The 57,671-nt window shown below is 69.5% G+C and carries 51 protein-coding genes (1 of these 51 cut by a window edge); 35 read left to right on the forward strand and 16 right to left on the reverse strand.

Annotation, left to right across the window (positions count from 1 at the left end):
• Window positions 1-76: 76 nt before the first annotated feature.
• On the reverse strand, window positions 77-3,226 hold the full coding sequence (ileS, locus tag ABT313_RS34970) for an isoleucine--tRNA ligase (protein ID WP_350862683.1): 3,150 nt from the start codon (window positions 3,224-3,226) through the stop codon (window positions 77-79).
• A gap of 246 nt (window positions 3,227-3,472) precedes the next feature.
• Window positions 3,473-3,946, reverse strand: a complete 474-nt coding sequence (locus tag ABT313_RS34975; RefSeq protein WP_350862686.1) for a hypothetical protein — start codon at window positions 3,944-3,946, stop codon at window positions 3,473-3,475.
• Between ABT313_RS34975 and ABT313_RS34980 the strand changes: the two genes are divergently transcribed.
• From ABT313_RS34980 to ABT313_RS35020, 9 genes are all read left to right on the forward strand, one after another.
• Complete coding sequence (locus tag ABT313_RS34980; protein WP_350862689.1) at window positions 3,945-4,400, forward strand: TraR/DksA family transcriptional regulator; 456 nt, start codon at window positions 3,945-3,947, stop codon at window positions 4,398-4,400. The two genes, ABT313_RS34975 and ABT313_RS34980, sit on opposite strands and share 2 nt — an antisense overlap.
• Window positions 4,401-4,423: 23 nt before the next feature.
• Window positions 4,424-5,008: a signal peptidase II gene (gene lspA, locus ABT313_RS34985; protein ID WP_350862692.1), complete on the forward strand. Its 585-nt coding sequence runs from the start codon at window positions 4,424-4,426 to the stop codon at window positions 5,006-5,008.
• Between the two features lie 14 nt (window positions 5,009-5,022).
• Window positions 5,023-5,931, forward strand: coding sequence for an RluA family pseudouridine synthase (locus tag ABT313_RS34990; protein ID WP_350863811.1), 909 nt, complete (start codon window positions 5,023-5,025; stop codon window positions 5,929-5,931).
• Window positions 5,932-5,965: 34 nt separating this feature from the next.
• Window positions 5,966-8,272, forward strand: a complete 2,307-nt coding sequence (locus ABT313_RS34995; RefSeq protein WP_350862695.1) for an ATP-binding protein — start codon at window positions 5,966-5,968, stop codon at window positions 8,270-8,272.
• 385 nt (window positions 8,273-8,657) lie between these two features.
• Window positions 8,658-12,209, forward strand: coding sequence for a DNA polymerase III subunit alpha (gene dnaE / locus ABT313_RS35000; protein ID WP_350862698.1), 3,552 nt, complete (start codon window positions 8,658-8,660; stop codon window positions 12,207-12,209).
• Between the two features lie 33 nt (window positions 12,210-12,242).
• Window positions 12,243-12,869, forward strand: a complete 627-nt coding sequence (locus ABT313_RS35005; protein WP_350862701.1) for a hypothetical protein — start codon at window positions 12,243-12,245, stop codon at window positions 12,867-12,869.
• 48 nt (window positions 12,870-12,917) lie between these two features.
• Window positions 12,918-14,711 (forward strand): DUF3352 domain-containing protein, encoded by a 1,794-nt coding sequence (locus ABT313_RS35010; protein WP_350862704.1) that lies wholly within the window; start codon window positions 12,918-12,920, stop codon window positions 14,709-14,711.
• A 75-nt stretch (window positions 14,712-14,786) separates the two neighbouring features.
• Window positions 14,787-16,040, forward strand: coding sequence for an amidohydrolase (locus tag ABT313_RS35015; protein WP_350862706.1), 1,254 nt, complete (start codon window positions 14,787-14,789; stop codon window positions 16,038-16,040).
• 33 nt (window positions 16,041-16,073) lie between these two features.
• Window positions 16,074-16,445: a VOC family protein gene (locus tag ABT313_RS35020; RefSeq protein ID WP_350862709.1), complete on the forward strand. Its 372-nt coding sequence runs from the start codon at window positions 16,074-16,076 to the stop codon at window positions 16,443-16,445.
• Between the two features lies 1 nt (window position 16,446).
• On the opposite strand, the gene ABT313_RS35025 is transcribed toward ABT313_RS35020, so the two are convergent.
• Window positions 16,447-17,148, reverse strand: coding sequence for an SDR family oxidoreductase (locus ABT313_RS35025; protein ID WP_350862711.1), 702 nt, complete (start codon window positions 17,146-17,148; stop codon window positions 16,447-16,449).
• Window positions 17,149-17,248: 100 nt separating this feature from the next.
• Here ABT313_RS35025 and ABT313_RS35030 point away from each other — a divergent pair, with 100 nt between their 5' ends.
• Window positions 17,249-18,118, forward strand: a complete 870-nt coding sequence (locus tag ABT313_RS35030) for a LysR family transcriptional regulator (RefSeq protein ID WP_350862714.1) — start codon at window positions 17,249-17,251, stop codon at window positions 18,116-18,118.
• 18 nt (window positions 18,119-18,136) lie between these two features.
• Here ABT313_RS35030 and ABT313_RS35035 read toward each other — a convergent pair whose 3' ends face one another.
• The 4 genes from ABT313_RS35035 to ABT313_RS35050 all read right to left on the reverse strand — a co-directional run bounded on the left by ABT313_RS35035 (window position 18,137) and on the right by ABT313_RS35050 (window position 21,948).
• Window positions 18,137-18,712, reverse strand: coding sequence for a dihydrofolate reductase family protein (locus ABT313_RS35035; RefSeq protein ID WP_350862717.1), 576 nt, complete (start codon window positions 18,710-18,712; stop codon window positions 18,137-18,139).
• Between the two features lie 79 nt (window positions 18,713-18,791).
• Window positions 18,792-20,624 (reverse strand): DNA helicase RecQ, encoded by a 1,833-nt coding sequence (gene recQ / locus ABT313_RS35040; RefSeq protein WP_350862720.1) that lies wholly within the window; start codon window positions 20,622-20,624, stop codon window positions 18,792-18,794.
• A gap of 59 nt (window positions 20,625-20,683) precedes the next feature.
• Window positions 20,684-21,109, reverse strand: a complete 426-nt coding sequence (locus tag ABT313_RS35045) for a VOC family protein (RefSeq protein ID WP_350862723.1) — start codon at window positions 21,107-21,109, stop codon at window positions 20,684-20,686.
• Window positions 21,106-21,948 carry an AraC family transcriptional regulator gene (locus ABT313_RS35050; RefSeq protein WP_350862726.1) on the reverse strand — a complete coding sequence of 281 codons (843 nt, stop codon included), beginning with the start codon at window positions 21,946-21,948 and terminating at the stop codon, window positions 21,106-21,108. The genes ABT313_RS35045 and ABT313_RS35050 overlap by 4 nt, the downstream gene beginning before the upstream one ends.
• 122 nt (window positions 21,949-22,070) lie before the next feature.
• Here ABT313_RS35050 and ilvD point away from each other — a divergent pair, with 122 nt between their 5' ends.
• The 4 genes from ilvD (at window position 22,071) to ABT313_RS35070 (ending at window position 25,506) form a co-directional block, all read left to right on the forward strand.
• Entirely contained in the window at window positions 22,071-23,921 is a 1,851-nt protein-coding gene (gene ilvD / locus ABT313_RS35055; RefSeq protein WP_350862728.1) for a dihydroxy-acid dehydratase, read from the forward strand.
• 73 nt (window positions 23,922-23,994) lie between these two features.
• A complete protein-coding gene (locus tag ABT313_RS35060) occupies window positions 23,995-24,246 on the forward strand; it encodes a hypothetical protein (RefSeq protein WP_350862730.1) in 252 nt (83 codons plus the stop codon).
• Window positions 24,247-24,258: 12 nt separating this feature from the next.
• Window positions 24,259-24,477, forward strand: coding sequence for a hypothetical protein (locus tag ABT313_RS35065; protein WP_350862732.1), 219 nt, complete (start codon window positions 24,259-24,261; stop codon window positions 24,475-24,477).
• Window positions 24,478-25,506 carry an ATP-grasp domain-containing protein gene (locus tag ABT313_RS35070; protein WP_350862735.1) on the forward strand — a complete coding sequence of 343 codons (1,029 nt, stop codon included), beginning with the start codon at window positions 24,478-24,480 and terminating at the stop codon, window positions 25,504-25,506. It abuts the gene before it with no gap.
• On the opposite strand, the gene ABT313_RS35075 is transcribed toward ABT313_RS35070, so the two are convergent.
• From ABT313_RS35075 to ABT313_RS35090, 4 genes are all read right to left on the reverse strand, one after another.
• Entirely contained in the window at window positions 25,437-25,739 is a 303-nt protein-coding gene (locus ABT313_RS35075; protein ID WP_350862737.1) for a type II toxin-antitoxin system PemK/MazF family toxin, read from the reverse strand. The genes ABT313_RS35070 and ABT313_RS35075 overlap by 70 nt on opposite strands.
• The gene (locus tag ABT313_RS35080; protein WP_130446636.1) at window positions 25,739-25,975 is read right to left on the reverse strand and encodes a ribbon-helix-helix domain-containing protein; all 237 of its coding nucleotides are present in this window, start codon (window positions 25,973-25,975) and stop codon (window positions 25,739-25,741) included. Before ABT313_RS35080 ends, ABT313_RS35075 begins: the two co-directional genes overlap by 1 nt.
• Before the next feature lie 24 nt (window positions 25,976-25,999).
• Window positions 26,000-26,830, reverse strand: a complete 831-nt coding sequence (locus ABT313_RS35085) for an SDR family NAD(P)-dependent oxidoreductase (protein WP_350862739.1) — start codon at window positions 26,828-26,830, stop codon at window positions 26,000-26,002.
• Between the two features lie 85 nt (window positions 26,831-26,915).
• The gene (locus tag ABT313_RS35090) at window positions 26,916-27,587 is read right to left on the reverse strand and encodes an LON peptidase substrate-binding domain-containing protein (protein WP_350862742.1); all 672 of its coding nucleotides are present in this window, start codon (window positions 27,585-27,587) and stop codon (window positions 26,916-26,918) included.
• Window positions 27,588-27,724: 137 nt separating this feature from the next.
• Between ABT313_RS35090 and ABT313_RS35095 the strand changes: the two genes are divergently transcribed.
• From ABT313_RS35095 to ABT313_RS35120, 6 genes are all read left to right on the forward strand, one after another.
• Window positions 27,725-31,033, forward strand: coding sequence for a S8 family serine peptidase (locus ABT313_RS35095; RefSeq protein WP_350862745.1), 3,309 nt, complete (start codon window positions 27,725-27,727; stop codon window positions 31,031-31,033).
• A gap of 83 nt (window positions 31,034-31,116) precedes the next feature.
• Window positions 31,117-32,430 (forward strand): histidinol dehydrogenase, encoded by a 1,314-nt coding sequence (hisD, locus tag ABT313_RS35100; protein WP_350862748.1) that lies wholly within the window; start codon window positions 31,117-31,119, stop codon window positions 32,428-32,430.
• A complete protein-coding gene (locus tag ABT313_RS35105; protein WP_350862751.1) occupies window positions 32,430-33,548 on the forward strand; it encodes a histidinol-phosphate transaminase in 1,119 nt (372 codons plus the stop codon). The genes hisD and ABT313_RS35105 overlap by 1 nt, the downstream gene beginning before the upstream one ends.
• Window positions 33,545-34,144, forward strand: coding sequence for an imidazoleglycerol-phosphate dehydratase HisB (hisB, locus tag ABT313_RS35110; protein ID WP_350862754.1), 600 nt, complete (start codon window positions 33,545-33,547; stop codon window positions 34,142-34,144). The genes ABT313_RS35105 and hisB overlap by 4 nt, the downstream gene beginning before the upstream one ends.
• Entirely contained in the window at window positions 34,141-34,782 is a 642-nt protein-coding gene (hisH, locus tag ABT313_RS35115; protein WP_350862757.1) for an imidazole glycerol phosphate synthase subunit HisH, read from the forward strand. The genes hisB and hisH overlap by 4 nt, the downstream gene beginning before the upstream one ends.
• Before the next feature lie 91 nt (window positions 34,783-34,873).
• Window positions 34,874-36,265, forward strand: coding sequence for an alkaline phosphatase PhoX (locus ABT313_RS35120; protein ID WP_350862760.1), 1,392 nt, complete (start codon window positions 34,874-34,876; stop codon window positions 36,263-36,265).
• Here ABT313_RS35120 and ABT313_RS35125 read toward each other — a convergent pair.
• Together ABT313_RS35125 and ABT313_RS35130 are read right to left on the reverse strand one after the other, a co-directional pair.
• Entirely contained in the window at window positions 36,262-36,675 is a 414-nt protein-coding gene (locus tag ABT313_RS35125; protein WP_350862763.1) for a ferritin-like domain-containing protein, read from the reverse strand. The two genes, ABT313_RS35120 and ABT313_RS35125, sit on opposite strands and share 4 nt — an antisense overlap.
• Window positions 36,672-37,226, reverse strand: coding sequence for a cell division protein FtsK (locus ABT313_RS35130; protein ID WP_350862766.1), 555 nt, complete (start codon window positions 37,224-37,226; stop codon window positions 36,672-36,674). Before ABT313_RS35130 ends, ABT313_RS35125 begins: the two co-directional genes overlap by 4 nt.
• Window positions 37,227-37,379: 153 nt before the next feature.
• On the opposite strand from ABT313_RS35130, the gene rimP reads away from it, so the two are divergent.
• From rimP to ABT313_RS35170, 8 genes are all read left to right on the forward strand, one after another.
• Entirely contained in the window at window positions 37,380-37,898 is a 519-nt protein-coding gene (rimP, locus tag ABT313_RS35135; RefSeq protein WP_350862769.1) for a ribosome maturation factor RimP, read from the forward strand.
• Window position 37,899: 1 nt separating this feature from the next.
• The gene (nusA, locus tag ABT313_RS35140) at window positions 37,900-38,892 is read left to right on the forward strand and encodes a transcription termination factor NusA (RefSeq protein ID WP_350862772.1); all 993 of its coding nucleotides are present in this window, start codon (window positions 37,900-37,902) and stop codon (window positions 38,890-38,892) included.
• A 45-nt stretch (window positions 38,893-38,937) separates the two neighbouring features.
• A complete protein-coding gene (locus ABT313_RS35145) occupies window positions 38,938-39,243 on the forward strand; it encodes a YlxR family protein (protein ID WP_350862775.1) in 306 nt (101 codons plus the stop codon).
• 135 nt (window positions 39,244-39,378) lie between these two features.
• Window positions 39,379-42,588, forward strand: a complete 3,210-nt coding sequence (gene infB, locus ABT313_RS35150; protein WP_350862777.1) for a translation initiation factor IF-2 — start codon at window positions 39,379-39,381, stop codon at window positions 42,586-42,588.
• A gap of 112 nt (window positions 42,589-42,700) precedes the next feature.
• Window positions 42,701-43,141 (forward strand): 30S ribosome-binding factor RbfA, encoded by a 441-nt coding sequence (gene rbfA / locus ABT313_RS35155; protein WP_350862780.1) that lies wholly within the window; start codon window positions 42,701-42,703, stop codon window positions 43,139-43,141.
• Window positions 43,142-44,029 (forward strand): tRNA pseudouridine(55) synthase TruB, encoded by an 888-nt coding sequence (truB, locus tag ABT313_RS35160; RefSeq protein WP_350862783.1) that lies wholly within the window; start codon window positions 43,142-43,144, stop codon window positions 44,027-44,029.
• 34 nt (window positions 44,030-44,063) lie between these two features.
• Window positions 44,064-44,930, forward strand: a complete 867-nt coding sequence (locus ABT313_RS35165) for an LLM class flavin-dependent oxidoreductase (RefSeq protein ID WP_350862786.1) — start codon at window positions 44,064-44,066, stop codon at window positions 44,928-44,930.
• 31 nt (window positions 44,931-44,961) lie between these two features.
• Window positions 44,962-45,858: an NAD-dependent protein deacetylase gene (locus ABT313_RS35170; RefSeq protein WP_350862789.1), complete on the forward strand. Its 897-nt coding sequence runs from the start codon at window positions 44,962-44,964 to the stop codon at window positions 45,856-45,858.
• 40 nt (window positions 45,859-45,898) lie between these two features.
• Here ABT313_RS35170 and ABT313_RS35175 read toward each other — a convergent pair whose 3' ends face one another.
• Window positions 45,899-46,909 (reverse strand): SGNH/GDSL hydrolase family protein, encoded by a 1,011-nt coding sequence (locus tag ABT313_RS35175; protein WP_350862792.1) that lies wholly within the window; start codon window positions 46,907-46,909, stop codon window positions 45,899-45,901.
• Between the two features lie 131 nt (window positions 46,910-47,040).
• Here ABT313_RS35175 and ABT313_RS35180 point away from each other — a divergent pair, with 131 nt between their 5' ends.
• The 5 genes from ABT313_RS35180 to ABT313_RS35200 all read left to right on the forward strand — a co-directional run bounded on the left by ABT313_RS35180 (window position 47,041) and on the right by ABT313_RS35200 (window position 53,609).
• Window positions 47,041-48,003 carry a bifunctional riboflavin kinase/FAD synthetase gene (locus tag ABT313_RS35180; protein WP_350862794.1) on the forward strand — a complete coding sequence of 321 codons (963 nt, stop codon included), beginning with the start codon at window positions 47,041-47,043 and terminating at the stop codon, window positions 48,001-48,003.
• Window positions 48,004-48,120: 117 nt separating this feature from the next.
• Window positions 48,121-48,393 (forward strand): 30S ribosomal protein S15, encoded by a 273-nt coding sequence (gene rpsO / locus ABT313_RS35185; protein WP_130379758.1) that lies wholly within the window; start codon window positions 48,121-48,123, stop codon window positions 48,391-48,393.
• Window positions 48,394-48,666: 273 nt separating this feature from the next.
• Window positions 48,667-50,889, forward strand: a complete 2,223-nt coding sequence (locus tag ABT313_RS35190) for a polyribonucleotide nucleotidyltransferase (protein ID WP_350862799.1) — start codon at window positions 48,667-48,669, stop codon at window positions 50,887-50,889.
• The gene (locus ABT313_RS35195; RefSeq protein WP_350862802.1) at window positions 50,886-52,199 is read left to right on the forward strand and encodes a M16 family metallopeptidase; all 1,314 of its coding nucleotides are present in this window, start codon (window positions 50,886-50,888) and stop codon (window positions 52,197-52,199) included. Before ABT313_RS35190 ends, ABT313_RS35195 begins: the two co-directional genes overlap by 4 nt.
• Before the next feature lie 51 nt (window positions 52,200-52,250).
• Window positions 52,251-53,609 (forward strand): FAD-binding oxidoreductase, encoded by a 1,359-nt coding sequence (locus tag ABT313_RS35200; protein WP_350862805.1) that lies wholly within the window; start codon window positions 52,251-52,253, stop codon window positions 53,607-53,609.
• Here the strand turns inward: ABT313_RS35200 and ABT313_RS35205 are convergent.
• Both ABT313_RS35205 and ABT313_RS35210 read right to left on the reverse strand, forming a co-directional pair.
• On the reverse strand, window positions 53,548-54,729 hold the full coding sequence (locus ABT313_RS35205; protein ID WP_350862808.1) for a cytochrome P450: 1,182 nt from the start codon (window positions 54,727-54,729) through the stop codon (window positions 53,548-53,550). The two genes, ABT313_RS35200 and ABT313_RS35205, sit on opposite strands and share 62 nt — an antisense overlap.
• Window positions 54,726-55,358: a hypothetical protein gene (locus tag ABT313_RS35210; protein ID WP_350862811.1), complete on the reverse strand. Its 633-nt coding sequence runs from the start codon at window positions 55,356-55,358 to the stop codon at window positions 54,726-54,728. The genes ABT313_RS35205 and ABT313_RS35210 overlap by 4 nt, the downstream gene beginning before the upstream one ends.
• A gap of 77 nt (window positions 55,359-55,435) precedes the next feature.
• On the opposite strand from ABT313_RS35210, the gene ABT313_RS35215 reads away from it, so the two are divergent.
• Window positions 55,436-56,053: a TetR/AcrR family transcriptional regulator gene (locus ABT313_RS35215; RefSeq protein ID WP_350862814.1), complete on the forward strand. Its 618-nt coding sequence runs from the start codon at window positions 55,436-55,438 to the stop codon at window positions 56,051-56,053.
• 146 nt (window positions 56,054-56,199) lie between these two features.
• Window positions 56,200-57,671: the 5' portion of an ATP-binding cassette domain-containing protein gene (locus ABT313_RS35220; protein WP_350862816.1), read on the forward strand. 211 nt of this gene lie beyond the right edge of the window; the window shows 1,472 of its 1,683 coding nt (coding positions 1-1,472); its start codon is at window positions 56,200-56,202; its stop codon lies off the right edge, out of view.

Raw genomic sequence — 57,671 nt, forward strand, 5'->3', positions numbered from 1 at the left:
ACAACCCCCCCCCCGCCGGCCCCCCCCCCCGGCCCCCCCCCCCGCCCCCCCGCCCCCCCCCCGTCCGGCCGCCGCGTTAGGCCTTGGTGAGCCAGTAGGTGAGTTGGAGGTCCTCTTCGGTGCCGGTGGCAACGTCGGCCTCGGTGGGGGCGGACTGGTTCAGCTCGACGGCGAGGACCTCGCGGGCGATCTCGTCGGCGTGCTTGCCGAGGGCATCGGTCAGTTCGGTGTCGGTCGAGGTCAGCCAGACCTTGATCCGGTCCGAGACCTCGAGGCCGGCGTTCTTCCGGGCCTCCTGCAACGTCCGGACCACCTCGCGGGCCAGCCCGGCCTGCCGCAGCTCCGGCGTCACCTCGAGGTCGAGGGCAACGGTCTCGCCCTGCTCGTTGACCACCGACCAGCCTTCCTTCGGCCGCTCGGACAGCAGCACCTCGGCCTCGCTGACCCGGACGTCCTCGCCGTCGACGACGACCGACGCCGTACCGGTCTCCTTCAGCTCGACCGCCAGCGCGCCCGCGTCGGCGGCGGCGATCGCGGCCGCGACCACCGGCGTCTGCTTGGCGAACCGCTTGCCCAGCTCCCGGAAGTTGCCCTTGGCGGAGAACTCGACCAGGTCGGCGCCGGCCGCGGACAGCGGCTCGACCGTGCCCACGTTGAGCTCGTCCGCGATCTCCTGCAGCAGCTCGGGGGACAGGTCCGCGATCGCGGCCGATCCGACCAGCGCGCGGGCCAGCGGCTGACGGGTCTTCACCTTCGCCTCGGCGCGCGCCGACCGACCGAGCTCGACGACCCGGCGGGCCATCGACACGTGCTGCGCCAGTACGTCGTCGATCAGCGTCTCGTCGTACGTCGGGAAGCTGGACAGGTGGACCGACTCGGGCAGCCCGTCCGTGACCGGGCGGAACACGTCCTGCCAGACCCGCTCGGTGACGAACGGCGTCAGCGGTGCCATCACCCGGGTCAGCGCCTCGAGCGTCTCGTGCAGGGTTGCCAGCGCGCCGGCGTCACCGGCCCAGAACCGGCGGCGCGAACGGCGGACGTACCAGTTCGAGAGCACGTCGACGAACGAGTTGATCAGCAGGCCGAGCCGCTGCGTGTCGAACGCGGCGTACGCCTCGTCGGTGTCGCGGACCAGCCGGTGCGCCTCGCTCACCAGCCAGCGGTCCAGCACCGAGCGGTCGGCGACCGCGGGCGCGTCGGCAGGTGACCAGTCCGCAAGCCGGGCATACAGCGCGTGGAACGCGACCGTGTTCCAGTAGGTGAGCAGCACCTTCCGGACGATCTCGTTCAGCACGTTCGGACCGATGCCGCGGGCCTTCCACGGCGAACCGGACGCGGCCATGAACCAGCGCACCGCGTCCGCGCTGTGGTCGTCCATCAGCGGGATCGGCTCGAGGATGTTGCCCAGGTGCTTGGACATCTTCCGGCCGTCCTCGGCCAGGATGTGCCCGAGGCAGACGACGTTGCGGTACGACGACTCGTCGAACACCAGCGTGCCGATCGCCATCAGCGTGTAGAACCAGCCGCGGGTCTGGTCGATCGCCTCGGAGATGAAGTCGGCCGGGTAGGACGTCGCGAACTTCTCCTTCGACCCCTCGGCCCACGGGTAGCCCCACTGCGCGAACGGCATCGAGCCCGAGTCGTACCAGGCGTCGATCACCTCGGGCACCCGGCGGGCTTCCGCGCCGCAGGTCGGGCAGTCGAAGGTGATGTCGTCGACGTACGGCCGGTGCGGGTCGGTGGCGCTCAGATCCTGCTCGGCCAGCTCACCGAGCTCGGCCAGCGAGCCGACGCACACCTGGTGGTCGTCGGCGCAGCGCCAGATCGGCAGCGGCGTACCCCAGAAGCGGGAGCGGGAGACGGCCCAGTCGATGTTGTTGCGCAGCCAGTCGCCGTACCGGCCCCACTTGACCGAGTCCGGGTACCAGTTGGTCTTCTCGTTCTCCCGCAGCAGGGCGTCCTTCACCTGGGTGGTGCGGATGTACCAGGACGGCAGGGCGTAGTACATGACCGGGGTGTGGCAGCGCCAGCAGTGCGGGTACGGGTGCTCGTACGGCACGTGCTTGAACAGCACACCGCGCGCGTCGAGGTCCTTCACCAGGTCCTCGTCGGCCTTCTTGAAGAACTGCCCGCCGACCAGCGGTACGTCGGCGTTGAAGTGACCGCTCGAGTCCACCGGGTTCACGACCGGCAGGTTGTACGCGCGGCCCACGGCGAGGTCGTCCGCGCCGAACGCGGGGGACTGGTGCACCAGACCGGTGCCGTCCTCGGTGGTCACGTAGTCCGCGAGCACGACGTAGTGCGCCGGCTCGTCGAACGGCACCAGCTCGAACGGCCGCTGGTAGTTCCACAGCTCCATCTCGCGGCCGGCGTACTCGTCGGTGACGGTCCAGCCTTCACCGAGCCGGTCGAGCAGCGGCTTGGCGACGACCAGCGACTCCACGCCGTCGGTGGCGACGACGTACTCGACGTCGGGGTGTACGGCGACTGCGGTGTTTGAAACGAGTGTCCAAGGCGTCGTCGTCCAGACCAGCAGCGACGCCTTGCCGGCCAGCGGACCAGACGTCAGCGGGAAGCGGACGTACACCGACGGGTCGACGACGGTCTCGTAGCCCTGGGCCAGCTCGTGGTCGGACAGGCCGGTGCCACAGCGCGGGCAGTACGGCGTGATGCGGTAGTCCTCGACCAGCATGCCCTTGTCGTGGATCTGCTTGAGCGACCACCAGACGGACTGGACGTATTCCGGGTCCATCGTCTTGTACGGGTGCTCGAGGTCGACCCAGTAGCCCATCCGGACGGTCAGGTCGTTGAACGCGTCCACGTGCCGCAGTACGGACTCGCGGCACTTGGCGTTGAACTCGGCGATGCCGTACGCCTCGATGTCGTTCTTGCCGCTGAAGCCGAGCTCCTTCTCGACCGCGACCTCGACCGGGAGGCCGTGGCAGTCCCAGCCGGCCTTGCGCTCGACCCAGAAGCCCTTCATGGTCCGGTAGCGCGGGAACACGTCCTTGAAGACGCGGGCCTCGATGTGGTGCGTGCCGGGCATGCCGTTCGCGGTCGGCGGGCCCTCGTAGAAGGTCCACGGCTGACCGCCGGCGGACTGCTCGAGGCTCTTGGCGAAGGTGTCGTGCTCGTCCCAGAGGGTCAGCACCTCGCGCTCGAGCGCGGGGAAGTCGACCTGGGCGGGAACCTGCCGCCAGGGGGTATGTGGGTTCTCTGCCGCCATCTCATCGTCCTTCGTCGCCACTGACCTGCGGGACGAGGGACGAAGCACCGGCTCGGCGCCGGCACCGCGCGGTACCACCCTCCTTGGTATCCCTCCGCGAGATACCCACTTCCTTTTGCTGCCGCTGCCGGTTCTAATAGGTCCCTTACAGACCGTTCTTCCGGCGGCTCCGGGGTGATAGCCCCATCACTGCCTTGCGGATCGCGGTTGTCAGTGTACGGCGTCGTACGAGCTGACTACGAATCGTTAATTGTTCTTGGGGGAGTGGCCGATGAGCCGACTGAAACGTTCGGTGACGTAGCGTAGTCGCTGAGACAGGGCTGTGACGCGCGGAACATCGAGCGGACTTGAAGAACCGACTACCGTATGTCCACGGTCTGCGCGTCGGGCTGGCACGTGGTGAGCACGTGGCCTACTGTCTTGCGACCAGTCCGCTTCAGTCTCCGACGAAGGCAGGGGGTAGCTGATCAGCATGGCTACATCGGCATCGAAGAAGTCCGCCCCCCAACGTTCCGCCGCGGCCGAGAAGAGCGCTGCGAAGAAGTCCGAGCCGGTTGCGAAGACAACGGCCCGGAAAGCCCCGGCGAGGAAGAAACCGGCGACGGCCTCGCCGGCCAAGAAGACTCCCGCGAAGAAGTCGACGCCGACTTCCACCGCGGCAAAGAAGGCTCCGGCCGAGAAGATCCCTGCCAAGGAAGCCCAGACGAAGAGGGTGGCCATGAAGACGAACGAGAACAGGACCCCGGCCACGGCGCCGGCGAAGTCCGCTGCACATACGGCCGAGACCTTCAAGGTGAAGCCGGGCGAGGACCCGTGGACCGCTGCCGAGCTCGCCGAGCTCCGCACGGAGCTGGAGGGTGAGGTCGAGCACCTCAAGCAGGAGATCCGGGACGCCGAGCAGGAGATCGCGGGCCTGTTCCGCGACGGCAGCGACGGCGCCGGGAACGACCAGGCCGACGTCGGGTCGACCACCCTGGAGCGGTACCACGAGCTGTCGCTGGCCAACAACGCCCGCGACATGCTGAACCAGATCGAGTTCGCGCTGACCCGCATCGACGACGGCACGTACGGCGTCTGCGAGAACTGCGGCAACGCGATCGGCAAGGGTCGGCTGCAGGCGTTCCCGCGTGCGACACTGTGCGTGTCATGCAAAGAACGCCAGGAACGCCGCTGAACGACCCTGCCTCGTCTCACCAGGTGGGAGACGCAGACACCACGGAACCGGCCGACGACCCGTCGGCCGGTTCTCCGTCGTCCTCGCCATCCCCACCGTCGCCGCCACCGCCCGTCCGGTCCTGGAAGTGGATGGGCCTGTTCGGCGCGGTCGGCGTCGTGATCCTGCTGCTCGACCAGGTGACGAAGGCGCTCGCGCTGGCCCACCTGACGCCGGGTGAGCCGGTGAACGTGGTCGGGTCGCTGCTGAAGTTCAACCTGATCCGGAATCCGGGCGCCGCGTTCAGCCTCGGGACCGGCTACACGCCGTACATCTCGGCGATCCAGATCACCGTCGCGATCGGGGTGGTCTACCTGTCCCGGCGGCTCGGGTCGGTGGGCTGGGCGGTCGCGTTCGGGCTGCTGTTCGGCGGCGCGGTCGGGAACATCATCGACCGGATCTTCCGGGAGCCGTCGGCGTTCCACGGGCACGTGGTCGACTTCCTGCAGACGCCGCACTGGGCGATCTTCAACGTCGCGGACATGGCGGTGACGTCGGCCGCGATCCTGCTGGTGATCCAGACGCTGCGCGGGGTCAAGCTCGACGGGACGCGGGAGCAGCGCAAGTGACGTCCCGGACCGTGATGGTGCCGGACGGTCTCGCGGGTGAGCGGCTGGACGCGGCGCTGTCGCGGCTGTTCGGCGTGTCCCGGACCAAGGCGGCCGAGCTGATCGAGTCCGGTCTGGTCCAGGTCGACGGGTCGCCCGCTCCGAAGTCCTCGCGGGTCGCGGCCGGCGTGCTGCTCGACGTCGAGCTGCCACCGCCGCCGTCCGACGTGACCGTCGTGCCGCAGACCGTGGACAACCTGCGGATCGTGTACGACGACGACGAGATCGTCGTGGTCGACAAACCGGTCGGGGTCGCGGCACACCCCTCGCCCGGCTGGACCGGGCCGACCGTGATCGGTCATCTGGCCGGTGCGGGCTTCAACATCTCCACCAGCGGCGCGGCCGAGCGCAAGGGCATCGTGCACCGGCTCGACGTCGGCACGTCCGGGCTGATGGTCGTCGCGAAGACGGAGTACGCGTACACCGTCCTCAAGCGCGCCTTCAAGGAGCGGACGGTCAAGAAGATCTACCACGCGCTGGTGCAAGGCCATCCGGACCCGTTCACCGGCACCGTGGACGCGCCGATCGACCGGCATCCGCACCACGACTACAAGTTCGGCGTGGTGGCCGGCGGCAAGCCGAGCGTGACCCACTACGAGACGCTCGAGGCGTTCCGGTACGCGACGCTTCTCGAGATCACCCTCGAGACCGGCCGCACGCACCAGATCCGCGTCCACATGTCCGCGATCGGCCACCCGTGCTGCGGCGACCTCACGTACGGCGCCGACCCGGTCCTGGCCGAACGCCTCGGCCTCACCCGCCAATGGCTGCACGCCATGCGCCTCGGCTTCACCCACCCGGGCACCGGCGAGTACGTCGAGTTCACCTCGGAGTACCCCGCCGACCTCGACCACGCGCTGGACCTGCTGGTCGACGCGCAGTAGGGACCCGGGCGGCGTACCGGCCTAGGCTGAACCCATGGAGGGATCTCGAGCCGGGGTGGGGCGCGGGCGGTTGCCGGCTGAGGTGACCAGCTTTGTCGGGCGGCAGCGGGAACTGGCCGATACCAGGCGGCTGCTGTCGAGCAGTCGGCTGCTGACGCTGACCGGGGTCGCCGGGGTCGGCAAGACGCGGCTGGCGGTGCGGATGGCAGCCGAGGTACGGCGGACGTTCGACGACGGCGTGTGGTTCGTCGAATTGCAGGCCTTGCGGGATCCGGCTCTGCTGGGCCACACGCTGTCCGAGGCGCTCGAGCTCATCCAGGTGTCGGCCAGCCCCGAGTCGGATGTGGCGGACTTCCTGGAGGACAAGCACCTGCTGCTCGTGCTCGACAACTGTGAGCACCTGGCCGCGGCGTGCGCCGTACTCGTGAGCAAGTTGCTGGCGGCTGCACCCCGGCTCCGGAGCCTGGCGACCAGCAGGCAGGTTCTCGGCGTCGAGGGCGAGCAGATCCTGGCGATGGAGCCGCTGCCGACACCTTCGGCCGAGACGCCGCCCGCGGCCGCGGATCAGTACGAGGCATTGGTGCTGTTCACCGACCGGGTCCGGGCCATGGCCCCTGGCTTCAGCATCGACGATGCCAACCGGGACGAGGTGATCGAGGTCTGCCGGCTGCTCGACGGCGTACCGCTGGCGCTGGAGCACGCCGCGGTCTGGATGCGGACGCTGTCGCTGCCGCAGATCCGCGAGCGACTCGCGGACCGGGTCCGGCTCCTGCTGGGCGCCGAGGCGGCGGATCCGTCGCATCCGAAGGCGCTGGAAGCCGCGATCGGCTGGAGCTACGAGCTGTGTTCGCGCGCCGAACGCCTGCTCTGGCAACGCCTCTCGGTCTTTTCCGGCGGCTTCGATCTGGAGGGCGCGGAGGAGGTCTGCTCAGGCGACGGTATCGAACGCGACGAGGTACTCGGCCTGATCGCCGGCTTGGTGAACAAGTCGATCATCAGTCGCAACCTGGCGTCTGCTCCGGTGGTCTCCGGCTACGACATGCTGACGACCATCTCCCAGTTCGGAGCGACGCGGCTCGGCGACCAGACCCGTGCGTACCAGCTCCGGCACCGCGAGTACTACCGGGCGCTGACGGCTCGCTGGGCGACCGACTCCTTCGGCCCGCAGCAGGGTGACTTGTTCCTGCGGACGCGGCGCGAGCATCAGAACCTGCGGACCGCCATCGACTTCTGCCTGGCCGAGCCCGGAGAGGAGCCGGTCGCGCTGGAGTTGGCAGCACCGATCTGGACCTTCTGGTTCGCGGGCCTCCTCCGCGAAGGCCACCGCTACCTCACTCGAGCGCTCGACGCCGCACCCAGGCCGACACAGAGCCGTGCGCTTGGCCTGTTGGCAGGGTGCCAGCTCGCGATGTTCCTGGGCGAGGCCGAGCAGTTCGCGCGCTGGCTGGCCGAGTGCGAAGAACTGGCCGAGCGGTACGACGACGACCGGCTGCGAGCCGGTCTCGCCGAGGTGTCGGCGCACGCGCTGATCTACCAGGGCGACCCGGCATCCGCGGTCGCCGAGCTCGAGGCCGCGCTGGCCGGCTTCCGCGCGGTCGAGGACCGGCACGGTGAGTTCAACAGCCTCTATCTGTTGTCCCTGGCAACCTTCTTCCTCGGCGACGAGTGGGTCGAGGGGTTCAGCCGGCAGGCCTACGAGCTGGCCGACGCGGCGGGCGCGGTCCAGTCCCGGGCGTACGGGATGTGGGCCGTCGGCGTGGTCGAGTGGCGTGACCGGGGCCAGCCCGAGGCGGCGACCCGGCGGTTCCGGGACGCGATTCGGTCGCTGCGGCCGTTGAACGACCGGACCGGGATCGGGTTCTGCGTCCAGGCCCTGTCGTGGTGCGCCGGATCGGCGGCGCCGGACGAGCGGGCGGCGCGGTTGATGGGTGCGTCGCGGGCGGTCTGGCGCAGCGGCGTGATTGTCGACACGCGGACGCCGTACAGCAGGCTCGACGATCTGACCGGTGAGCGGATCCGGGCGGCGATCGGGGAGGGCGAGTACGACGCGGCGTTCGCGCGCGGAGCGGCGTACACCTTCGAGCAGACCGTTGCGCTGGCGCTGGGGGAGGACGATGAGCAGGATGCGGGCGGCCGGGCCGGGAGCGGACACCGGCTGACGCCGCGTGAGCACGAGGTCGCCGTACTGGTCGGGGAGGGGCTGAGCAATCGCGAGATCGCGCACCGCCTGACCGTCTCCCCCCGGACTGCCGAGACCCATGTCGAGCACATTCTCAGCAAGCTCGGGTTCGCCTCCCGCAGCCAGGTCGGCCGGTGGGTGGCGGACCACCCACGTCCGTAGTCAGATCCGTAACCGTCCCGATGCGCGCCGGCGCACGACCGCGCGACAGTGGTGATCAACGTTGTGTGCCACAACGTGGCCGCGGTTCCCCCCAACCGCGCCCGCGCCGCCTGGTCCCTCCACCCGGGCAGCGTCGCCGGTGGGCCTGGCGACCGGAGTCCCCCCGCTCCGTGCCGGGTCCACCGCTCTGCCCGCCACCGGGTTGCCGGGTTGCCGGGTTGCGGCGCCGCGTCCCTGCGCCGTGAAGTGGTGTGCTCGTGGTCTGATCCACGACCGGATAGCGGGCGCCGCGACCCTGGGCCGGTGAGCCGGTGAGGAACTGTCGGCGGGCCCGCATAGGCTGTACCGGTCCACCTCACGTACGCCCTGGGAGGTCCGCGCCGATATGGGGTCCAGCGACAGTTTCGTGCATCTTCATGTGCACACCGAGTACTCGATGCTGGACGGCGCCGCGCGGATCGACGAGTTGTTCAAGACCGCCCAGGAGGCCGGCATGCCGGCCCTGGCGACGACCGACCACGGTTACGTCTTCGGGGCGTACGAGTTCTGGAGGACCGCGAAGAAGTACGACGTCAAGCCGATCATCGGCGTCGAGGCGTACCTGACACCGCAGACGCATCGCACCGAGCGCAAGCGGATCCGCTGGGGCGACGCCAGCAACAACAGCTCCGACGACGTCTCCGGTGGCGGTTCGTACACGCACATGACGCTGCTCGCCAAGAACACCGGCGGGATGCACAACCTGTTCAAGATGGCGTCGCTGGCCAGCCTCGAGGGCTACTACTTCAAGCCCCGGCTGGACCGCGAGCTGCTGCAGACCTACGGCCAGGGCCTGATCGCGACCACCGGGTGCGTGGGTGGCGAGGTGCAGACCAAGCTGCGCCTCGGGCAGTACAAGGAGGCCGTCGAGGCGGCCGCGGAGTTCCGGGACATCTTCGGCGCGGAGAACTTCTACTGCGAGGTGATGGACCACGGGATCGAGATCGAGCGGCGGACCCAGCAGGACCTGCTCCGGCTGGCGAAAGATCTGAGCCTGCCGCTCGTCGCGACCAACGACCTGCACTACACGCACCAGGCGGACGCGACCGCGCACGCCGCGCTGCTCTGCGTCCAGTCGGCCTCCACCCTGTCCGACCCGAACCGGTTCAAGTTCGACGGCACCGAGTTCTACCTGAAGACCCCGGCCGAGATGCGCGAGGTCTGGAAGGAGCTCCCGGAGGCGTGTGACAACACGCTGCTGATCGCGGAGCAGTGCGAGGTCGGCTTCACCGAGGGCGAGGGCCGGTTCATGCCGCGCTTCCCCTGCCCGGAGGGTCACAACGAGGAGTCCTGGTTCGTCGCCGAGGTCGAGACCGGTCTGCACCACCGGTATCCGGCGGGCATCCCGGACGACGTCCGCAAGCGCACCGACTACGAGATCGAGGTCATCGTCTCGAAGGGGTACGCCGGCTACTTCCTCGTCGTCGCCGACTTCATCAACTGGGCCAAGGCCAACGGCATCCGGGTCGGCCCGGGCCGTGGCTCCGGTGCGGGCTCGATGTGCGCGTACGCGATGAAGATCACCGACCTGGACCCGCTGCTGCACGGTCTGTTCTTCGAGCGCTTCCTGAACCCGGAGCGGATGTCGATGCCGGACTTCGACATCGACTTCGACGACCGTCGCCGCCCCGAGGTGATCCGCTACGTCACCGAGAAGTACGGCGACGACCGGGTCGCGATGATCGTCACCTACGGAACCATCAAGGCCAAGCAGGCGATCAAGGACGCCGGACGGGTGCTGGACTACCCGTTCGCGATGGGCGACCGGATCACCAAGGCGATGCCGCCCGCGGTGATGGGCAAGGACGTGCCGCTGTCCGGCATCTTCGACCCGCAGCACAAGCGGTACTCCGAGGCCGGCGAGTTCCGCACGCTGTACGAGGGCGACCAGGACGTCCGCAAGATCGTCGACACCGCCCGCGGCCTGGAGAACCTGAAGCGCCAGTGGGGTGTGCACGCGGCCGGCGTGATCATGTCCAGCGAGCCGCTGATCGAGCTGATCCCGATCATGCGCCGCGAGCAGGACGGCCAGATCATCACCCAGTTCGACTACCCGAGCTGCGAGACGCTCGGCCTGGTCAAGATGGACTTCCTCGGCCTGCGCAACCTGACGATCATGGACGACGCGGTCAAGAACATCGAGGCCGCGCACGGCATCACGGTCGACCTCGACAAGCTGAGCAAGGACCTCGACGACAAACCGACGTACGACCTGCTCGCCCGCGGCGACACGCTCGGCGTCTTCCAGTTCGACGGCGGCCCGATGCGGGCGCTGCTGCGGCTGATGAAGCCGGACAACTTCGAGGACATCTCCGCGAGTACCGCGCTGTACCGCCCGGGCCCGATGGGCGCGAACAGCCACACCAACTACGCGCTGCGCAAGAACGGCGCGCAGGAGATCAGCTACCCGCACCCCGAGCTGGCCGAGGCGCTCGAGCCGGTGCTGGGCATCACCTACGGCCTGATCGTGTACCAGGAGCAGGTGATGGAGATCGCCCAGCGCCTGGCCGGCTACTCGCTCGGCAAGGCGGACCTGCTCCGCCGCGCGATGGGTAAGAAGAAGCGCGAGGTCCTCGACGCGGAGTACGTCGGCTTCTCCGAGGGCATGAAGGCGAACGGGTACTCCGACGCGTCGATCAAGGCGCTGTGGGACATCCTGCTCCCGTTCTCCGACTACGCGTTCAACAAGGCGCACTCCGCGGCGTACGGCCTGGTCTCGTACTGGACCGCGTACATGAAGGCCAACTACCCGGCGGAGTACATGGCCGCCGTCCTGACGTCGGTGAAGGACGACAAGGACAAGATGGCCATCTACCTGAACGAGTGCCGCCGGATGGGCATCAAGGTGCTGCCGCCGGACGTCAACGAATCCGACTCGAACTTCACCCCGGTCGGCACCGACATCCGCTTCGGTCTGTCCGCGATCCGCAACGTCGGGGTGAACGTCGTGGCCGAGATCGTCGCGGCCCGCGAGGACAAGGGCCGGTTCACCGACTTCGTCGACTTCATCGACAAGGTGTCGCTGCCGGTCTGCAACAAGCGCGTGATCGAGTCGCTGTCCAAGGCCGGTTCGTTCGACTCGATGGGGCACGCCCGGCGCGCGGTCGTCGCGGTGCACGAGCAGGCCGTCGACGAAGCCATCGACCTCAAGCGGAACGAGGCGCACGGCCAGTTCGACCTGTTCTCGATGGGTGACGACGAGGCCGACGAGGGCGAGGGCAACAGCCGCCTGACCGTCACCGTCCCCGAGATCGAGGAGTGGGACAAGGCGACCAAGCTGGCGCACGAGCGCGACATGCTGGGGCTGTACGTGTCCGACCACCCGCTGTTCGGCGTCGAGCATGTGCTCACCAACGGCAGCGACTGCACGATCGGTCAGCTGCTCGCCGACGAGGACCGGCCGGACGGCAGCCGGGTCACGATCGGCGGCCTGGTGACCGCGGTCCAGCGCAAGGTGAACAAGCGCGGCGACATCTACGCGATCGTCACGATCGAGGACCTCGAAGGTTCGATCGAGGTGATGATGTTCTCCTCGGCGTACCAGCTGCACGCGCACCTGCTCACCAACGACGCGATCATCCTGATGAAGGGCCGGGTGCGTCGCCGCGAGGACCGGCTCGAGCTGAGCGGTGACGAGGTCGTCGTACCCGACCTGACCGAAGGCCCGAGCGGACCGGTCGTGATCACAATGGCGGCCAACCGCTGTACGCCGCCGGTCGTCACGCAACTGCGGGACGTGCTGAAGTCGCATCCAGGGATGACCGAGGTGCAGCTGAAGCTGCAGGCGCGCCAGAAGACCGAGATCTGGCGAATCGCGGACCAGTACCGCGTCACCCCGACAGCGTCCCTGATGGCCGACCTGAAGGCACTCCTCGGCCCATCCTGCCTGGCCAGCTGATCGGCGCTGGAACCGATGCGGCACACTGTCGGCGTGAGTCAAGAGTCGTTCCAGCCTTCGCCGTACGTGGCGCCGCCGTCGAGTAATCCGTTCGGCGCGCCGCCGGTGGAGGAGCGGCCGCTGCCGTGGGCGAAGGCCGTGCTGGTAACAGTGGCGGTGTTCCTCGTGGCCGGCGTCGTCGCGGGCTGGGCGTGGCAGGAGTTCTCGCCGCTGGCGCAGTACACCGTGGACGAGCAGGGCGGTGCGCTGGGCGAGGAGCAGATGACCCGGATCTTCGGGCCGGACGGGACGTTCACCGCGATCGGGTTCCTCGCCGCGCTGGTGCTCGGCGGTGCGCTGTTCTGGTGGCTGCGGAACTACGGTCCGTGGTCGGTCGCGATTGTTGCCCTCGGCGCCTGCTTGGGTTCCGGTGTCTGCTGGGGTGTCGGCATGCTGCTCGGGCACGACGCGATCGAGCCGCGGCTGCGGGCTGCCCGGCCGGGTGATCTGGTGGCGGCTCCGCTCGAGTTGCATACCTGGACGCCGGCGGCCGCCTGGCTGGTCGGCGCCGCGCTGGCGTGTGCCGTGATCGCGGCCGCGACCTGGCGAGCTGACCCTGTTACTCCGGTTGCAACCACTTCGCAACCTGCTGCGTCAGACCCTGCGCCCCCGGTCCACTAGCCTTTGCAGGTCCGGCGGGTGAGGCCACCGGAGCCAGCGAGGGAGCATATGTCCGACCAGAACCAACCCCCCAACCCGCAGTACCCAGGCGCCGGCGGTCCGCAGTACGGTCCACCGCCCGGTCAGAACCCTTGGCCGCAGCAGGGTCGGCCGCCGGGTCCGCCGCAGCAGCAGGGGCAGCCGCAGCCGGGTTACCGGCCGGGCCCGCAGCAGGCGCCGCAGTACGGGCAGCAGCAGGGGTACCAGCAGCAGCAGGGTCAGCCGCAGTACGGCGGGCCGCAGCAGGGGCAGCCGCAGTACGGTCAGCCGGGTCAGCCTGGTCAGGGGTCGTACGAGCAGATGCACATCGGCGGACAGCCGCCGCAAGGCCCCGGGTACGGCGGGCAGCCGCAGTGGCAGCCGGAGCCGAAGAAGAAGCGCGGCAAGGTGATCCCGATCATCGCCGCCCTCGCGATGGTCCTGGTCGTGGCCGGCGGCGGAATCTTTGCCTACGGCAAGCTTGCCGGCGGTAAGCAGCCGGCCGACGTCCTGCCGGGCACCGCGGTTGCGTACGCCCGGGTCGACCTGAACCCGTCCGCGGGCCAGAAGGTCGCGGCGATCCGGTTCATGATGAAGTTCCCGTCGGTGAAGGACAAGCTCGGCCTGACCGGCGACAAGGACGATCTGCGGCAGAAGCTGTTCGAGCAGATCAAGAAGTCATCGGGAGACGACCTCGCCGACGTCGACTACGACAAGGACATCAAGCCGTGGCTGGGTGACCGGGCCGGTATCGCCGCGCTCCCGCCGGCCGAGGGCAAGCGCGAGCCGGACGTCGTGGTCGCGCTCCAGGTGAAGAACCAGGACGCCGCGAACAAGGGCATGGACAAGCTGCTGGCGAACGAGGACAAGAAGCCCGGCCGTGCGTTCAGCGACGGCTACATGCTGCTGTCCGACGACCAGGCGACCGTCGACGCGGCGGTCGCGACCGCCAAGGGCAACCCGCTGACCAAGAACGCCAAGTTCAGCGCGGACATGGACAAGCTCGGCGAGCAGGGCTTCCTGTCGGGTTGGGCGGACGTGAAGGGCATCGCCTCGATCACCGGCAAGGTCGACTCCGGGCAGATCGCCGGCCTCGGCGACGCCACGACGGCGGTCGCGCTGCGGTTCGACGCGTCGTACGTCGAGCTGAAGGGCATCGGCCAGGGCGACAAGAGCATCAAGGTGAACTCCGGCGCCGACGCCGCCGACCTGATCTCGAAGCTGCCGGACAGCACGGCCGGCGCGATCGCGATCTCCGGCGGCGACAACCTGATCGACACCGCGTGGCAGCAGGTGCAGAAGGCGGGCGGCGAGAACCTCAAGCCGATGCTCGACCGGATCGCCGAGGAGACCGGCCTGAACCTGCCGGACGACCTGAAGAGCCTGGCCGGGAAGAACCTCGCGGTCGCCATGGACAAGGACACCGCCAACGGGCCGAAGATCGCGGCCCGGATGGAGACCGACCCGGCGAAGGCCGAGCCGGTGGTGCAGAAGCTGACATCGCTGCTGCGGCAGCGTTCGTCGGCGAACATCCCGATCGAGACCGCGAAGGACGACGACACGCTGGTGGTCTCGACCAGCAAGGAGTACGCCGACCAGGTGCTGCAGGGCGGCAACCTCGGCAGCACGGACAACTTCAAGCAGGCGCTGCCCGACACCAAGGGCGCGCTGATGATCGGGTACGTCGACTTCGCCTCGATCGGCTCGATCAGTCAGCGGTTCGCCGACGACAAGGACCTGGCCGCGCTCCGCTCGGCCGGCATCGTCACCCGCTCGACCGGCGACGGTCAGGCCGAGTTCAGCCTGCGGGTCGTCGCGAAGTAGCCACCAACTGAAAAGCCCCGGGTCGTCCGTCGCTGGACGGCCCGGGGCTTGTTTGTGATCGTCTACAGTGCGGATATGGACGGGGACCTGGCAGCACGGTTGCGGTTGACCTACGAGGACCTGCACGCCCACCCGGAGCTGTCCGGGGACGAACGCCGTACGGCGGGGATCGTCGCGGACTGGTTGCGTGAGCAGGGGTTCGACGTCCACGAAGGCGTCGGCGGAGCCGGTGTCGCCGGGGTACTGAGTCAGGGCGCCGGGCCGACGGTGTTGCTGCGGGCCGACATGGACGCCTTGCCGGTCGCCGAAGAAACGGGTCTGCCGTACGCGAGCACGGTCGACGGCGTCATGCATGCCTGCGGCCACGACATGCATGTCACCTGCCTGCTCGGGGCTGCGCTCGAGCTGGCCGCTGCCCGGGACGCCTGGGCCGGGACGCTGGTGGTCGTGTTCCAGCCGGCCGAGGAGATCGGCGCCGGCGCTCAGGACATGGTCAACGACGGCTTGTACGAGAAGGTGCCGAAGCCCGACATCGTTCTCGGGCAGCACGTGGCCCCGATCCCGGCGGGCACGCTGGGGTTGCGGCCCGGGCCGTCGTTCGCGTCCGCCGACACGCTGCGGGTCACGCTGTTCGGCGTCGGCGGTCACGGCTCCCGTCCGGAGGCGACGGTCGATCCGGTCCTGCTCGCCGCGACGACAACGGTCCGGCTGCACACCGTGGTTTCCCGGGAGGTGGCCGGCAACGACACCGCCGTACTGACGGTCGGTGCGATCAACGCCGGCACGAAGGCCAACATCATCCCGGACACCGCCGAGTTGCTGCTGAGTGTCCGCAGCTACTCCGAGCAGGTTCGCGACCGGGTGCTCGGAGCGATCGAGCGCATCGTTGCCGCGGAGGCGCAGGCCGCCGGGGCACCGCGTCCGCCGACCGTCGAGCGGCTCGAGGCCGTGCCTGCCGTGATCAACGATGCCGCCGCCACCGAACGCACGCAGCAGGTGCTGGAGTCTGTCGTCGGTGCCGGACGGGTGGTCGACCCGGGCCTGATCACGGGCAGCGAGGATGTCGGTGTGCTTGCCCAGGCCGTCGACGCGCCGATCGTCTACTGGCTGCTCGGCGGCGCCGACCCGGCCGAGTTCGCGGGTGCGCAGACGATGGAGGAGATCGTCCGGGTTGTGGCCGATCTTCCGTCCAACCACTCGCCGCATTACCACCCGGTCCCGAGTCCGACGATCGAGATCGGCGTGGCCGCACTCGTCACCGCCGCCCGTCATTGGCTGAATTCTTCGCCGGGTGATGTCGAAAAGCCGGGATCGGGATCTACCTCCTGAGTGAAAGCACCTCTTCACGACAAGGAGACGACCATGAACCACATCAGCGAGATCCGCACCGTCGGCGTACCGGTGACCGACCAGGACCGGGCCGTCGCGTTCTATACCGAGACGCTGGGCTTCGAGGTCCTGATGGACGCGCCGCTGCCGCAGCTCGGCGGCCGCTGGATTGTCGTCGCGCCAGCCGGATCCTCAGCGAGCATCGCGCTCGTACCGGCGTCGGACGGCAACCCGGCCGGCGTCGACACCGGGATCCGGATGGGCAGCCCCGATGCGAAGGCCGCCCACCAGCATTTCCTCGACGCCGGCGTGGACACCGACGAACTGCTCGAGTGGCCGGGCATCCCGCCGATGTTCAGCCTCCGCGACCAGGACGGAAACCGGCTCTACATCTCCGGCGTCTGATTCAGACGAGCACGTGGCCGCCGTCGACCGAGACGATCGAGCCGGTCGCGTAGGGCTGGTTCATCAGGTAGACGTACGCCGCCGCGACGTCCTCGGGTTCGCCGACGCGCCCGACGGGCAGGTGGCGCGCGGTCTCGTCGTAGTCGAGGCCGCCGCGCCACAGCGGCGTACGCACGACACCTGGTTTGACGGCGTTGACGCGGATCGGCGCGAGCTCGAGTGCCAACGCCCGTACGGCGGAGTCGATCGCGCCGCAGATGCTCGCGGCCACCGACCAGCCCGGGCCGGGGCGATCGCCGGCGGCTCCGGTGGTGAGTACGACGGAGCCGCCCGACCGGATCTTGGCTGCGGCCGCGCTGACGGCGCCCAGAGCGGCGAAGTACCGCAGCTCGAACGCCTGCCTGGCTTTGCCGAGGTCGAGTGAGTCGATCTCGAGCAGGGTCAGCGCTTCGCCGGCCGTGAACACCAAGTGGTCGAAGGCTTCTTTCCCGTGAAAGAAGGCGGCGACGGCGGCAGAGTCGGTGAGGTCGACGGCTTCACCGGACGCCGAGTCCGGCAGCGATTCGAGTGCGCGCTTCACCGACTCGGGGTTGCTAGAGGCAACGATCACGGTCGCGCCGTCGGCGGCAGCGAGCCGGGCGGTGGCGAGGCCGATACCCGACGTACCGCCGAGGACGACGACGCGCTGGTTCTGCAAGGACATGGCAAGACCTTTCGTGGTGGGGGATTCCCTTCCACGATGCGGTCGTCGGGCGGCCGTCGTCCAAGACCTGTTCGGGCCGCTGTAATACCCTGAAGGTATTATGGATCTCGATCTCCGCAAGCTCCGGTACTTCGTGGCCGTCGCCGAAGAACTGCACTTCGGCCGGGCGGCGGAGCGGCTGCACATCGCGCAGCCGGTGCTGTCGCGGCAGATCCGGGCGCTCGAGGGCGAGCTCAGGGCGCAGCTGTTCGTGCGCACGAAGCGCGCCACCGAGCTGACCCCGGCCGGGCGGCAACTGCTCGACGATGCGCGTCCCCTGCTGTCCGCGGCGGATGCGACGCGTCGGCGGGTGGCTCAGGCGGCGCAGGGACCGAAGACGTTCACGATCGGCTTCATGCCGGGGCTCACCGTGACCGAGGCGGTCCGGGCGTTCGGCGGGGCCCACCCCGGCATCGAGGTCGAGCTGATCCGGACCACGTGGAACGACCAGGTCGACGTACTGCAGGACGGGCGGGTCGACGTGAGCATCGTCCGGCTGCCGATCGACCAGGCCGGGTTGACCGTACGCCCGCTGTTCGAGGAACCGCGGGTCGCGATGCTCCCGGCCGATCACCGCCTCGCCGGCAAGCCCGTCATCGACATCACCGATCTCGCCGACGAGCACCTGCTGCAGGACCCGGACGCCGTACCCGAATGGCGCGACATCGCACTCGAACTCCGCACCCGCACTGCGAAGCCGATCCCGGTGATGCGCAGCGTCGAGGAGAAGCTCGAACACGTCGCCGCCGGCCGCGGCATCTCGATCATCCCGCTGTCGGTCGCCACCTTCTACCAACGCTCCGACGTCGTCGCCGTCCCGGTCGCCGACCTCACCCCCAACACCGTCTGCCTGGCCTGGCCCTCGACACGCCGCTCCCACCTAATCCACGACTTCGCCGCCCTCGCACCGAACGTGGCTTGGACGCCCTGACCCAGTCGCCCGCGAGGACTACGAGCGGCGGACGCGGTAGCGGATGTGGGTTGCCTGGGGGGTGTCGATGACGCGGGCGATTTCGAGTTCGACGCGCTCGGGTAGTGCGTCGAACAGTCGCATGCCGCCGCCGAACAGGACCGGGACCTGGTCGATCTGCAGCTCGTCGAGTACGCCGGCCGCCAGCGCCTTCTGTGCGGTGACCGCGCCGTGGACCAGCACGTCCTTGTCGCCGGCAGCTTCCTTCGCGCGGGCGATCGCGGTCTCGACGTCGCCCACGAACGTCACCTTCTCGTACGGCGAGGTCGCGGCCGGGTCGCTGGTGACGACGAAGATCGGTACGCCGTGGTGGTCGCCGCCGTAGAAGTCGACCTGCTCGCCGGTCCGCCGGCCGACCACGACCGCGCCGGTCTCCTGCAGCTCGTCCCAGATCACGGCGGCTTCACCCGCGGGCCGGCCGACATCGCCGTCCTCGTTGAGGTACCACTGGTGCAATCGCATGAAGTCGTCGCCGCCCGGGTTCCCTACACCGTCGTTCGGACCGGCGATGTAGCCGTCGGCGGACATCGACATCAACAACACAGCTGAAGACATGAGCGTTCTCCCTAGCTCGACGGTGCGGCCGATCCGCACCCTCTGCCTTCGCGTCGAAGAGAACCCTGTGGATTCGACATCAGTCCGCGGCCAGGGTCTCCAGTACGCCGTCGCCGTACTTGGCCAGCTTGTTCTCGCCGACGCCGCTGATCCTGCCCAGCTCGGCCAGCGACGACGGCAGGTCGGTCGCGATCTGCCGCAGCGTCGCGTCGTGGAAGATCACGTACGCCGGGACGCCCTGCTCCTTCGCCACCGCGCCCCGCCAAGCACGCAACCGCTCGAAGACCGGCGCTGCCTCGGGTGCGAGGTCGACGGCCGCCTTCTTCCCGCCGGACGACCGGGACGACGAGCGGACCCGTTCGGGCTCGCGACGCATCATCACCTCACGTCGACGGCCGAGCACCTCACCGCTCTCCTCGGTGAGCACGAGCGTGCCGTAGTCACCCTCGACGGCCAGCAGCCGCAGCGCTAGCAACTGCCGGACCACGCCGCGCCACTCGGTGTCCTTCAACTCGGTGCCGATCCCGAAGACGGTCAACTCGTTGTGGCGGAACTGCTTGACCTTGTCTGTCTCCTTGCCGAGCAGGATGTCGACCAGTTGCCCGGCGCCGAACTTCTGGCCGCGCTCGTGCTGCAGCCGGTACACCGTCGACAGCAGCTTCTGCGCCGCGATCGTCCCGTCCCAGGACTCGGGCGGAGTCAGGCACGTGTCGCAGTTCCCACACTTGTCGCCGTGCTGCCCGAAGTACGCCAGGAGTTGTGAGCGCCGGCACTGCACGGTCTCGCACAGCGCGAGCATCGCGTCGAGGTGTGAGCCGAGCCGTCGCCGATGCGCGAGGTCGCCCTCGGACGTGTCGATCATCTTCCGCTGCTGGACGACGTCCTGCAGGCCGTACGCGAGCCAGGCCGTCGACGGCAGTCCGTCCCGCCCGGCGCGGCCGGTCTCCTGGTAGTAGCCCTCGACCGACTTCGGCAGATCGAGATGCGCGACGAACCGGACGTCCGGCTTGTCGATCCCCATCCCGAACGCGATCGTCGCGACCACGACCAAGCCGTCCTCACGGAGGAAACGCGACTGGTTGTCCGCGCGGGTCCGGCTGTCGAGGCCGGCGTGGTACGGCACGGCCTCGATCCCGTTCTGGGTCAGGAAGGCCGCGGTCTTCTCGACGCTGTTACGGGACAGGCAGTAGACGATGCCCGCGTCGCCGGCGTGCTCGGTCCGCAGCAGGTCGAGCAGTTGCCGCTGCGGGTTGTCCTTCGGAACGATCCGGTACTGGATGTTCGGCCGGTCGAAGCTCGCGACGAAGTGCTTGGCCTCGGACAGGTTGAGCCGGGTCGCGATTTCTTTGTGGGTCGCCTCGGTCGCCGTCGCGGTCAACGCGATCCGCGGTACGTCGGGCCAGCGCTCGTGCAGCTCCGACAGCATCAGGTAGTCGGGCCGGAAGTCGTGGCCCCACTGGGACACACAGTGCGCCTCGTCGATCGCGAACAACGCGATCTTGCCCTGGTCGAGCAGCCGCACGGTCGAGTCGACCCGCAGGCGCTCGGGCGCGAGGTACAGCAGGTCGAGCTCGCCGGCGAGGAACGCCTGCTCGACCTCGCGCCGCTGGTCGAAGTCCTGGGTGGAGTTGAGGAATCCGGCGCGTACGCCGAGTGCCGTGAGCGCGTCGACCTGGTCCTGCATCAACGCGATCAGCGGCGAGATCACCACTCCGACACCGGACCGCACCAGCGCCGGGATCTGGTAGCACAACGACTTCCCGCCACCGGTCGGCATCAGCACCAGCGCGTCGCCGCCCGCGACCACGGTGTCGATGATCTCGGCCTGCTGACCGCGAAAGGCGTCATACCCGAACACGCGCCGCAGCACTTGCAGGGCTTCGGAGTCAGGCAGTCCGGTTGTCTCGCTCACCCCGGCGAGTCTAATGAGATCAACCGACAGATGCCGACTCCGTCTCCGCAGCCTGTGGATTACCGGCCGATCTCGCCCGCATACGTGCCGACACTCCACAGATTTCCCTCGAAATCGCGCACGGTGAATCCGCGCGATCCGTAATCGGTGTCCTCCAGTCCGCGAACGACGACCGCACCCGCGCCGATCGCATGGCCGATCAGACTGTCAGGATCGTCGTGCACGAGATAGACCGACTGCCGCTGGTCGGTCAGTGCGGTGAACTCGTCCGGCTCGGTCTTCGCGTCGGCCGAGCCCAGCATGATCCCGCCGCCGGTGGGCCAGGACAGCTCCGCGTGCGCGATCGACCCCTCCGCGGCGCCTTGGTACGACGCGACGACGGTGAAGCCGAGGCCTTCGGTGAGGAACTTCAATGCTGCCTGCCCGTCCCGGTAGTGCAGGCCCGGCCAGACGCCGATCACGTTCTTCTCTGTCGCAGTGTTCATACCTCCGAGACTCGCGCCCCGGCCGGGATGAAGTCTTGAAGGTTTGGGAGCTCCTCGGTCATCCATTGGCGCGGCGAGCAACCCGCGATCGACTGGAACTCGCGCGTCAGGTGGGCCTGGTCGGCGTAACCGGCTGCGGCGGAAAGGTCGGCGAGGCGGGTTTTCGGGTGGTGGCGGAGGTGTGCGGTGACGCGTTCGAAACGTAAAACGCGGGCGGCGACCTTGGGGGCCAGGCCGAGCTCGCGGGTGAACCGGTCGGTGAGGTGGCGGCGGCTCCAGCTGACCTCGGTGGCGAGCTGCTGGACGCTGATCGCTCCGTGCGACGCGCAGAGTCGCTGCCAGGCCCAGTCGACCTCCGGCTGTGCCGTGCCCGCGTTGTGCCGGCCGAGCTGTTGCAGCAACAAGCTCTCGATCAACGCGAATCGTCCGTCCCAGCTCGGCTCCTCGCGCAGCTGCTCGGTCAGTTCACGCGCCGACCGGCCGAACAACTCGTCGAGACCGATCACGATCGAGGCGAGCCGGCCCGGTGGCAGCCCGAGCAGCTCGCGGGCCGCCGGGGGAGTGAGCGAGACCTGGACGCCGGCCCGGCTGGCGGTCTGGCCGATGTGCACCGCGGTGGAGTGCAGCCCACCGGCGAGGGCGTCGAACTTGTCGACCGGCTGACCCGGCCACGCGACACCGAGCGGCTCGTCCAGCGTGATGACCAGAGTCATGCACCGCGACGGCAGACCGCGATGCAGCTCGAGCGGCTCGCCGTACGACGCGTAGCCGGTGAGGTCCCCGACATACGGCCGCAGGGCAGGGTGCACCGGCCGCGTGTGGTGCCCCGTCCCTGCCATGAACTCAGGCTAGAACGCGCCTCCGACAGAATCATCTGCTCCACGATCCGGGACCCGCGTACCGCGATTCGGACGGGCGTGGCAACATCAAGTGCATCGTTCTACTGCGAGGAGATGTCGTCGTGCCTGCTCTGAGGTCCCGTACCGTCACCCACGGCCGCAACATGGCGGGCGCCCGCGCGCTCATGCAGGCCTCCGGGGTAGCCCGTGAGGACTTCGGCAAGCCGATCATCGCGGTCGCGAACAGCTTCACCGAGTTCGTCCCCGGTCACACCCACCTCGCCCCGGTCGGCCGGATCGTCTCCGCGGCCATCCACGCGGCCGGCGGTATCGCCCGCGAGTTCAACACGATCGCCGTCGACGACGGGATCGCGATGGGCCACGGCGGCATGCTCTACAGCCTGCCGTCGCGGGACCTGATCGCGGACTCGGTCGAGTACATGGTCGAGGCGCACTGCGCGGACGCGCTGGTCTGCATCTCGAACTGCGACAAGATCACCCCGGGCATGCTGAACGCCGCGCTCCGGCTGAACATCCCGACCGTGTTCGTCTCCGGCGGCCCGATGGAGGCCGGCCGCGCCACGCTGGTCGACGGCACGGTCCGCAAGCTCGACCTGATCGACGCGATGTCCGAGGCCGTCAACGAGAACGTCTCCGACGCCGACATCCTGCGGATCGAGGAGAACGCCTGCCCGACCTGTGGTTCTTGTTCGGGCATGTTCACCGCGAACTCGATGAACTGCCTGACCGAGGCGATCGGCCTGTCGCTCCCGGGCAACGGATCCGTGCTGGCGACCCACACCGCCCGGCGTGCGCTGTACGAGAAGGCCGGCGAGACCGTCGTACAGATCACCAAGCGGTACTACGACAACGACGACGCGACCGTGCTGCCGCGGAACATCGCCACCAAGGACGCGTTCGGGAACGCGATGGCCCTGGACATCGCGATGGGCGGCTCGACCAACACGATCCTGCACCTGCTGGCCGCCGCCCAGGAGGCCGAGGTCGACTTCGACCTCGACGACATCAACGCGGTGTCCCGCCGGGTCCCGTGCCTGGCGAAGGTCGCGCCGAACGTCGCCCCGCAGGGCACGTACTACATGGAGGACGTGCACCGCGCCGGAGGCATCCCCGCCATCCTCGGTGAGCTGCACCGCGCCGGCCTGCTGAACGAGAACATCCACACCGTGCACAGCGACTCGATCGACGAGTGGCTGAAGACCTGGGACCTGCGCGGCGGTTCCCCGTCGCCGGAGGCGGTCGAGCTGTGGCACGCGGCCCCGGGCTGCAAGCGTTCCGCAACGGCCTTCTCGCAGTCCGAGCGGTGGGACACCCTCGACACCGACGCGGCCGGCGGCTGCATCCGCGATCTCGAGCACGCGTACTCCAAGGACGGCGGTCTCGCTGTCCTGAAGGGCAACCTGGCCGTCGACGGCTGTGTCGTGAAGACGGCCGGTGTGGACGAGTCGATCTGGACATTCCAGGGACCCGCGGTCGTGTGCGAGTCGCAGGAAGAGGCCGTCGAGAAGATCCTGGCCAAGCAGGTGCAGCCGGGCGACGTCGTCGTGATCCGGTACGAAGGCCCGAAGGGCGGGCCGGGGATGCAGGAGATGCTGTACCCGACGTCGTTCCTCAAGGGCCGCGGTCTGGGCAAGGTCTGTGCGCTGGTCACCGACGGCCGCTTCTCCGGCGGTACGTCGGGACTCTCGATCGGGCACGCGTCGCCCGAGGCCGCGTCCGGCGGCACGATCGCCCTGGTCCAGGACGGCGACCAGATCCGCATCGACATCCCCGGCCGTTCGATCGAGCTGCTGGTCGACGAGGCCGAGCTGACCGCGCGCCGGGACGCTCTCGGCGGTGTCTACGCGCCGAAGAACCGCGAGCGCAAGGTCTCCGCCGCGCTCCGGGCGTACGCCGCGATGGCGACCAGCGCGGACCGCGGCGCCGTCCGGGACGTCTCCAAGCTCGGCTGATCCCACGCATTGTGGCGGTCCGGCGGCCAGGCGTAGCTTGGTCGCCAGGGGATGCCTGACCTGGGGAGGGGTCATGGGGGACGAGCGGGAGGAACGATTCCGTGCTGCGCTCGACGAGGGGCGCAAGCCGGCGGTGTTCATGTTCCAGCCGACGAACTTCGAGGCGGTCACGCCGGAGCGGCTGGCGGAGTGGGAACGCACCGTCCAGGAGGGCTTCGGCCTGAACACGGACGGGTTCGAGCGCGACCTGCTGCTGCGATCCGCGTCGTGGTCGAACTGCGGCAACGGCCAGATCTGCGCCGACGACTCCGACTGGCACGAGTGAAGGGCCGGGGCGATGACGGAACCCAACGCGGGTAAGCAACCGGTGGTCTTCATGTACCAGCCGTCCCGGTTCGATCTGGTGCCGACGGACAAGCTGCACGAGTGGGAGCAGCACGTCCGCGACAGTGTCGGACTCCCGGTGGAGTTCGCGCGCAACGGCGGCGGGTCGGAGTGCCTGTCCGCAACGCTGCCGAACGACTGCATGGACGACTGCGACTACCTGGCCGAGTAGATGGCTGAGCCATCGATCGCGGTGCTGACGTTCACCGACGATCTGCATGCCTTGGTGATCCAGGCGCACCTCCGCCGCAACCGCGGCGCGCTGTGCGAGGTCGTCGAGGTGGACTCGATGGCGGACCGGCCCGGCGGACTGAGCTGGTCGACCGAACCAGGTTTCGGTACGTCGGTGCCGACGCGCGACGGCGGCCGGCTCGATCTGGCCGGCTGCGACGCGATCTGGTTCCGGCGCTGGAACCATCCCCAGCGGGCCGGCCGGGAGCTGGCCGACGCCGCCCATCGCGAGGTCGTCGACGCGAGCTGTGCGAGCACCCTGATGGGGGCCTTGCGCAACGAGTTCGGCGGGCGCTGGGTGAGTCACCCGGACGCGACCCGGCGGGCCGAGAACAAGCTGATCCAGTTGCGTGCGGCCGCGGACGCCGGGTTCGTCGTACCGCGAACGCTGGTCAGCCAGGACCCGGCTGAGATCCGGCACTTCTGCTCGATGCTCGACGGGCAGGTGGTTCTCAAGGCGGTCCGCGGTACACCGAGCAGTCAGCTCTACACGCTGCCGGTGACGCCCGAGCATCTGGCCGACGACGACGCGCTGCGGCTCTGCCCGACGATCTTCCAGCAGTACGTGCCCGGGACGCGGCACCTGCGCGTGTTGTGCTGCGGTACGACGTCGTACGCCGTGGCCATCGATTCGCCGGACCTCGACTGGCGGCGCAATCTCGACGTACCGATCTCGCCGGTGGCGCTGGAGCCGGAGGTCGAGCGCGCGCTGGCGCGGGTGCTGGAGTTGCTGGACCTGCGGATGGGGGTGGTCGACCTCAAGCTGGACACCGACGACCGGCCGGTCTGGCTCGAGCTGAACCCGCAGGGGCAGTTCCTGTTCGTCCAGGGTCTGACCGGTCTGGATCTCACCGCAGGTTTCGCGGACTTCCTGTACGACGAGGCCTTGAGCGGTGCTGGTCAGAGCTCCAGATCGAATGCCAGGTTGATCGCCTCGGCCAGGAGCGGCTCCTGGTCGGGGTGCAGGTGACCGATCAGCCGACCGAGCTGCGCCTTGGGGATGGTCTGGATGTTGTCGCAGGAGATCGCACTCGGGTGATCGAGGCCGTTGTCCGGGCCGACCAGGACCTCGGTCGACAGGCCGCGGATCGTGCTGGTGATCGGGGCGACGGTGACGTTCGTCAGGCGCGGGCGGATCAGTTCGCGGGTCAGCACCACGACCGGCCGCGGTTTGTCGAGCCGGGCGATGTGGATCGAACGCATCAGTCGAGGTCGCTGAGGACGGTGCCGGAGGCGGCGGTGGCGAGGCCGTCGAGGTCGTCGTACCCACCGTGTTCGCTCAGGATCGCGAGGTCGCGGGCGGCCAGCTCGCGGCGGCGTTCACGCTCCATCGCCCGGGCGACCACCGACGCCCGGCTCGTCGCCTTGTCGGTGGCGACGAGCTCGTCCATGAAGTCGACCAGGTCGTCGGGCAGCCTGACCGTGATCTGTTTGCTCATACCAAGACCATACCGTGCTGGGATTCATTTCGGTAGCGTGGTCTGTCGCTCCAGCGTCTCCCACAGTCGCGCCGCGGCGACGGGGTCCTGCGCGGCGGCAGAGGGATCGGTACGGCGTTCGCGGGAGTAGTACAGGCCGGTCTCGTCGGCGACATCGGGCGAGGTGGCCAGCCAGACGAGGGTCTCCGCGCCCTGCTCCGGGGTGCGGGCGAACGGTTTGGTCATCGCCATCATCAGCTTCATCAGGCGGCCGTTGTTGAGGTTGAACCCGGTCGCGATCAGGCCCGGCTCGAACGTGTAGGTGCGGATCATCGGGATCCGCTTGGCCAGCTCCGAGCTCAGCAGGATCAGCGCGAGCTTGGTCTCGCCGTACCGCCGCAGCGAACCGCCGGTCAGCTTGGCCGACGAGGAGAAGTACCGCTCGCCGCCGAGGTCGTCGAAGTCGATCTGTTTCGCCCGCTCGTGCTCGTCCGACGCGGTCCCGATCACCCGCGCCCAGGGGGAGAGGTGACCGACGAGCAGAGTGGTGATCAGGTACGGCGCGACCACGTTCAGCGCCCACGTCAGCTCGATCCCGTCGGCCGACACCTGACGGCTGCCGAAGATCGCGCCGGCGTTGTTCACGAGTACGTCGATCGCCGGCGCGCGGCCCCGGACGTCCCGGATCATCTCCCGGATCGACGCCTGCGAGGTCAGATCCGCCTCGAACACATCCGCCCCACCCAGCTCCCGCGCAACCCGCTCCGCCTTCTCCCGATCCCGAGCCACCAACCCGACCCGAGCCCCCTGCCCCACCAACCCCCGAGCCCCGGCCAACCCGATCCCGCTGGTCCCACCCGTGATCAAGACATACATCGCCCCACTCCTCCCTAGGCACACCTCGATCGGAGTCTAGGGACGCAGGGGCCAGGTCGGCTTCAGTTGGAGAGCCTTCGAAATGTCAGTTGGGGGAGAGGGTGGACCAGCTGATCAGGTCGTAGGCGGGGAGGGAGGGGAGGGCGGCGATGGCGGACAGTTCGTTGTCGATGAGGCCTACGAGTTGGGCCAGGCGGGTGGTGACGTCGTCGGCCTCGAGGAGTTTCTGGCGGTCGGGGGTCATCAGCTTCATGGCCGCGGACATCAGGTAGGACAGCGTGCTGGGGTCGTCGGGCAGCTCGCCCAGGTGCAGGCCGGGGCGGCTGATCTCGCTGACCGCCTCGGCGTACTTGCGGAACCGCTTGACCGCGACCATCGCCGTACCGAGCGGGTCGTCGCCGAGTTCGTCGGTCAGCCACTCGACGTCCGCGACCAGGTAGTCGCCGCTGCCGTCGAGCTCGGCGACCTTGAAGCGCCGGTTGCCGGTCAGCGTCACCTCGACCGGGCCGTCGTCGTCGGCGTCGAGCGTGATCTCGGAGATCGTCGCCGCGCAGCCGGTCCCGTACAGCGACCGGAAGACCCGCTCACCCAGCTCGTACCCGTCCCGGACGGCGAGCGCCCCGCACACCAGCTCGCCGCCGTTCTCGACCAGGTCGCGGACCACCGCGCGGCCCTGGACGTCGGTCACCGGAATCGGGAGCACCAGCCCGGGAAAGATCACCGTGTCGACAGTGAGCAACGGCAGGCGGGAGTCCATACAACGGAGCCTAATGGACGAACGCCGCGACCACGGCCGGTGCCGACACCGGTACGGCGCGGATTCGGGCGCCGTGCAGCGATTCGCCGAGCCAGGCGTCTTCCGGGTTGACCAACGTCACGACCTGGGAGGAACGGATGCACAACCGACGACCATCGATCGTCCGGGCCGGCGTAGTGGTGGCCGCCCTGCTGGCGGGACTGGCCGGCCTCACCACACTGCCGCCCGCACAGGCCGGGGAGGTGAGCCGGCCGTCGCCGAAGGCAACCAAGCGGGCCGCGCTGCCACCGGGGCAGGTGACCCTGCTGACCGGCGACCGCGTCACGATCGGCCGGAACGGCGAGGTGCGGATCACCCCCGGCGCCGGGCGAAAGGTGCGGTTCGAGCAGCGCACCGGCAAGGATCACCTTTACGTGATCCCGTCGGACGTGGCGCACGACGTTGCGAGCGGCAAGCTGGACCGGGCGCTGTTCGACGTCGAGGGTCAGATCCGGCAGGGTCTGGACGACAGCAGGACCAAGGAGATCCCGCTGATCGTCACCTACAACCGGCAGGCCAGGACGACTGCGCTCGCAGGCGCTGCGGTGACCCGGCAGCTGCCAGTGGTCGACGGGGCCGCGGTGAAGCTCGGCAAGGACAGTACCGCGAGTTTCCGGCCGCACCTGACCAGCGCTCGTTCCGCGGACGGTATCGAGAAGATCTGGCTCGACCGCAAGCTGCAGCCGACGCTCGACCAGTCCGTCCCGCAGATCGGCGCCCCCGTCGCCTGGCAGGCCGGGTACACCGGTGCCGGCGTACCGGTAGCGGTCGTCGACAGCGGTATCGATGCGAGCCACCCCGATCTGAAGGCCGCCCTGGCCGGCGAGCGGAACTTCAGCCAGGACCCGGACGGCGACCAGCTCGGCCACGGAACCCACGTGGCGAGCACCATCGCGGGCAGCGGCGCTGCATCGGGCGGCAAGTACAAGGGCGTCGCCCCTGGCGCCAAGCTGTACGACGCGAAGGTCTGCGAGCTGAACGGATGCTCGGAGTCCAGCATGATCGCCGGGATGGAATGGGCCGCCACCGAAGTCAAGGCCAAGGTCGTCAACGTCAGCATCGGCGGCGGCGACACCCCGGACATCGACCCGGTGGAGGAGGCGGTCAACCGGCTCACCGAGCAGACCGGCGCGCTGTTCGTCATTGCCGCAGGCAACTCGGGGGAGTTCGGCGCGCAGACCATCGAGTCGCCGGGCAGCGCGGCCGGCGCGCTCACGGTCGGCGCCGTCGACAAGCAGAACCAGCTGGCCTACTTCTCCAGCCGCGGACCGGGCCTGGACGGCTCGGTGAAGCCGGATCTGACGGCGCCCGGGGTCGGGATCGTCGCCGCCCGGGCCAAGGGCAGCGAGATCGGCGTACCGGTCGGCGACTACTACACCTCGCTGGACGGTACGTCGATGGCAACGCCGCACGTCACCGGCTCGGCCGCGATCCTGGCCCAGCAGCACCCGGACTGGACCGCGCCGAAGCTGAAGGCGCAGCTCGCCGCCACCGCCAAGCAGATCGACGGCCAGTCCACGTTCGAGCAGGGCAACGGACGTGTCGACGTTGCGAACGCGATCTCGGCGACCGTCGTACCGGAGACGAACTCGCTGTCCTTCGGTACGGCGTCCTTCCCGCACGACGACGACCAGCCCGTCACCAAGACGCTCAGCTACCGCAACGACGGCAAGGACCCGGTCGAGCTGAGCCTGACCGCGACTCTGCAGGATCCACAGGGACACCCGGCACCCGCGGGCGCCGTACGGCTCGGTGCGACCACCGTCACCATTCCGGCCGGCGCTACGGCCGGGGTGCCGGTCACGCTCGCCACCGACAACGCCGGCCCGACGGGCCACTACAGCGGACGGGTCGTCGCGACGGCGGCCGGACGGACCGTGAGTACGACGATCGCGATCTACAAGGAGATCGGGACGTACACGCTGACGATCGAGCACATCGGCCCGGACGGAAAGCCCGCCCCGGACGCATCGACGCTGGCCTTCACCCGGGACGACTGGCCGACCGAGCTGCAAGACCCGAGTGGCACGGTCAAGGTCCGGTTGCCCGAGAACGACTACATGCTCAGCACCGAACTCGACGTACCCCGGCCGGGGCATGACGAGCCGGCCGTTTACCGGATGGTCCGGCCGATGCTGCACCTGGGCGCCGACACCACCGTCGTCATGGACGCCAGCACAACCCGCCCGATCCAGGTATCGGTACCCCGGCCGGAGGCCGGGCTTGTGGTCGGGACGGCCGGATTGACGATGCCGGACGACTGGTACTTCGGCCTGGCCTACGGCTTCGACGATCCGGCCGCCCTGTTCACCGCTCAGGTCGGGCCGCCGGCGCCGGGCGTCGTCGGTAACCTGAGCACCACCTGGGCCCGCCGGAACCCGGACGGGACCTTCGACGACTCGCCGTACCTGTTCGTCCAGCTGGACAAGCTGGACGGCCGGTTCCCGACCGGGGAGCGGCGAACACTGGACCCGGCGAAGATGGCGCGGATCGACCAGACCTTCAGTGCCACGTCCGACCGGCCGGGCCTCGTCTCCACCGGCTGGGGTTGGGGATACGCCGAGCGGATCCGCTACGACCTGCCGGCCGAGCGGCAGATGTTCCGCGATCCCGGCCCCGGCGACAGCCCGCGAAGTCCGGTCAACACCACCATCGACGAGATCGAGCCCGACGCTCCGGACACGCCGGTGACGGAGGTGTCCCGCTCCGCGGATCCGTACCAGGCCGGACGCGACTACCGGGAGAACTTCAACGCCGCTGTGTTCTCCCCGGCGCCTGTGCAGGCGGTCCGCGGCAACGAGGTGATGGCGATCGTGGTCGACCCGCTGGCTGATGCCGGTGGCGGGTCAGGTGGCGGGGCATTCGTGGCCGGCCAGGATTGCCGCAGTACCAAGCTCTATCGTGACGGCGTGCTGCTATCGGACTCCGACGGCCAGTTCGGCTTCGCCAACCCCGTCGACCTGGTGCCGGAGGCGGCGACGTTCAAGCTCGTCAGCACGCTCGACCGGCACGCGACGTCCCGGTTCAGCACCAAGGTCGACTACGCCTGGACCTTCCGCTCGGCGGCCACCGGCAGGGTCGACGTGCTCCCGGCTCTCGGCGTCCGGTACCGGCCGGTGGTCGACGACCACAACCTCACCCCGCGGACGCCGACGGTCACGATGCCGGTGGCGATCGACCCCCAGCCGGGCGCATCCCTGCCGCAGATCGACGCCTTCACCGTCCAGTACGCCGCCGGCGCGGGGTCGGAGTGGAAGCCGGTCAAGCTGATCCGTACGGCGGCGGGCCGGTACGTCGCCCGGTTCCCGGCGCCGGTCGCGGATTCGGTGTCGCTGCGGGCCACCGTGATCGACGGTGACGGCAACCGGACCGAGCAGACCGTCACGGACGCGATCCGCTTCCGCTGAGGCTGGTGCGGCGAGCCTCCTGGTCCGGCCGGGTTGTGGATACCGGTCGGGCCGGGAGGGGGCGCCCAACTAGACTGAGCCCCATGATTCGCCGCGTCGACCTGCGGGGCCGAGTGGCTGCTGGTGAGGTCCTTGACCTCGATGCCCTGGTCCCCCGAGCCGTGTTCGACGTCGAGAAGGCTCTCGACGTCGTCCGACCCATCTGCCTGGACGTCCGCCATCGCGGCCTCGAGGCGATCAGGGAGTTCGGTGAGAAGTTCGACCATGTGCGCGTCGAGGACATCCGGGTCCCGGCCGAGGCGCTGAAGACCGCGCTCGAGGAGCTCGACCCGCAGGTGCGCAGCGCCTTCGAGGAGTCGATCCGCCGCGTCCGCGAGGTCAGCGAGGACGAGCTCACCGCCGACATCGCCTCCGAGCCCGCACCCGGCGGGCGGGTGACCCAGCGGTTCGTCCCGGTCCAGCGGGTGGGCCTCTACGTCCCGGGCGGCCGCGCGCCGCTCGCGTCGTCGGTCGTCATGAACGTCGTCCCGGCACAGGTGGCCGGCGTGCCGTCGCTTGCTGTTGCATCGCCGCCCCAGAAGGAGTTCGGCGGCCTGCCGCACCCGACGGTGCTGGCAGTGTGCGCGTTGCTCGGGATCGACGAGGTGTATGCGATGGGCGGCGCCCAGGCGATCGCCGGTTTCGCGTACGGGTTCGACGGCTGCCGCAAGGTCAACCTGATCACGGGTCCGGGCAACATCTACGTCGTCGCCGCCAAGCGCGCGCTGCTGGGCGAGGTCGGCATCGACTCCGAGGCCGGCCCGACCGAGATCGCGATCCTGGCCGACGACACCGCCGATCCGAAGCACGTCGCCGCCGACCTGATCAGCCAGGCCGAGCACGACCCGATGGCCGCCAGCGTCCTCGTCACCCCGAGCGAGGCCCTCGCCGCCGCGGTCGAGGCCGAGCTGCCGACCCAGGTCGCGCAGACCAAGCACCACGAGCGTGTCACCGAGGCCCTGACCGGTCAGCAGTCGGCCGTCGTCCTGGTCGACGACCTCGACCAGGGCACCGCGGTCGTCGATGCGTACGCCGCCGAGCACCTCGAGATCCAGACCGTCGACGCGGAGGAGCGGGCCGGGCTGATCACCAACGCCGGCGCGATCTTCGTCGGCGGCTGGTCGCCGGTCTCGCTCGGCGACTACTGCGCCGGGTCCAACCACGTCCTCCCGACAGCCGGTTGCGCCTGCCACTCGTCCGGACTGTCCGTGCGCAGCTTCCTGAAAGCGGTCCACGTCGTCAACTACTCCCGCGACGCGCTGCACGAGGTCGCCGGCCACGTGCTCGCGCTCGCTCACGCCGAGGACCTCCCGGCCCACGGCGCCGCCGTTTCCGCCCGATTCCCCGGAGAGCACTGATGGGCCGTTTCGACGGGCTGCCGATCCGCGACGAGCTGAAGAGCTTCGAGCCGTACGGCGCCCCGCAACTCGACGTACCCGTGCTCCTCAACGTCAACGAGAACCCGTATCCGGCGAGCGAGGAGACGGTCGCGGACATCGCCGCCGCCGTGGCGGTCGCGGCCCGCGGGATGAACCGCTACCCGGACCGCGAGTTCCTGGACCTGCGCGCGGACCTCGCGGCGTACCTGGCCCGCGAGTCCGGCGCCCAGCTCGCCCCCGAGCAGATCTGGGCGGCGAACGGGTCCAACGAGGTCATGCTGCACATCCTGCAGGCCTTCGGCGGCCCGGGCCGGACGGCGCTGTCGTTCGCCCCGACGTACTCGATGTATCCGGAGTACGCCCGGGACACGAACACGGCCTGGGTGGCCGGCCGCCGGGCCGAGGACTTCACCCTCGACCAGAGCAAGGCGCTGGCCGCGATCTCCCGGCACCACCCGTCGGTCGTGTTGCTTGCCTCGCCCAACAACCCGACCGGGACGGCGCTGCCGATCGAGGTGGTCGAAGCGATCGCCGCCCGGACCGCGGCGCTGGGTTCGGTGCTTGTGGTCGACGAGGCGTACGCCGAGTTCCGCCGCGCCGGCACGCCCAGTGCAGTGTCGCTGCTGCCGTCGTACCCGAATCTGGCCGTCGCGCGGACGATGTCGAAGGCGTTCGCGATGGCCGGCGGGCGGGTCGGATACCTTGCCGCGAGCAAGCAGTTCGTCGACGCGCTGCGGATCGTCCGGCTGCCGTACCACCTGTCCGCGGTGACGCAGGCGGTCGCGCGGGCCGCGTTGCGGCACTCCGACGAGCTGCTCGGCCGGGTCGAGCAGCTCCGGGTCGAGCGCGACGAGACCGTCGACTGGCTGCGTGCGCAGGGTTTGCGCGCGGTCGACTCGGATGCGAACTTCGTGCTGTTCGGCACGTTCGCCGACCGGCACGCGGTCTGGCAGGCGTTGCTCGACGACGGTGTACTGATCCGCGAGACCGGGCCGGACGGCTGGCTGCGGGTCTCGATCGGCACCGGCGAGGAGATGGCCGCGTTCCGCGCGTCACTGGAACGCATCCTCAAGACGGACACGGGAAGGCAATCATGAGTCGCACAGCGCGGATCGATCGCGAGACCAGCGAGTCGAAGGTCCTGGTCGAGCTCGATCTCGACGGCACCGGGCGGGCCGACATCTCGACCGGCGTCGGATTCTACGACCACATGCTCAACGCGCTGGCCAAGCACGCGCTGCTCGACCTGCACGTGAACACGGTCGGCGACCTCGAGATCGACGCGCACCACACCGTCGAGGACACCGCGATCGGCATCGGCCAGGCCCTGAAGGAAGCGCTCGGCGACAAGCGCGGCATCCGGCGCTTCGGCGACGCGACCGTCCCGCTGGACGAGGCGCTCGTGCACTGCACGGTCGACCTGTCCGGCCGGCCGTACTGCGTGCACACCGGCGAGCCGGACGGCCAGGTCTACGCGATCATCGGCGGCGACTACGCCGGCTCGCTGACCCAGCACGTGTTCGAGACGCTCGCGTTCAACGCCGCGATCTGCATCCACATCCGGGTGCTGTCCGGTCGCGACCCGCACCACATCGTCGAGGCGCAGTTCAAGGCGTTCGCCCGCGCGTTGCGGGCCGCCGCCGAGCTCGACCCGCGGCAGCCTGGCATCCCGTCGACAAAGGGCGCTCTGTGAGCAAGAAGGTCGTCCTGCTCGACTACGGCTCGGGGAACATCCGGTCGGGGGAGCGGGCGCTGCAACGCGTCGGCGCCGACGTGACCGTGACCTCGGACTTCGATCAGGCCTGCAACGCCGACGGTCTGCTGGTTCCGGGAGTCGGCGCGTTCGAGGCCTGCATGACGGGTCTGACCGCAGTGCGCGGTGATGTCGTGGTCGACCGCCGGCTGACCGGCGGCCGGCCGGTGCTCGGCATCTGCGTCGGCATGCAGATCCTGTTCGGGCGCGGTATCGAGCACGGTGTCGAGACCGACGGCTGCGACCAGTGGCCCGGCACCGTCGAGCGGCTGCAGCCCGAGGAGGATCAGCCGGTCCCGCACATGGGCTGGAACACGGTCGACGTACCGTCCGGCAGCACGCTGTTCGAGGGCATCGAGAAGGACCGCTTCTACTTCGTGCACTCGTACGGCGTCCGCCGTTGGGAGCTCGTCGACACCCGCGAGTCGGTGTCCCCGCTGGTCACCTGGACGACGTACGGCGGAGACCGCTTCGTCGCCGCCGTCGAGAACGGCCCGCTCACCGCGACGCAGTTCCACCCCGAGAAGTCCGGCGACGCCGGCGCCGCTCTCCTGGAGAACTGGGTCCGCTCGCTGTGAACGAGTGACCCTCGTTCACTTGCCGTTCGGTTGTTGTTTACCGTACGTTCACAGGTCACCACTGCTTGTCATCGAGCTAGGAGGCCGCCCCATGTCCAACTCCCTGTCCAGGCGTCAGTTCGTCGGCCGAGCGGCAGCTGCCGGTGTCGCGGTCAGCGTCGCCGGCTCGGTGGACGCCCTCTACACGTCACAGCCCGCGCTCGGCACGTCCGGACCGAAGATCGGCTACGGCCCCCTGGTCGAGGACCCGGACGGCATGCTCGACCTGCCGCGCGGGTTCAGCTACCGGATCCTGTCCCGCGAAGGCGTCGTACGCCCGGACGGGCTGAAGACGCCGAGCCGGTTCGACGGGATGGGCGTCTTCCCCGATCGCGACGGCGGATCCCGCCTGGTCCGCAACCACGAGTGCAGTCCCACGTCGGCGATCAAGGTGGTCGCCCCGGCCGAGCGGACCTACGACCCAGCCGGCGCCGGGGGCACGAGCACGCTGGTCGTGGACCGGCACAACGCCACCGGCAAGGAGTTCGTCAGCCTCGGCGGTACGGCGATCAACTGCTCCGGCGGCCACACGCCGTGGCGCACCTGGCTGACCTGCGAGGAGACCGAGCTCAAGGCCGGTGAGAGCGGCTACACCAAGGACCACGGCTTCATCTTCGAGGTCGACCCGTACGACGACCGCCGCAACGCCGGCCCGGTCGCACTGACCGCCATGGGCCGCTTCCAGCACGAGGCGGTTGCGATCGATCCGCGCACAGGGATCGTCTACGAGACCGAGGACGCGTTCGTCGCGCCGCTCGGCGGCTTCTACCGCTTCCTACCGAACCGCCCGCGCGGCGGCTGGGGGACGCTGCGGGCCGGCGGTGAGTTGCAGGCGATGCACATCCCCGGCCTGCCGGACCTGTCGGTGGTCCAGGAGGCCGGCGCCGAGTTCCACGACGTGCAGTGGGTGAAGGTCCCGGATCCGCTGGCGACGACCGAGTCTGTCCGTGCGCAGGACTACGCCAAGCCGATCACCGGCGGCTACAAGCTCGAAGGCTGCTGGTGGGGCGACCTGGACCGGTGCGTGTACTTCGTCTCGTCGTTCGCGCGGACCGAGCTGGGGCCGAAGGTGGACCACGACGGGCAGGTCTGGCGGCTCGACCCGCGCAAGCGGACGCTGCGCCTCGAGGTGATCTTCACCCGGCCGAAGCCGGGCTCCGACGACCCGGAGTTCGACGCCCCGGACAACATCACGATGTCGCCGTACGGCGGGCTGATGATGTGTGAGGACGGACTCGGCGAGCAGCACATCCTCGGCACCACCGAGGACGGCCAGGTGTTCAAATTCGCTCGCAACCGCGTCAACCTGGGCACGCCCGAGGAGCCGACGTACGGCGAACTGTCCGGTGTCGGCTTCTCCGCCGACGGCCGGACGATGTTCTTCAACGTCTACAACCCCGGCATCACGTACGCGGTCACCGGGCCCTGGCGTCGCCGCCGTTAGGCCGTCGCGCCCGGGAAGGCGACCGGTGCGCCGCCCCAGGTGAGCTGGCTGCTCGCAGTGTCGAGCAGCGTCTCGATCGCCCACGCGCGCACAGCGGGTTGTTCGGCGGCCTCGACGAGGTCGCCGTACACCGGGGCGATCCGGCGCTCGATGTACAGGACCAGCGCGGTGGCCGTGGCGGCATTGGTGACCGCTTGCGGCAGGTCGTACGCCGCTTCGGCCGCGACCGGGGTCTCGCCGGCGGCGACGAGCAGCGCGCTCAGGTGATCGCGGTTGTCGCGATGCCGCGCGAACGTGTCGGTCGCCTCCTGGAAGCGGGCGCCGTTGAGCTTGCCGCCGGCCACGCCCACGCCGTACAACGCCGCGTGCTCACCGGCGAGGGCGGCCTGCAGGGCTTCCACCTGGTTCACGACTTGTCCTTGTTCTTCGGCGGGGTCAGCGTGGTGCTCAGCTGGGTCTGGGCGGCAGCGATCTCGGCGAGCAGGCGGGCCGGTGCGCCGGACAGCTTGGCGGCCGCCGCGGCGCTCGTGGCTGCCACGATCGCCTCCTGCTTGGCGAGCGTCGTCAGTGCGGCCACGGAGGAGGTGGGCACGGCAACTGCCTTCGCAGCCTTGGCCGCTACGCCCTCGGTCTCCTTCAGCTTCGCGAGATGACTGACGTGGTACTTCGCACCCGCCGCGAGCTGGGCCCGCAGCGCGGGGAACTTGCGGCTCAGGTTTGCGTAGAGCTGGGACAATTGAGTCACCTGGGTCGCCGCCACCGTGAGTGCCGCGACGACCGCCGGATCCACGGTCGGAGTCTCCTCGGCCGGGCCTTTCGAGGACGACGGCCCGCCGTTGACGGCACCCGGCGTACCGGACCCGGCGGCGGCGTCGTCCTTGCAACCGGTCAGCGCGACAGCGCCGGGTACGAGGACGGCGGTCACGACGGCGGCGCGTCGGGTCAGGCGGCGTTCGAGCACGCCGGAACGATACCCGGTGACGCGCCGACACCTGCCTGGGACGAGCCGGTGACCCGGATCATCGGACCGGCCGGATATGGTGGGCTACTGCCCTTGGCGCGACCGCCGGGGGCTGGAACGGGTGCACAACTGGAGAGAGAGGCAGGTCAACCTGTGAGCCGAAAGCCAGACCACACGGACACCACGAGCCTCGAGAACTTCCTGCGGCCGATCGTCGAGCAGTTCGGCTGCGACCTGGAGGAGGCGGACGTCACCCCGGCCGGCCGCCGCCGGTTGCTGCGCGTGCTCGTCGACCGCGACGGCGGGATCAGCCTCGACGACGTCGCGGACGTGACCCGGGCCATCTCCAAGGCGCTCGACGCCGACGACATCATGGGCGACGGCGCGTACACCCTGGAGGTCTCGAGCCCCGGCGTCGACCGCCCGCTGACCCTGCCCCGGCACTGGCGCCGCAACGTGAAGCGCCTGGTCGCCGTCACGCTGAACTCGGGCGCCAAGGTGACCGGCCGGATCAAGTCCGCCTCCGACGAGGCGGCCGAGCTGGACGTGAACGGCAAGGCGCGCACCGTCGCGTACGCCGACGTGGCCAAGGCCAAGGTCCAGATCGAGTTCAACCGGGTTGCCGGCAACGACACTGAGACACCTGCCGACGGCACGGTGGAGGAGAACTGACATGGACATCGACATGGCCGTACTGCGGTCGCTCGAACGGGAGAAGGACATCGCCCTCGAGGTCGTCGTCGAGGCGATCGAGGCGGCGCTGCTGGTCGCGTACCACCGGACCGAGGGAGCCCAGCAGCACGCCCGGGTCGAGCTGGACCGCAAGACCGGGCACGTGACCGTGTACGCGCGCGAGCTGGCCGAGGACGGCACGCCGGCCCGCGAGTACGACGACACCCCGGCCGACTTCGGCCGGATCGCGGCCACCACGGCCAAGCAGATCATCCTGCAGCGGCTGCGCGACGCCGAGGACGAGGTCCGGTACGGCGAGTTCTCCGGCAAGGAGGGCGACATCGTCTCCGGCGTCGTCCAGCAGGGCCGCGACCCGCGCTCGGTGATGGTCGACCTCGGCAAGATCGAGGCCGTGCTGCCGGCCCCCGAGCAGGTGCCGGGGGAGAAGTACGAGCACGGCTCCCGCCTGCGGGTGTACGTCGTCGGCGTCCGGAAGGGTTTCAAGGGCCCGCAGATCACGGTCAGCCGGACCCACCCGAACCTGGTCAAGAAGCTGTTCGCGCTCGAGGTCCCGGAGATCGCCGACGGAACCGTCGAGATCACCGCGATCGCGCGCGAGGCCGGCCACCGGACCAAGATCGCCGTCCGGACGCTGAACCCGTCGGTGAACGGCAAGGGCGCCTGCATCGGGCCGATGGGGCAGCGGGTGCGCAACATCATGCACGAGCTGCACGGCGAGAAGATCGACATCATCGACCACAGCGACGACCCGGCGACGTTCGTCGGGAATGCGCTGTCCCCGGCGCAGGTTACGTCTGTCGAGGTGGTCGACGCGGCGGCCCGTGCCGCGCGCGTCGTCGTCCCCGACTACCAGCTGTCGCTGGCGATCGGCAAGGAAGGGCAGAACGCCCGCCTCGCGGCCCGGCTCACCGGCTGGCGGATCGACATCCGGCCGGATACCGATGTGACGCCTGAGACCAAGTTGGTAGACTGATCTCTCGGTCCGTCGACTGAGTCGCAACCACACCCTGAGGAAGAAGTGACAGACGCGCGTCCTGGCAAGGTTCAGGAGCGCACCTGTATCGGGTGCCGGAAGCGGTCCAGCCCGGTTGACCTGCTGCGGATGACGGTGTCCGGAGGACCAGGAAGTCTCACGGTCCTCCCGGATCCCGCGCATCGGGCACCTGGCCGCGGGGCGCACCTGCACCCCACGACCGAGTGCTTCGAGCTCGCCGTCCGGCGCAAGGCGTTCCCACGGGCCTTCAAGGTCCCGGGACCGCTCGACGTGACTGGGCTGCGCGAGTACGTCGCACACCGTGATAATCAAGATGTACGCACGATCTGACCGGATCGTGTGACCGACATGAAGGCGGGTCATCGACTCATGACCACTCGATGAGTGTCGAACGATGAGTGCAATGCGATGAGCATGTACGTCAACTAACGGTCCGCGCCCCAGGCTCGGACCAGAGGGAGAGTAGTGGCAAAGGTCCGGGTCTACGAGCTCGCGAAAGAGCTCGGAGTTACCAGCAAGGTCGTTCTGACCAGGCTGAACGACATGGGAGAGTTCGTCCGATCGGCGTCCTCGACGATCGAGGCACCCGTCGTACGACGGTTGGCGGAGGAGTTCGAGAAGAACCCGCCGAAGAAGCGCGCGGCCAAGAAGGCCGCCGCAAGCACGTCTGCCGCGCCGCAGGCGACCGCACCGGTCGCGCCTGCCGCTCCGGCACAGAAGCCGGCGCAGCCGGCCACCCCGAAGGCTCCAGCGGAGCGCCCCGCGCCTGTCGCCGAGTCGGCTCCTGCTCCGGCGGCCGAAGCTCCGGCTCCGGTGCGGGCCGAGTCCACGCCGGTGGCCGAGTCCGCGCCGGCAGCTCAGTCTGCCCCGGCGAAGGCCGCTCCGGCTCCGGGCGCCCGTCCGGGGCCGCGTCCGGGCCCGAAGCCGGGTCCGCGCCAGTCCGCGCCGGTCGAGGCCGCTCCGGCCGAGGCCGCACCGGTCGCCGAAGCTCCGGCGGCGAAGGCCGAGACCCCGGCGTCCCCGGCGACCCCGTCGTTCGAGGCTCCGGCCGCCGCGGCATCGCAGTCGGCTCCGGAAGCCCCGGCGCCTGCCCCCCGTCGTTCGGGTGGCGACTCCGCGGTTCGTCCGGGTCCGCGTCCGGCGACTCCGGGCGCTCCGCGTCCGGGTGGCCAGGGCGGCGCTCCGCGTCCGGGTGGTCAGGGTTCTGCTCCGCGTCCGGGTGCGCCCCGTCCGGGTGCCCCGCGTCCCGGTGCGCCCCGTCAGGGCGGCCAGGGCGGCGGTCCGCGTCCGGGTGCTCCGCGTCCGGGCAACAACCCGTTCAGCTCGACCCAGGGCATGCAGCGCGGTGGCGCGCGTCCGGGCCAGGGCGGCGGCGGTTCCGACCGGCAGGGCGCTCCGAGCCCGGCCGGGATGGCCCCGCGCCCGCCGCAGGGCCGTGGCGGCGACGACCGCAACCGCGGTGGTAACGACCGGCCGCGCCCGAGTGGCGTGCCCGGCGCTCCGCGCCCCAACCCGGCGATGATGCCGAAGTCTTCTGCCGGCACGTTCACCGGCCGCCCGAGCGGTCCTGGTGGCGGCGGTGGCGGTGGCCGCGGCGGAGGCGGCGGTCGTCCCGGCGGCGGTCCCGGTGCGGGTCCGCGCGGTGGTGGCGGCGGCGCCGGCGGCGGCTTCCGTCCGGGTGGCGGCCCCAGCGGCCCGCCCGGTGGCGGCGGTGGCCGTCCGGGCCCGGGCAACCGGGGTCGTGGCGGGACACAGGGCGCCTTCGGTCGTCCGGGTGGTCCGGCCCGTCGTGGCCGCAAGTCGAAGCGCGCGAAGCGCCAGGAATTCGACAACATGCAGGCCCCGGCGGTCGGCGGCGTCCGCGTCAAGCACGGTGACGGCGAGGTCGTGCGGCTTCCTGCCGGCGCGTCGCTGACGGACTTCGCCGAGAAGGTCGGAGTCGACCCGGCGTCGCTCGTCCAGGTGCTGTTCCACCTCGGCGAGATGGTGACCGCGACCCAGTCGGTCAACGAGGAGACGCTGGAACTGCTCGGCACCGAGCTGAACTACGACGTCCAGCTGGTCTCGCCCGAGGACGAGGACCGCGAGCTGCTGCAGTCGTTCGACATCGACTTCGGTTCCGACGAGGGCGACGAGGACGACTTGGCGCCGCGGCCGCCGGTGGTGACCGTGATGGGTCACGTCGACCACGGTAAGACCAAGCTGCTGGACGCGATCCGGATGGCGAACGTCGTTGCCAAGGAAGCCGGCGGTATCACGCAGCACATCGGTGCGTACCAGGTGACGACCGAGGTGGACGGCGAGCAGCGGGCCATCACCTTCGTCGACACCCCGGGTCACGAGGCGTTCACCGCCATGCGTGCCCGTGGTGCGCAGGCCACCGACATCGTCATCCTGGTGGTCGCGGCCGACGACGGCGTGATGCCGCAGACGATCGAGGCGCTGAACCACGCCCGGGCGGCGAACGTCCCGATCGTGGTCGCGGTGAACAAGATCGACGTCCCGAGTGCGGACCCGGCCAAGGTGCGCGGTCAGCTGACCGAGTACGGCCTGGTGCCGGAGGAGTACGGCGGCGACACGATGTTCGTCGACGTCTCGGCGAAGTCCCGGATCAACATCGACGGGCTGCTCGAAGGTGTCGTGCTGACCGCGGACGCGGCGCTCGACCTGCGGGCCAACCCGAAGATGCACGCCGAGGGCATCGCGATCGAGGCGAACCTCGACAAGGGCCGTGGTCCGGTGGCGACCGTGCTGGTGCAGCGCGGCACGCTCCGGGTCGGCGACTCGATGGTGGTCGGTCCGGCGTACGGCCGGGTCCGGGCCATGCTCGACGAGCACGGCAACAACGTCGAGGAGGCGACCCCGTCGCGTCCGGTCCTGGTGCTCGGTCTGACCGCGGTACCGGGTGCGGGCGACAAGTTCCTGGTCGTCGACGACGACCGCCGGGCCCGGCAGATCGCCGAGAAGCGAGAAGCCCGTGCCCGCGCGGCCGCCAACGCCAAGCGTCGCGCCCGCCGTACCCTCGAGGACTTCATGGCCTCGATGGAGAAGGGCGAGACCCAGGAGCTGCTGCTGATCCTCAAGGGCGACGTGTCCGGTTCGGTCGAGGCGCTGGAAGACGCGCTGGTCCGGATCGAGGTCGGCGACGAGGTGTCCTTGCGGATCATCGACCGCGGTGTCGGTGCGATCAACGAGAACGACGTCAACCTGGCCATCGCGTCGAACGCCGTCATCATCGGCTTCAACGTGCGGCCGGCGGGCAAGGCCGGTGACCTGGCCGAGCGCGAGGGCGTGGATGTCCGGTACTACTCGGTCATCTACTCGGCGATCGACGACATCGAGGCCGCCCTGAAGGGCATGCTCAAGCCGATCTACGAGGAGGCCACCCTCGGCCAGGCCGAGATCCGGGAGATCTTCCGCTCCTCGAAGGTGGGCAACATCGCCGGTTGCTGGGTGACCAGTGGGCTGATCCGCCGCAACGCCAAGGTCCGGTTGATCCGGGACGGCGCGGTGGTCGTCGACAACACCGAGCTGTCGTCGCTGAAGAGGTTCAAGGACGACGCGTCCGAGGTCCGCGAGGGCTTCGAGTGCGGTCTGACCATCAACAACTTCAACGACATCAAGATCGGTGACGTCGTCGAGGCGTTCGAGCTCCGCGAGAAGCCGCGCAGCTGATAGTTCGGTGACGGCCCGGGCCGGGAGGTCCGGGCCGTCGGAGTAACGTCCGGGGAGCCTGTAGCACACAGCGTCTCCCCGGACGTACTCATGAATGAGGGAGTGAGCCCTGATGGGTGAAGCAAGGGCGAAGCAGCTGGCCGACCGGATCCAGGTGCTCGTCGCGGAGCTGCTCGAGCGCCGGGTCAAGGACCCGCGGCTGGGCTTCGTCACGGTGACGGATGCCCGGCTGACCGGTGACCTGCGCGAGGCCAGCATCTTCTACACGGTGTACGGCGACGAGCAGGCCCGCGCGTCCACCGCGGCCGCGCTGGAGTCCGCCCGCGGCCTGATCCGCAGCGAGGTCGGCAAGGCGCTCGGGTTGCGGCACACCCCGAGCGTGGCGTTCTTCCTGGACGCCGTACCGGAGAACGCCGGGCAGATCGAGGAGCTGCTGGCCAAGGCCCGCGAGGCCGATGCCGAGGTGGCCAAGGCCGCCGCGGGTGCCAAGCCGGCCGGCGAGGCCGATCCGTACAAGCAGCCGCGTCACGACGACGAGGACGACGAGGACTGAGTGGCTGACTTCACCCCGGCCTCCGACGGGATCGTCGTCGTCGACAAGCCGGGTGGATTGACCTCGCACACCGTCGTCGCCCGGATCCGCCGGTTGGCGGGCACCCGCAAGGTGGGTCACGCCGGCACGTTGGACCCGATGGCGACCGGCGTACTGGTCGTCGGCCTCAACCGCGCCACCCGGCTGCTCGGTCATCTCCAGCTGGCGGACAAGTCGTACGACGCGACGATCCGCCTCGGCGCGACCACGACCACGGACGACGCCGAGGGCGAAGTCGTGTCGACGTTCCCGGTCGACGGAGTGACCGCCGAGGCCATCTCGGCTGCGGTCGACGGGTTCCGCGGGGAGATCTCGCAGGTGCCGTCGAAGGTCTCCGCGATCAAGGTCGACGGCAAGCGTGCGTACGAACGCGTCCGGGCCGGCGAGGAGGTCGCGCTCAAGGCCCGCGCGGTCACGGTCTCGCGGTACGACATCCTCGACGTCCGGGTCGGCGCCGACGCGATCGACGTCGACGTGTCGGTCGACTGCTCCAGCGGCACCTACATCCGGGCGCTGGCCCGTGACCTGGGCGCCGAGCTCGGCGTCGGCGGTCATCTGACCGCGCTGCGCCGGACCCGGGTGGGCTCGTTCGGCATCGAGGCCGCCCACAGCCTGGAGTCGCTGGCCGAGTCCTTCGACTGGCTGCCGATCGCGGACGTTGCCGCTGGCACCTTCCCGCGGTACGACGCCGACGAGTCACAGACGGCAGCCATCCGTACCGGCCGCCCGCTGCCGGGCCTCGACCTCGACCCCGGCCAGACCGCCATGTTCGACCCCACCGGCACCTTCCTCGCCCTGTACGAGCCCCACGGCCCGATCGCGAAACCCACCGCCGTCTTCGTCAGCTGAGAACTGTCGGCGCGGTCCCGTAGCGTGCTGAAGCATGAAAAACGGATTCGTGATGGCGTACGGCGACGCACGCGATGCCGCTGAGCTGGCGGTGATCGCCGAGGACAACGGGTGGGACGGGTTCTTCGTCTGGGAGTCGATCTGGGGGATCGACGCCTGGGTGATGCTCGGCGCCGCGGCGATGACGACCCGGCAGATCCGGCTCGGCACGATGCTCACACCGGTGCCACGGCGAAAACCGTGGGATCTCGCGGGACAGGTCTCGACCGTGGACAACCTCAGCAACGGGCGGGTGATCCTCGCGGCCGGTCTGGGCGTCACCGGGGACGACCGGTTCTGGTTGTTCGAGGACGACCCGGGCCGGAAGGTGCGCGCCGAGCTGATGGACGAGACGCTGGAGATGCTGCCGCACCTGTGGCGCGACGAACCCTTCGAATACTCCGGCAAGCACTACCGGGCCAGGAAGCTCCCGGACCTGAATCCACCCGCGCCACCGCCTCCGGTGCAGCAGCCCCGGGTGCCGATCTGGATGGTCGGCGGCTGGCCGCGACCGAAGTCGATGCGCCGAGCCGCGCTCCAGGACGGCTGGCTGCCGAACTACGCACCGATCCGCCGGCCGACTGACGAGCCGGCCGAGTTGACGCCGGAGCTGCTGGCAGAGGGCATCGCCTGGATCCGCCGGGAGCGCGCCGCGCACGACCTGACCATGGACGGCTACGACGTCGTCGCCGAAGGCAACACAAGCGCTGACGATCCGGCCGCCGCCGCTGACACCGTCCGTCCGTGGTTCGAGGCAGGCGCCACCTGGTGGATTGACGCGGACTGGTCGTCGATGGATCGCGACGCCGTCCGGCAAGCCGCCGAGCGCAGGCTCAAAGCCGGACCGCCACGCGTCGACTGAGCAGCCTCGACTCAGCACGTACGCTGGAGTGGTGCGTTCTCGTCCGACCTTGGCATGGGCCCCTGGGCCTGAGGTGCTGGCATTGGAGCCCGGGTCGACGGACATCGGGCCGGTCGCGCAGACCGTGGCCGCCGGCGGAGTCGTCGTACTGAGCGGAGCCGGCATCTCCACCGAGTCCGGCATCCCGGACTACCGCGGCGAGAGCGGCAGCCTGCGGACGCACACCCCGATGACGTACGGCGACTTCGTGGCGAGCGAATCCGGGCGACAGCGGTACTGGGCGCGCAGCCACCTCGGCTGGCGCACGATCGCCCGCGCCGCCCCGAACGACGGCCACCGGGCGGTCGCCGCACTCCAGGCCCGTGGCTTCCTCAGCGGCGTCATCACCCAGAACGTCGACGGCCTCCACCAGGCGGCCGGCGCCCGCGACGTGATCGAACTGCACGGCAACCTCGACCGCGTCATCTGCCTGAGCTGCGGTACGACGTCGGCCCGCGAGGCCCTGGACCGCCGGCTGAAGGACGCGAACCCGGACTTCGAGGCCGAGGTCACCAGGATCAACCCCGACGGCGACGCGGAGCTCCCGGCCGAGGCGGTCGGGACGTTCCGGCTGGTCGACTGCACCAACTGCGGCGGCGTCCTCAAACCTGATGTCGTCTTCTTCGGCGAGAACGTGCCCAGGCCTCGCGTCGAGCGCTGCTACCGGCTGATCGACGACGCGAACGCCGTCCTCGTCCTGGGCTCGTCCCTCACGGTGATGTCGGGTTTCCGCTTCGTCCGGCACGCGGCCAAGTCGGGGAAGCCGGTGCTGATCATCAACCAGGGCCTGACCCGCGGCGACCCGTACGCGGCCCAGCGGGTCAACCTGCCGCTGGGACAAGCGTTGACAGAACTGCTGGAAGAAACCACCGGGCCGAGCCACGCGTGAGGTGGCCCGGCCCGGAGTCCGCAGTACGGATTGGAAAGGGTCAGCGTTGCGCGCTGGTCCGTACGCGGTTCAGGGAGGCCTCGAGGGCCTGGGGAGACGCTGCTGCTTCCTTCGCCAGGGTGCGCGCCTTGGCGGCCCACGTGGCCTGCTCGGTCGCGGTCACCGTGGCGGGCGCACCGGTCAGCGTCTTGTAGGTGAGGGCGGCCATACCGGCTTCGCCCTCGTAGCGCGGGTGGTAGTTGAAGGCCCGGAGCAGGTTGATGTCCTTGCCCTGGATCCACGCCTGCCCGTCCGGCGCGCAGGCGTCGTGTCCGGTCGACGGCCCGAAGGTGTCGACGTACGTCGCTCCGCCCGCCGCGGCAGCGTTGGAGACGGCCGCGTTCAATGCCTGCTCGATCGAGTACAGGTAGGTGTAGTCGCCGTCCGCGAACGGCAGCACCGACGGGCAGGTGCCATGCTCGGGCGCGATCTTCGGGTAGCCGATCAGCAGGATCTTCGCCTTCGGGGAGCGCGCTTTGATGCCCTGGACAACGACCGCGATCCGGGTCTGGGTCTGGGCGATCTTGGCCCGCAGCGTGTCCACGCCGTCGACCGTGAAGTGCGCCTTGCACGGCGCGCCGGTGGGGTCCGAGGCTCGCAGCCCGGGGCAGGTGTCGATGATGCTGCCGAACACGCCGAAGTCGTTCCCGCCGATGCCGACCGTCACAAGGTCCGTGTCCGGGGTCAGGGCGTCGAACTGCGGTGCGGCCGTGCCGAGCACGGTGCTCTGCGGCTGCAGCATGTTGGTCGTGTCGGCGCCGCCGCAGCTCACATCGGTCAGCGGCACGTGCAGCGCGGCCGCGAGCAGCTTCGGATAGTTGTTGTACGACCGGACGCAGCCGAGCGACAGCAGGTCCGGCAGCGGCACGAACGGCGCCGAGGTGTACGAGTCGCCGAGCGCGACGTAGTGCGTGAAGCGCGGCGCGGCCGAGGCGGCAACCGGAATGGCAACCGGAATGCTGCCGAGCAGCACGAACGCCGTGCAGGCAGCAAGCAGACGACGTAGCTTCACGAGACCTCCCCAGGACTCACCAGTGCCCACCGGTGTGCGCCGCCCACCTTAAGTTGAGTTACCGCACGATTACAAGGGGTGATCTGCGGGCCGGTGGGACGGAACCGGGGCGACCATGGAATCCTGCTGCCATGCGTGTCTGGCACGGATTGGACCAGGTGAGCCCGGATTTCGGGCCGACGGTCGTCACGATCGGCAACTTCGACGGTGTGCACCGCGGTCACCAGGAGGTGCTCGCGCACGCCAAGGCGCGGGCCGCCGAGCTGGGCGGCCTGCCGGTCGTCGCGCTCACCTTCGACCCGCACCCGATGCGGGTACTGCGGCCCGACCACGCGCCGCTGATGCTCAGCGAGCCCGAGCAGCGCGCCGAGCTGCTCGGCCGGCACGGCGCCGACGCGGTGCTGATCCTCCCGTTCACCAAGGAGGTGTCGGGCTGGCCGCCGGAGGAGTTCATCGACCGGGTGCTGGTCACCGCGCTGCACGCGAAAGCGGTCGTGGTCGGTGAGAACTTCCGCTTCGGCCACAAGGCGGCCGGACACGTCGACACGCTCGTCCAGGCGGGCGCGCAGTACGGCTTCCAGGTCGAGGGACTGAGTCTGGCGGGGGAGCAGCAGCCGTGGTCGTCGACGTACGTGCGTCAGCAGCTCGCCGACGGTGACGTCGAGGCGGCCGCGGAGGCGCTGGGCCGGCCGTTCCGGGTCACCGGTGTGGTCATCGAGGGCGACAAGCGCGGCCGTGAGCTCGGCTACCCGACCGCCAACATCCCGGCCGACCCGGGTTCCGCGGTGCCGCAGGACGGCGTGTACGCCGGGTGGCTGACGGTACTGACACCGGCGCCCGGCGCTCCGGCGTACCCGGACCCGCTGCCCGCGGCGATCAGCGTCGGCAGCAACCCGACCTTCGACGGCGTCGACCGCCGCGTCGAGTCGTACGTGCTGGACCGCGACGACCTCGAGCTGTACGGCGCGAACGTCGCGATCGACTTCGTGGCCCGGCTGCGCGGCACGCAGATCCGCTTCGACACGATCGACGACCTGCTGGTCCAGATGAAGGCCGACGTCGACGGCGCCCGCACCCTGCTGGCCAGGGATTAGGGTGACGCGTCCACGGACTGATACGCTGGCTGCTGCCGTCTGAACGGCCGCGGACAGAGAGTGCTCGGGTGAAGAATGCCCCGGTGCGCCGCGCAACGGGAAATCGAGAGGAAACCTGTGTCATCTGTTGATGCCGCAACGAAGAAGAAGATCATGGGTGAGTACGCCCTGACCGAGGGTGACACCGGGTCCCCCGAGGTCCAGGTCGCGCTGCTGACGCACCGCATCGCACACCTCACCGAGCACCTGAAGGAGCACAAGCACGACCACCACAGCCGTCGTGGCCTGCTGCTGCTCGTCGGCCAGCGCCGCCGGCTGCTGAACTACCTGGCGAAGAAGGACATCAACCGCTACCGGTCCTTGATCGAGCGGCTCGGCCTTCGCCGATGACCTCGCGAGGAGCGGCCCCCGAAACCTGGGTGGCCGCTCCTGGCGTATCCGCGCCCTGATATGACGGGGACGCGGGCCTACAACTGAATACCGGAGCAAGACGTACGAGGCGACGCGAAGCGCGTGGCGGGAGGACGACCGGTCCTCGGTAGTGGCTTTCGGAAGGTAGCTTCCGCGGGCCTCGATCGAAGACCGGCACCCCGGCAGCTCGCGCCTCGCAGTCGTCACACTGTGAGAGAGGGGTATCCCGTGTCGGGATCCACAAGTGCGCCCATGGAGGGCGCCGAATTCGCTGAGGCCGTCATCGACAACGGCAGCTTCGGCACCCGCACCATCCGCTTCGAGACGGGCCGGCTGGCCCAGCAGGCCGCGGGCTCCGCGGCTGCCTACCTCGACGGCGACACGATGGTGCTGTCGGCCACCACGGCCAGCAAGAAGCCCAAGGACCAGTTCGACTTCTTCCCGCTGACGGTGGACGTCGAGGAGCGGATGTACGCCGCGGGCCGGATCCCCGGCTCGTTCTTCCGCCGCGAGGGCCGCCCGTCCGAAGAGGCGATCCTGACCTGCCGGCTGATCGACCGCCCGCTGCGGCCGTCGTTCGTGTCCGGCCTGCGGAACGAGATCCAGGTCGTCATCACGGTCCTGGCGCTGAACCCGGACAAGCTGTACGACGTGCTCGCGATCAACGCGGCCTCGATGTCGACCCAGCTGGCCGGCCTGCCGTTCTCCGGCCCGATCGGCGGCGTCCGCGTCGCGCTGATCGAGGGCCAGTGGGTGGCGTTCCCGACCCACACCGAGCTCGAGGACGCGGTCTTCGACATGGTGGTCGCGGGCCGGGTCACCGAGACCGGCGACGTTGCGATCATGATGGTCGAGGCCGAGTCGACCCCGGGCACCTTCGACAAGGTCGCCGCGGGCGTCCAGGCGCCGACCGAGGAGATCGTGGCCCAGGGCCTCGAGGCCTCCAAGGCGTTCATCAAGACCCTGGTCGAGGCGCAGGCCGACCTCGCCGCCCGGGCCGCGAAGCCGACCGGCGAGTTCCCGGTCTTCCCGGACTACGCCGACGACGCGTTCGCCGCGGTCGAGGCCTCGGCGAGCGAGGAGCTCGCCCAGGCGCTGACGATCGCCGGCAAGCACGAGCGTGACGACGCCACCGACGCGGTCAAGGCCGCGACCGTGGACAAGCTGGCCGCCGACTTCGAGGGCCGCGAGAAGGAGCTGTCCGCAGCCTTCCGCTCGCTGACCAAGAAGCTGGTCCGGCAGCGGGTGCTCAAGGACAAGATCCGCATCGACGGCCGCGGGCTGGCCGACATCCGGCCGCTCAAGGCGCAGGTGCGGGTGCTCCCGCGCGTGCACGGCTCGGCGCTGTTCGAGCGCGGCGAGACCCAGATCCTGGGTGTCACCACGCTGAACATGCTCCGGATGGAGCAGCAGCTGGACACGCTCTCCCCGGAGACCCGCAAGCGCTACATGCACAACTACAACTTCCCGCCGTACTCGACCGGTGAGACCGGCCGGGTGGGTTCGCCGAAGCGCCGCGAGATCGGTCACGGCGCGCTGGCCGAGCGGGCCCTGGTGCCGGTGCTGCCGTCGCGCGAGGACTTCCCGTACGCGCTGCGTCAGGTGTCCGAGGCGATCGGCTCGAACGGCTCGACCTCGATGGGTTCGGTCTGCGCCTCGACGCTGTCGCTGCTGTCGGCCGGTGTGCCGCTGAAGGCGCCGGTCGCCGGTATCGCGATGGGCCTGATCTCGGGCGAGATCGACGGCGAGACGCAGTACGTCGCGCTGACCGACATCCTGGGCGCGGAGGACGCGTTCGGCGACATGGACTTCAAGGTCGCCGGTACGAAGGACTTCGTCACCGCGCTGCAGCTGGACACCAAGCTGGACGGCATCCCGGCCAGCGTGCTGGCCGGTGCGCTGACCCAGGCCAAGGACGCCCGCCTGACGATCCTGGACGTGATGGCCAAGGCCATCGACGCGCCGGGTGAGATGAGCGAGTTCGCCCCGCGGGTCATCTCGGTGAAGGTCCCGGTCGACAAGATCGGCGAGGTCATCGGCCCGAAGGGCAAGATGATCAACCAGATCACCGAGGACACCGGCGCCGACATCTCGATCGAGGACGACGGCACCGTGTACATCGGCGCGACCGACGGTCCGTCGGCCGAGGCCGCCCGGGCCGCGATCAACGCGATCGCGAACCCGACGATGCCGGAGAAGGGCGAGCGCTACCTGGGCACGGTCGTGAAGACGACCAACTTCGGTGCGTTCATCAGCCTGCTGCCGGGCAAGGACGGCCTGCTGCACATCAGCAAGCTGCGTCCGCTGGCCGGCGGCAAGCGGGTCGAGGCCGTCGAGGACGTGCTCTCGGTCGGCCAGAAGCTGCAGGTCGAGATCGCCGAGATCGACGACCGCGGCAAGCTCTCGCTGATCCCGGTGATCGAGGGCGACGAGAAGAAGGACGACGAGAAGAAGGCCGAGTCCGCGGCCGAGTGACTCGTGCGATCACCAGCACACTGCTGAGCCCGGAGGCGGGCGGTCCGGTCAAACGGACCGTCCTGCCCTCCGGGCTTCGTGTGCTGTCCCAGTCCGTCCCAGGCTTCCGATCGGTGACGTTCGGACTCTGGGTCGGCGTCGGCTCCCGGGACGAACCAGTTCAGCTGGCCGGCGCCACACACTTCCTCGAGCACCTGCTGTTCAAGGGCACCGAGCGCCGTGACGCGCTGGAGATCTCGGCCGCGATCGACGCGGTCGGCGGTGAGATGAACGCGTTCACCGGCAAGGAGTACACCTGCTACTACTCGCGGGTGCTCGACTCCGACCTGCCGCTCGCGGTCGACGTCATCTGCGACATGATCACCTCCGCCACGCTGACCGGCGCGGACGTGGAGAGCGAGCGCGACGTCATCGACGAAGAGATCGCGATGCACGCCGACGAGACGTCGGACCACATCCACGACCTGTTCGCCGAGCAGCTGTGGGGCAAGTCCCCGCTGGGCCGTTCGATCACCGGTACGCCGGAATCGGTGGCCGGCCTGTCCCGTCAGCAGGTCGTCGGCTGGTACCGGCGGCGCTACAAGCCGTCGAACATCGTGGTCTCGGTCGCCGGCAACGTCGACCACACCGAGGTCGTCCGCCTGGTACGCAAGGCGTTCGAGCGTCATTGGGTCACTGCCGAGGCTGAGCCGGTCGCGATCCGGCGCGGTCCCGCCAAGCGCGTCCCGACGTACGGCGGTGTGCAGGTGCACCATCGCGACGTCGAGCAGGCTCATCTGGTGCTCGGTATGCCCGGCCTGGTCCGGAGCGACGAGCGCCGCTACATCGCCGGCGTGCTGCACGGGATCGTCGGCGGCGGGATGTCGTCGCGGCTGTTCCAGGAAGTGCGGGAGAAGCGCGGCCTGGCCTACTCGGTGTTCACGTTCGGCTCGGCGTACGCCGACTCCGGCATGGTCGGCGTGTACGCCGGGTGCCTGCCGAAGAAGGCCCCCGAGGTGCTCGACGTGATCCGCGGCGAGCTCGAGTCGATTGCCCGCGGCAACATCACGCCGGACGAGCTGCTCCGCGGCAAGGGGCAGATGCGCGGCTCGGTGGTGATGGGCCTCGAGGACACCGGCGCCAAGATGACCCGCATCGCCAAGGCGGAGCTGGTCTACGGCGAACTGCCCACGGTCGACGAGATCCTGCACCGCATCGACTCGGTCACCCTCGACGACGTCACCGCGCTGGCCGCCGAGCTGTACGCCGGCACCCCCGCCCTGACCGTGATGGGCCCGTTCGACGAAGACACCACCGCCTTCACCGTCTGAGGTCCTGGTGGCAGACTGACAGATGGCCTGGGGGAGGCTTGGGGGCAGGTCATGGGCACGGTCGAGGACTTCCGGGGTGAGCTGATCCATCCGGGCGATCCGTCGTACGACGAGTACCGCAAGGTGTGGAACGGGTCGATCGATCGTCGGCCCGGGGTGATCGCACGGTGTACCGGGGTCGCCGATATTCGGAGTGCGCTCGCCTACGCCCGTCGTACCGGCGGGCCGGTCGCGGTCCGGGGCGGTGGGCACAGCTTCCCGGGCCACTCCACGTGTGACGGCGGGATCGTGGTTGATCTGAGCCTGCTGAAGGGGATCCGCGTCGATCCGGTACGGCGTACGGCTCGCGCGCAGGCCGGCGTCCTGCTGGGGGAGCTCGATCGGGAGACGCAGGAGTTCGGGCTGGCCACGCCGGCCGGGATCGTCACGCATACGGGTCTGCCGGGGCTGACGCTCGGCGGCGGGATCGGCTGGCTGATGCGGAAGTACGGGCTGACGATCGACAACCTGCTCTCGGTCGACGTTGTCACGGCAGACGGCGAGCTGCTGACAGCGAGCGCGGACATCAACGCCGAGCTGTTCTGGGGCATCCGGGGCGGTGGCGGGAACTTCGGCATCGTCACCGAGTTCGAGTTCCAGCTCCACCCGGTCGGCCCGACGGTGTACGCCGGGATCGTCGCCTGGCCGATGGACCAGTCTCCGGAGGTACTGCGCTTCTACCGCGACTGGATCGCCGAGGTGCCGGACGAGCTGACCACCGCGGTCGTGCACCGGTGTCTGCCCTCTCTGCCGACGATCCCGTCCGAGCTCCACGCCCGGCCGGCCGTCGTCGTGGTCGTGAGCTACGCCGGATCCGTCGAGGACGGGGAGCGAGTGGTTGCCCCGCTGAAGGCGTTCGCGCCGCCGATGCTGGATCTGTGCACCGCCCGTCCGTTCTTGAGCCTCCAGTCGATGCTCGACCCGAGCTTCCCGCGCGGGCGCTGGTACTACACCCGCGCGTGCGACGTCGACGAGCTGACCGACGAGGTGATCGACATCGCAGTCGAGCGCGGGCAGGCGATCGACTCGCCGTACTCGCTGTTCCCGATCTTCCATCTCGGCGGCGCGATCGCGCGCGTCGACCCGGACAGCACGGCGTACGGCGGTCGCTCGCACGGGCACGCGTTCAACTTCGTTGGTGCGACCCTCGGTCCGGACGGCTTCGACGCGCAGCGCGCATGGGTCCGGGAGTCGTCGCGGGCGCTGGAGCCGCACCAGGCAGGTGTCTACGTCAACTTCCTCACCGACGAGGGCACCGATCGGATCCGCTCGGCGTACGGCGCGACGACGTACGACCGGCTGCAGGCGCTCAAGCAGAAGTACGACCCTGGAAACCTCTTCCATCTGAATCAGAACATCCCGCCGAACTGAGCCGGATCGGCAGCGTCTGGTAGCCACGCAGTACGAGGCGATCGCGGCGGGTGGCCGGGCCGGCCGGCGAGATCGTCGGGAAGCGGTCGAGCAGGCGGGCGAAGGCTGTCGTCGCCTCGAGGCGGGCCAGGCTGTTGCCCAGGCAGATGTGCGCGCCGGCGCCGAAACTCAGCGGCTTGTTGTCGGCACGCGCCGGATCGAAGCGATCAGGCTGCGGGAAACGTGCCGGATCGCGGTTCGCGGCACCGAGCAGCAGGATGAGATCGCTGCCTGCGGGTATCGAGACGTCCGCCGCCGACAGCCCGTCCGTGCGGGCAACGCGGGTCGTTACCTGAACGGGGGAGTCGTACCGCAGTACCTCCTCGACGAAGGCCGCGGGGTCTGAGCCGAGCTCCGGCTGGTCGAGCAGGATCGCGAGGCCGTTCCCGAGTAGGTCTGTCGTCGTCTCGAAGCCGGCCACGAGCAGCAGGATCAGGTTCGCGAGGAGCTCCTCGTCGGACAGCCGTCCGTCGTCCGCATCACGTGCGGCGACGAGCGCGCTGACCAGGCTGTCGGGCGCTGGATCGCGGATGAGGCCGACGAAGTACTCGCCCAGCTCCCGCGCCGCCGCGTCCGCGGCCTCGTCCGACGCCTCGGTGAGCTCCAGCGCCGCCGTCAGGTCGGACGCGAGCGGCCGGAAGCGGTCCCGCTCGGAGGCCGGTACGCCGAGCAGCTCGCAGATGACCGTGACCGGCAGCTGGAAAGCGAACCGGTCCATGAAGTCCACCGTCGTCGGGAGACTGTCGAGCAGATCGTCCACCGCGGCCTCGATCGCCGGTTGCAGGGCCGCGACGCGGCGAGGCGTGAAGACCTGCGAGATCAGCGACCGCATCCGCCCGTGATCCGGCGGGTTCGTCCGAAGGATCGATCGCTGCATCATCTCCAGCGCCGGCCGGCTCGACGGATCGGTCCGGATCCCGAAGCCGGGATTCCGCAGTACTTCGTTGACCGCCGTATAGCCGACGATCACGAAGACGGTGTCGGCGATCGGCAGCACCGGACCGAGGCGGTGCGCCTCGGCGTACAAGGGGAACGGGTCGGCCCGGCCTGCCGGTGACAGCAGGGACTCGATGAGGTTCATGCTCGCCGCCCGAGGAGGATGTAGCCGACGGCGTACACGGTCGCGCCGGCAACCTCGAAGATCTGGATCAGGCCGAACCTCGGACCCGACGTGAAGATGAACAGCCCGCCGAGCGTGTAGGCCAGCGCGCCGACGCCCAGCAGCACGCCGGTAAGCCGGAGCCGGTGCCGCAGGGTCCAGCCGAGCCAGAGATAGGCCAGCGGGAAGACGAGCAACGCCGGGAACACGATCAGCGCCGCCGGGGTGTCGAGATCTACAGGCTCGTGCACCATGCTCGGCGCGTACTCCGCCCGCACCGGGTTGTGCGAGCCGTCGAAGATGATCAGCGCGAACCAGAGCAGCGTGCCGACCAGCGCGGCGTACCAGGCGCCGAGGTCGCGGCGGCGGGCGACTTGGTTGCCCAGCGCAATCATGCTGGCCAGGCAGACGATCTGCAGCGCCAGGCCGGCCGCCTGGACGTCGTGGGTCAGCCCGTACCGCTCGCCGACGTTCGCGATGCTCCAACCGTCCCGGGCCGGGTGCAGCAGCGTCCCGAGCCAGAACACCGGCCCGCCGATGAACGCGGTCAGTCGTGCGGTGGTGCGGAGTTGCCGGCGCAGGCCGGTCGGCGCGGAAAGGGTCTCGGTCATCAGTGCTCCGATTTCACTAGAGTGTTGCTCTAGCGAATCACTAGTGGCTCGCTCTAGTCAACTGGTAACCTGTCGGCATGAGCGTGAGAGCGGAGAAGGCGCAGGCCAACCGGCAGCGGATGCGGACGGCCGCGCAGACCCTGTTCACCAGCCGGGGGTACTCCGCGACCTCGATGCAGGCGATCGCCGACGAAGCCGGGATGGCGGTGCAGACGCTGTACTTCACCTTCCGCACCAAGCGTGCGCTGCTCAGCGAGCTGCTCGACGTCGCGATCGCCGGTGACGACGAGCCGGTGCCGACGCTGGAGCGGCCCCGCGTGCTGGCCGCCATCGACAACCCTGATCCGGTCGCGCAGTTGCAGGAGCTGGCGGGCATCGCCCGCGAGATCTACGAGCGGGTCGCGCCGGTTCTCCAGGTCGTCGCGCATGCCGCGCCGGGGGATCCCGAGATCCATGAGCTGTGGATGACCAACAACGCCCAGCGGGCCGTGGTGATGGAGCGGTTCATCGCTGCCCTGGCCGGCAAGACGCCGCTGCGCGACGGCCTCGACGTCGCGATGGCGACCGATGTCGCGCTCGCTCTGCAGAGCCCGGAGATGTACCAGTTCTTCACGACCCGCCGGGGCTGGTCACCGGCCGGCTGGGAGCAGTGGACCGCGGACGCGCTCGTGACACAGCTGCTTCCGCCCCGATAGGGTCGGCCGCATCACCACGTGATCTGCCACTGGATCCCATCGAGCGGGCGGGGCCCGATTCGGGGATGACACGCATTTGACGGCTGCGGTGAGCGGCGCCGGACACCCGGCGCGGCCCCGGCCTGTCTGCGTGAAAGAGGATCCTCGTGCTGGACGCGTTCCGTACTGCCCGCGATTCGTTGGTCGATGCCGTCCGGGTGGCTCCCGGCTGGCTGGCCACGTACTGCGGATTGCAACTGGTGCTGGCTGTTCTGCCGGGTGCCCAGGTTGTGCTGATCCGGGCGCTGGTCGACGGCGGCGGGACCTGGGGGCCGCTGCTCGGGCTGACCTTCGTGGTCGGTGCGATGTATCCGCTGACCCAGGTGTCGAACATCGCCGGTCAGCGGATGATGCTGCACCTGCGGCTCGACTACCGCGTCGAGCTGGCGCGGGCCGCGGCGCGGCTGAGTCCGAGTCGGCTGGCTGAGCCCGACGTGGTCAGGGATCTCGAGGCCGGCCAAGCGGCGACGCATCCGATGAGCGACATCGCGGGGAAACCGGTGCAGGTGCTGAGCGCTGGTGTCACATCGGTGCTGCTGTGCATCACGATCGCGTCGATCAACCTGCTGTCCGGGCTTCTCGTGCTCGCTGCGCTGGCGCCGACCGTGCTCGCGTTCACGCTGATCTCGCGGATGGAGGCGAAGGGGTGGCCGCGCGTCGGCGAGCACGAGCGCGCGGCGGCGTATGCGACCGAACAGCTGATCCAGCAGCGCTCGGGCACGGAGCTCGCCGTGCTCGGATCCGGGTGGAAGGTCGCCGATCTGATCGCCGGTAGCCGGACGCAAGCGACGTACGTGCTCGATCGGATGATCAGGACCGCGATGAACTTCGAGCTGGCCGCAGCGGTGGTCACTGTGATGCTGTTCGGCGGAGCGCTGGTCGCCTTGGTCGGCGGTGGCGCGAACGGGGGAGCGGCTGCCGCGGCGGTTGCCGGCACGATCACTGGTCTCAACGCGATCCGCCAGTGCGGGTACGCGTTCGGCAGCATCGTCACCGCGGCCCCACAAGCCTTGATCTACAGGCGTTTCGTCCACAGCGTGCCGCCCGCCGAACGCCAGGCCGTCGTAGCGCAGGTCGAGTCTGTCGCCCTCGAGCACGTCAGCTTCAGGTACGGCGACGTGCCCGTACTGCGCGACGTCAGCATCGAGGCGCGCCGTGGCGAACTCGTCGCGCTGGTCGGCGTCAACGGCGCGGGGAAGTCGACCGCCATCAACCTGCTCGTCGGCAGTCTGACCCCGGACTGCGGACAGGTGCTGATCGACGGCAAGGACGCGGCAAACCTGACCGAGGCGGAGCGGCTCGCGTACTTCGGCCTGCTGGTGCAGGAATTCGGCCGCTTCGAGTTCAGCCTCCGCGATGCGGTTGCCCTCGGTTCGCCCGATCCGGTCAACGACGAAGCAGTGCGGACCGCCCTCGCGGACACGTTCGCCGCCGGGCTGCCGCTCAACACCCAGCTGGGTCAGCAGTGGGGTGGGACCGGGATCTCCGGTGGTCAATGGCAACGACTCGCGCTGTCCCGGATCCGGCTGCGTGCTGCGGGTGTCTGGATCCTGGACGAACCGACGTCGGCGATCGACGC

This window comes from Kribbella sp. NPDC000426 (genome assembly GCF_040300265.1).
Taxonomy (GTDB): Bacteria; Actinomycetota; Actinomycetes; order Propionibacteriales; family Kribbellaceae; genus Kribbella.

Coding starts and splice junctions, on each gene's coding strand:
- ileS (WP_350862683.1), bottom strand. CDS start 3,226: ATGGCGGCAGAGAACCCACATACCCCCTGGCGGCAGGTTCCCGCCCAG.
- ABT313_RS34980 (WP_350862689.1), top strand. CDS start 3,945: ATGAAGACGAACGAGAACAGGACCCCGGCCACGGCGCCGGCGAAGTCC.
- ABT313_RS34975 (WP_350862686.1), bottom strand. CDS start 3,946: ATGGCCACCCTCTTCGTCTGGGCTTCCTTGGCAGGGATCTTCTCGGCC.
- ABT313_RS34990 (WP_350863811.1), top strand. CDS start 5,023: ATGGTGCCGGACGGTCTCGCGGGTGAGCGGCTGGACGCGGCGCTGTCG.
- ABT313_RS34995 (WP_350862695.1), top strand. CDS start 5,966: ATGGAGGGATCTCGAGCCGGGGTGGGGCGCGGGCGGTTGCCGGCTGAG.
- dnaE (WP_350862698.1), top strand. CDS start 8,658: ATGGGGTCCAGCGACAGTTTCGTGCATCTTCATGTGCACACCGAGTAC.
- ABT313_RS35010 (WP_350862704.1), top strand. CDS start 12,918: ATGTCCGACCAGAACCAACCCCCCAACCCGCAGTACCCAGGCGCCGGC.
- ABT313_RS35015 (WP_350862706.1), top strand. CDS start 14,787: ATGGACGGGGACCTGGCAGCACGGTTGCGGTTGACCTACGAGGACCTG.
- ABT313_RS35020 (WP_350862709.1), top strand. CDS start 16,074: ATGAACCACATCAGCGAGATCCGCACCGTCGGCGTACCGGTGACCGAC.
- ABT313_RS35025 (WP_350862711.1), bottom strand. CDS start 17,148: ATGTCCTTGCAGAACCAGCGCGTCGTCGTCCTCGGCGGTACGTCGGGT.
- ABT313_RS35030 (WP_350862714.1), top strand. CDS start 17,249: ATGGATCTCGATCTCCGCAAGCTCCGGTACTTCGTGGCCGTCGCCGAA.
- ABT313_RS35035 (WP_350862717.1), bottom strand. CDS start 18,712: ATGTCTTCAGCTGTGTTGTTGATGTCGATGTCCGCCGACGGCTACATC.
- ABT313_RS35045 (WP_350862723.1), bottom strand. CDS start 21,109: ATGAACACTGCGACAGAGAAGAACGTGATCGGCGTCTGGCCGGGCCTG.
- ABT313_RS35050 (WP_350862726.1), bottom strand. CDS start 21,948: ATGGCAGGGACGGGGCACCACACGCGGCCGGTGCACCCTGCCCTGCGG.
- ABT313_RS35060 (WP_350862730.1), top strand. CDS start 23,995: ATGGGGGACGAGCGGGAGGAACGATTCCGTGCTGCGCTCGACGAGGGG.
- ABT313_RS35065 (WP_350862732.1), top strand. CDS start 24,259: ATGACGGAACCCAACGCGGGTAAGCAACCGGTGGTCTTCATGTACCAG.
- ABT313_RS35070 (WP_350862735.1), top strand. CDS start 24,478: ATGGCTGAGCCATCGATCGCGGTGCTGACGTTCACCGACGATCTGCAT.
- ABT313_RS35075 (WP_350862737.1), bottom strand. CDS start 25,739: ATGCGTTCGATCCACATCGCCCGGCTCGACAAACCGCGGCCGGTCGTG.
- ABT313_RS35080 (WP_130446636.1), bottom strand. CDS start 25,975: ATGAGCAAACAGATCACGGTCAGGCTGCCCGACGACCTGGTCGACTTC.
- ABT313_RS35085 (WP_350862739.1), bottom strand. CDS start 26,830: ATGTATGTCTTGATCACGGGTGGGACCAGCGGGATCGGGTTGGCCGGG.
- ABT313_RS35090 (WP_350862742.1), bottom strand. CDS start 27,587: ATGGACTCCCGCCTGCCGTTGCTCACTGTCGACACGGTGATCTTTCCC.
- ABT313_RS35095 (WP_350862745.1), top strand. CDS start 27,725: ATGCACAACCGACGACCATCGATCGTCCGGGCCGGCGTAGTGGTGGCC.
- hisD (WP_350862748.1), top strand. CDS start 31,117: ATGATTCGCCGCGTCGACCTGCGGGGCCGAGTGGCTGCTGGTGAGGTC.
- ABT313_RS35105 (WP_350862751.1), top strand. CDS start 32,430: ATGGGCCGTTTCGACGGGCTGCCGATCCGCGACGAGCTGAAGAGCTTC.
- hisB (WP_350862754.1), top strand. CDS start 33,545: ATGAGTCGCACAGCGCGGATCGATCGCGAGACCAGCGAGTCGAAGGTC.
- ABT313_RS35120 (WP_350862760.1), top strand. CDS start 34,874: ATGTCCAACTCCCTGTCCAGGCGTCAGTTCGTCGGCCGAGCGGCAGCT.
- nusA (WP_350862772.1), top strand. CDS start 37,900: ATGGACATCGACATGGCCGTACTGCGGTCGCTCGAACGGGAGAAGGAC.
- rbfA (WP_350862780.1), top strand. CDS start 42,701: ATGGGTGAAGCAAGGGCGAAGCAGCTGGCCGACCGGATCCAGGTGCTC.
- ABT313_RS35165 (WP_350862786.1), top strand. CDS start 44,064: ATGAAAAACGGATTCGTGATGGCGTACGGCGACGCACGCGATGCCGCT.
- ABT313_RS35180 (WP_350862794.1), top strand. CDS start 47,041: ATGCGTGTCTGGCACGGATTGGACCAGGTGAGCCCGGATTTCGGGCCG.
- ABT313_RS35190 (WP_350862799.1), top strand. CDS start 48,667: ATGGAGGGCGCCGAATTCGCTGAGGCCGTCATCGACAACGGCAGCTTC.
- ABT313_RS35200 (WP_350862805.1), top strand. CDS start 52,251: ATGGGCACGGTCGAGGACTTCCGGGGTGAGCTGATCCATCCGGGCGAT.
- ABT313_RS35205 (WP_350862808.1), bottom strand. CDS start 54,729: ATGAACCTCATCGAGTCCCTGCTGTCACCGGCAGGCCGGGCCGACCCG.
- ABT313_RS35210 (WP_350862811.1), bottom strand. CDS start 55,358: ATGACCGAGACCCTTTCCGCGCCGACCGGCCTGCGCCGGCAACTCCGC.
- ABT313_RS35215 (WP_350862814.1), top strand. CDS start 55,436: ATGAGCGTGAGAGCGGAGAAGGCGCAGGCCAACCGGCAGCGGATGCGG.